Here is a 57,671-nt window from a genome sequence, read left to right on the forward strand (position 1 = left end):
ACGAATGCGTGCACCATCGCGGAGTGCGGCGACGGCATCGTCCAGGCGGGCGTCGACGAGTGCGACGACGGCAACACGAACGACAACGACGCTTGCACGAACGCGTGCACGATCGCCGAGTGCGGCGACGGCATCGTTCAGGCCGGCGTCGACGAGTGCGACGACGGCAACACCGTGAACACGGACGCCTGCACGAATGCGTGCACGATCGCCGAGTGCGGCGACGGCATCGTCCAGGCCGGCGTCGACGAGTGCGATGACGGCAACACCGTCGACACGGACGCCTGCACGAACGCATGCACGATCGCGGAGTGCGGCGACGGCATCGTCCAGGCCGGCGTCGACGAGTGCGACGACGGCAACACCGTGAACACCGACGCCTGCACGAACGCGTGCACGATCGCCGAGTGCGGTGACGGCATCACGCAGGCCGGTGTCGAGGCCTGCGACGACGGCAACACCGTGAACACGGACGCCTGCACGAACGCGTGCACCATCGCAGATTGCGGCGACGGCATCACCGGCCCGGGCGAGGAGTGCGACGACGGCAACACCGTCAACACGGACGCCTGCACGAATGCGTGCACGATCGCCGAGTGCGGGGACGGCATCGTCCAGGCCGGCGTCGACGAGTGCGACGACGGCAACACCGTGAACACGGACGCCTGCACGAATGCGTGCACGATCGCCGAGTGCGGCGACGGCATCACGCAGGCCGGCGTCGAGGAGTGCGATGATGCCAACACCGTCAACACCGATGCCTGCCTGAACAGCTGCGATATCGCCGAGTGCGGCGACGGCGTGGTGCAGGCCGGCGTCGACGAGTGCGACGACGGCAACACCGTCAACACCGACGCCTGCCTGAACAACTGCGACATCGCCGAGTGCGGCGACGGCGTGGTGCAGACCGGCGTCGACGAGTGCGACGACGGCAACACCGTCGATACCGATGCCTGCACGAATGCGTGCACGATCGCCGATTGCGGCGACGGTATCGTGCGCGCCGGCTTCGAGGAGTGCGACGACGGCAACACCGTCAACACCGACGCATGCCTGAACAACTGCAACATCGCCGAGTGCGGCGACGGCGTGGTGCAGGCCGGCGTCGACGAGTGCGATGACGGCAACACCAACAATAACGACGCCTGCCTGAACAATTGCGACGTCGCCGAGTGCGGCGACGGCGTGGTGCAGACCGGCGTCGACGAGTGCGACGACGGCAACACCGTCAACACCGATGCCTGCCTGAACAACTGCAACGTCGCCGAGTGCGGCGACGGCGTGGTGCAGACGGGTGTCGACGAGTGCGACGACGGCAACACCGTGAACACGGACGCCTGCACGAACGTGTGCACGATCGCCGAGTGCGGCGACGGCGTGGTGCAGGCGGGCGTCGACGAGTGCGACGACGGCAACACCGTGAACACGGACGCATGCACGAACGCGTGCACGATCGCCGAGTGCGGCGACGGCGTGGTGCAGACGGGTGTCGACGAGTGCGACGACGGCAACACCGTCAACACGGACGCCTGCACGAACGCGTGTGCCATCGCGGAGTGCGGCGACGGCATCACGCAGGCCGGCGTCGAGGAATGCGACGACGGCAACAACGACAACAACGACGCGTGCCTGAACAACTGCGACATCGCCGAATGCGGCGACGGCGTGGTGCGCACGGGCGTCGAAGAGTGCGACGACGGCAACACGTCGAACAGTGATGCCTGCCTGACCACCTGCGAGACGGCCGAGTGCGGCGACGGCTTCATCCAGACCGGCGTCGAGGAGTGCGATGACGCCGACACCGATAACACCGACTTCTGCCTGAACACCTGTCAGGTGGCCGAGTGCGGTGACGGGTTCGTGCGCGCCGGCATCGAGGAGTGCGACGATGCCAACTCGGTGAACACCGACGCGTGCCTGAACAGCTGCGACATCGCCGAGTGCGGCGACGGCGTGGTGCAGACGGGCGTGGACGAATGCGACGACGGCAACACCGTCAACACCGATGCGTGCACGAATGCGTGCACGACCGCCGAATGCGGTGACGGCATCGTCCAGGCGGGCGTCGACGAGTGCGACGACGGCAACACCGTCAACACCGATGCCTGCACGAATGCCTGCACGATTGCCGAATGCGGCGACGGCGTGGTGCAGGCCGGCGTCGACGAGTGCGACGACGGCAACACGAACGACAACGACGCTTGCACGAACGCGTGCACGATCGCCGAGTGCGGCGACGGCGTCGTCCGCACCGGCGTCGAGCAGTGCGACGACGGCGATACCGCCTCCGGCGACGGCTGCAGCGCCACGTGCGTCATCGAGTTCTGCGGCGACGGCGTCGTCAACAACACCGCCGAGACCTGCGACGACGGCAACACCGCCAACGGCGATTGCTGCAACAGCAACTGCCTCTTCGACGCAGCGGGTACGACCTGCACGGGCAACGGCGTCGGCGATGAGGAGTGCAACAGCAACACCTGCAACGGTGCCGGCAGCTGCATCAGCAATCCGGACAACAACGGCGGCGTCTGCACGCCGGACTCGGACGCGGACATCTGCGTAAAGGCCTACGCATGCGATGCCGGCCTTTGCGAGCCGGATGAGCAGTTCATCACCGGCGACGCGTGCGACTGGCTCGTGGTGTCGGGCGTCTCCGGAGACAGCAGGGCGCGGGTCGTCGACCACTCGAACAACACGGGCGACATCTGCGTGGACAACGCGGACATCGGCACCAGCGTGACGATCAACGGCAACGTGGTCAGCACGAGCCCGGTGAACGATGACCTCGTCTTCTTCGCCGACTCGTCGGTGACGCTGGATATCGTGACCAACGACGCCAGCGTGAAGGGCGCCAACGGTACGTCTCTGCCTGGCCTTCCTCCGGGCACCAGCTCCGTGCCGGCCGGTACGGTCGTGGCGAAGTCCAACGGCGGCGTCTACGACACCACCGGCAACCACGAGCTGGTCAACGAGTGTCTGATGGCGCAGGCGGACATCCTCACTGCTTCGGCCGCGATTCTGGCTCTGCCGTCGACGCAGAACATTGGCGTCGTCGATCTGAACTCGGGCTCCACCTACAACATCAACCCGACAGTTGTTGGTGGACTGAACGTGATCGACGCGACCCGCGTCGTTGCTGGCAACGATGTCACGTTCAACATCAGCGGAGGCGGAAGCGCGGACACGGTCATCATTCTGCGTATCGCGAATCAGTTGAACACGGACCTGAGGACGACGTTCAACCTGACCAACGGTCTGACTGCCAACAACCTGCTGATCTACGCGAACGGCGGACGTTGTGAGATCGGCGACCATGGCGAAGGTGCCGGTACCATCTTGTGTCCGAATGCGACGGTGATCCTGAAGCAATACACTGTGTGGCAGGGACAGGCGTTGGGCGACACGAAGAAGGTGCAGGTCGGTGATACCGTGACCTTCACCTACGAGCCGTTCACCGGCTACTGATCCGCATCCCTGAACGCTCGGCCCTGCGGCGAGCCCGAAACCAGCGAGGCCGACTCCGAAAGGAGCCGGCCTCGCTGCGTTGAAGCGGGGACGAAGAACCTAGGCCCGGAGATCGAACCGGCGGTGAAGCGGCGCGCAAGGGACCGGCGCCGCAGCCAGACGTCACACGGGAATGAGCCGGGCACCCAACGGGGCGAACGCCTCCAGCGTTGCCGCGAACTTTGGCGGTACCGCGGTCTCGAGTCCCTGCGGTCCCTGCTCAGCGGCCGCTTGGAGCAGGAGCCGCACGTGGAGCGGGCAGCCCTCCCATCGCACCAGCAGCTGGCCGGCGCTTTCCTCGACGACCTCCGCACCGAGCAACTCCACCCACTGCGCCCGCGAACGACCGAGATCATGCGTGACCATTCGCACGCCGAGCAGCGACAGCGCCGGCGTTGCGGGCGCGGGCACCACAGGCGCGAACTCGTGCCAGCTGTCCTCGCTGCTCAGCTCCGGATGGTTCTCGGCAAACTGAACGACGATGCCCTGCGCCTGCTTGGGATGGAGAAAGCATTCCTTCCAGCTCGGATAGGCGTCGTTGAAGCCGACGACCGTGTAGCCTGCGGCCTCGGCGCGTGCCCGTGCCGCGTAGATGTCGGGAACCTTGAACGTGACGTGGTGGATGCCGGGCCCGCGCATATCGAGGAACCGATGCAGGAAGCCACCTTCGGCGCCGGCCGGCTCGATGATCTCGAGGAGCGCACCGTTGGCGAAGGACCACTGCCGGCCGTTGAAGTCCGGATTGGGGCCGCCGCGATACGGTCTCGCGCCGAGCACGCCTTCGAGGTAGGGCGCGACTTCCGCGATCCGGCGCACGCCGCAGGCGACGTGATCGAGCTTGTAGCCGGGCTCGGCCATGACGTGTCTCCTCCTTTCGTCCGAGCGGGGCCGGCCCCGCCTCACCAGGGCCAGGACCGGATTCCTCTGCGCCCATGCCCTTTGTATACACGGCCAATGAAGTACGGACTGTTCGGCATCAACTTCGGCGCCTGCGCCGATCCGGAAACCGCCGCTGCCGTCTCGCGTGCGGCCGAAACTGCCGGCTTCGAGTCGCTGTGGACCGGCGAGCACGTGGTGCTTCCCGATCCGCAGGTGCCGCCGTCGCCCGTTCCCGCTCAGGTGCCCTTCCTCGATCCGGCGGTGGCGCTGGCGACCGTCTCCCAGCACACGCGCCGCGTGCTGCTCGGCACCGGCATCATCATCCTGCCTCAGCGCAACCCGCTGGTGCTGGCCAAGGAGCTGGCCAGCGTCGACGTCGTCAGCGGCGGCCGCCTGATCTTCGGGGTCGGAATCGGATACCTCGAGCCCGAGTTTCGCGCGCTCGGCATTCCCTTCGAGGACAAGGGCGCCCGAACCGTCGACTATCTGCGCGCCATGCAGGCGGTATGGACGATGGACCAGCCGTCCTACGAGGGGCGCTTCGCCAGCTTCTCGGGCATCAACGCCTATCCGCGGCCCGTGCAGCGCCCTCATCCACCGATCGTCTTCGGCGGCCACACACCGGCCGCGTTCCGACGCGCCGTCGAGCTGGCGCAGGGCTGGTACGGCTTCGCGATGGACGTGGAGGCGGCGCGAAAGGCGATCGAGGGCATTTCCGTCGAGGAGCGCCGCCGCGAGCGCGACCGCGGGCTGAGCCGCCTGGAGATCAGCATCACTCCGCCGGCCGGCCTGCCCGACCCGGCAACGGCCCGCGCCTACGCCGACCTCGGCGTCGATCGCCTCATCCTGCTGCCGGCGGCGGCAACGCGCGAGGACATGCTCGAATACGTGGCGCGCGCTGCAGAGACTCTCATCGACAAGATCTGAGCGGGACGCGCGCGGGTGCTGTTTACCTCGCTCCAGTTCCTGCTGTTCCTGCCGGCGGCGGCGGCCGTGCTGTTCGCGCTGCCGGCAGCGTACCGCAACCCGTATCTGCTGCTGGTCAGCTACGGCTTCTACGCGGCGTGGAATCCTGCCTATGTCCTGCTGCTGGCGCTGGTCACGGCGATCTCCTACGGCAGCGGCATCGCCATCGAGCGCGCGGCCTCGCCTGCGGCCAGGAAGGCCTGGGTGAGCGTGAGCGCGCTCGCGATCCTGGGCGCGCTGTTCGTCTTCAAGTACTTCAACCTGTTCGCGCAAAGCGGCCAGGCGCTTCTGGCGGCCGTCGGCATCCATGCCGAGGTGCCCGAGCTGCGGCTGCTGCTGCCGGTGGGCATCTCGTTCTACACGTTCCAGTCGCTCGGCTACACGGTTGACGTCTACCGCGGCGCGCGGCCGGCCGAGCGGGATCTGCTGCGCTACGCGCTGTTCGTCTCGTTCTTCCCGCAGATCCTGTCGGGCCCCATCAACCGCTCCACGCAGCTGCTGCCGCAGTTCGTGCGCGCGCCGTACTTCGATTCCGAGCGCATCGTCGCGGGCATGCAGCTGATGGCGTGGGGCTTCTTCAAGAAGCTCGTCATCGCCGACCGGCTCGGCGTCTACGTCGACCAGGTCTACGACGACCCCACGGGCGTCGGCGGTCTTCCGATCTTCATCGCCACCGTTCTCTACGCGTTCCAGGTCTACTGCGACTTCTCCGGGTACACCGACATCGCCATCGGCACGGCGCAGGTGCTGGGTTACGAGATGATGCTGAACTTCCGCCAGCCTTACCTGGCAGCCAGCACACAGGAGTTCTGGCGGCGCTGGCACATCTCGCTGTCCACCTGGTTTCGTGACTACGTCTACATCTCGCTCGGCGGCAACCGCGTCTCGCCGGTGCGCCGCTACGTCAATCTTTTCATCGTTTTCGTGCTGAGCGGCCTTTGGCACGGCGCCAGCTGGACCTTCGTCATCTGGGGCGCGCTGCACGGGCTCTACCTGGTGATCGGCACCGCCACGCGGCAGGTGCGCGAGCGCTGGGCGCAGCGCAACGGCCTGACGCGCATGCCGCGCCTTCATTACCTGCTGCAGCTGCTGGTGACGTTCGTGCTCGTGGACTTCGCCTGGATCTTCTTTCGTGCGGCGACATTCGACGATGCGATCTACATCATCACCCACATGTTCCGCGGGTGGGACCTTTCGGCCGGCGTTACGCTCGGCCTGGGCACCTACGAGATGACCCTGGTGCTGATGGCGCTGGCCATCCTGTTGGTCGTCGACTGGCTGCAGAGCCGTATGCCATTGCGTGCGAACATAGCCGAGCTGCCGGTGTGGGCGCGTTGGTCGCTCTACTACGGCGTGGTCATGTGCGTCCTGCTGCTGGGCAAGACGGGCGGCGGCAAGTTCATCTACTTCCAGTTCTGAGGCGTGGCGGCGAGATGGAACCTGAGCGATTCCGTTCCATGAGGCTGGCCGAGCTCCGGTCCTTCCTGCTGCGCGTGGCCGTGATGATGGCGCTCGTGGTCGCTGGGTATCTTGCCATCCTGGTGGCCCCGACGGCCAAGAACAGCTACCTGTCGGCCGTCATCGACAAGCAGGCGCGGCTGGCGAGCCTCGGCTCGCCCAAGCTCGTGTTCGTCGGCGGTTCCAATCTCTCCTTCGCGCTCGACAGCGCGCGCATCGAGCGCGAGCTCGGCATGCCGGTGGTCAACATGGGCCTGGGCATCTATGCGGGGCTGCGCTTCATGCTGTACTCGGTGCTGCCCCGCCTGGGAGAAGGCGACGTGGTGGTGGTGTCGCCCGAGTACCAGCTCTTTCGCGGCCTCTACAACGGCGAGGAGGAGCTTCTCGAAGCGCTCGAGGCGTTTCCACAGGGAATCTCGACGATCGGCTCGGTCGGGCAATGGCTCGGCGTGGTGCGCGCGCTGCCGACCTACATCAAGAACAAGGCCAACCGGATGCTGGCGCAGCTCGTGCAGGACCCGGATCCGAAGTGCGTGTACTGCCGGCGTGCGTTCAATCCGTACGGCGATCTGATGGCGCACGCGGGCCTGCCCGCTACCGACGTGGCGGCGATGCCGATGTTCCGCAGCAAGAGCGAGCAGGGCCCGGTCGACATGGAGGCGGTGGCCGGTCTGCGCGAGTTCGTGCAGAAGGCGTCGCAGCGCGGCGCGCGCGTCGTGATCCTGTTCCCGGCGGTGCCGGACGCGCACCTGGAGAAGAACCTGGACGTGATGGAGAAGGTGCATCAGGCCATCCGCGACAATGTCGCGGCGCCCGTTCTTGCCACGCCGAGCGAGAGCACCATGCCCGTCGACCTGTTCTGGGACTGGGTCTACCACCTCAAGATCGAAGGCCGCGAGCGCCGCACCGGCTTCATCATCGAGCGGCTGAGGCCGGTGATTGCCGGTGCCGCGCCGCGCTGAGCTTGCGCTGCGCAACGACGCAGCCGATCACGCGGTCGGTCTTTTCGCCGAGAGGGCGTCGAGCAGCGAGAGCTCCGCATCGGTGAAGCCGGCGCGCCGTCGAAGGTCGCGCGACATCGGCGCCTTGACGCTGCCGCGGAAGTGCGTGCGCAGAGCCTCCGCGAAGGCGGTTACGGGATCGAGACCGCGCTGCTCGCACAGGTAGTGGAACCAGCGCGAGCCGATCCGGACGTGTCCGACCTCGTCGCGCAAAATGACCTCGAGGACGGCCGCCGTCTTCTCGTCGCCGAACCTGCGCAGCCTGGCGATCAGCGCCGGCGTCACATCCAGCCCGCGCGCTTCGAGCACGCGAGGCACCAGCGCCATGCGCGACAGGACGTCACCGGCGGTGGCCTCGGCCATCGACCACAGTCCGGCGTGCGCCTCGAAGTCTCCGTATTCGTGACCGAGCTCGCGCAGGCGTTCGCGTAGCATCGAGAAGTGCAGCGCCTCCTCGGCCGCCACGCCCGTCCAGTCCGAGTAGTAGTCGAGCGGCATGCCGCCGAAGCGCCACACCGCGTCCCACGCGAGATTGATGGCGTTCCACTCGATGTGCGCGATGGCATGAACGAATGCCGCCATGCCGCGCGGACTGCCCATGCTGCGTCTGGGCACATCGGCCGCATGCGTCAGGACCAGGCGGACCGGCAGGCCGGCGATCGGCTGACTCGGGTGTTCGCAAGCGTGTGCGGCCGGCAATGCGCCGGCCGGCGGCGCTGGCAGTGTGCCGGCACGCCAGGCCTCGGCGATATCGCGGCTTCGCGTCACCTTGGCCTCGATGTCTCTCTCTTCGAGACAGTCGCGCGCGGCCCGTTGCAGTGCCGCAAGCGCAGTCGCATGGGGAATTGAACGCATCGTCAGACGAAATGTTGCACCGACGCACTGGAAAATCATGCGTTTGCGTCTTGACCATCCGTTCTCGTCCAGCATAATCGCACCGTCGACGCCGCTTTCTGGCCACTGGGGGAAAGCAGCGGCGCTCGGCACGTTCGGCGGGGTTGCCCTTCCGGTTCTGGGGGGAGAATGCATTCATTCCGGTTCTTCGCGCTTGCGGCGGCGACGCTCGTGCTGCCGCTGTCGGCCGGCACGTCGCATGCGGTCAACGTCTTCGGCGGCGGCAGCCGCCTTTCGGATTGTGCCGTCGCGTTCGAGGTGCCGGGCGCCAACAAGCCCGCGCCGCCCAAGGCGCCGAAGATGGTCGATTGCGTCGACGGCGATGTCTCCTGCGACGGCGACGGACAGCGCAACGGCGAGTGCCTGTTCCCGCTGCAGCTGTGCATCAACTCCGGTGAGCTCTCCGGCTGCAACCCCGAGACCGTCGAATCCATCACCGTCGATCACGCCATCGACGACGGCAGCGACCCTCGCTTCGACACCGACTTCCAGGCCCTGCAGCTTCGCGTGAACCTGCTCGGGCTTCCCAGCGACTCCGAGTCCTGCACGACCGCCAGCAGCATCACGGTGCGCCTGCGCGGCCCCGACTCGAGCAGCGCGATGAAGAAGAACAAGAAGACGCTCTCGCTGCAGAGCGACGTGACGCTCGCGGCCGGCAGCACCATCGACAACGACAAGATCAAGTTCTCGTGCCGTCCCGAAGGCGACGGCATCTACCTGCCCGTCGATCTGTACGAGGGAACGTTCGACCGCATTCGCGATCAGGTCTTCGCGCAGACCTGCGCGGTCTCGGGCTGCCACGACTCCGAGAGCAGCGCAGGCGACCTGATCCTGCTGCCGGGCGCCGCCTACGGAAATCTCGTGAACGCGGCGCCGGCCAACAACGCTGCTGCCACCGACGGTCTCCTGCGCGTCACCCCGGGCGACCCGGAGGCAAGCCTTCTTTTTCACAAGCTCTCGCCGGGCCTGAACCCGGCCTACGGCAGCCCGATGCCTCTGGAAGGAAGCGACCTGGACCCGGCTCTGGTCGAGATCATCCGCCTCTGGATCATCGGCGACGGAACTCTCGGTCCGGCTCCCGAAACGGGATGGGTCGAGGGAACGGATCAGTAAAGGAGACCGCAATGGCGGATTGGAACTACGAGAACGCCGCGCACCTGCTTCGCCGCGTCGCCTTCGGCGGAACGCCCGAGCAGATCCAGGATTTCCTCGACAGCCACGGCTCGGTCGAAGAGGCCGTGGCATCGCTGCTGAGCTTTCCGGTCTCGACGCGCAAGCCGCCCAAGGGCGGCAACGACTTCTACGAGGCCAAGCTCAAGCAGCAGCGTTGGTGGCTCAAGAGCATGCTGCGGGCACGCTCGCATGCCGACGAGGCGCGCGAGAAGCTGGTGCTGTTCTGGCACAACCACCTGGCCAGCGGCTTCACCAAGCAGCCGGAAACCGCGTTCATGTCGCAGCAGAACGGCCTGTTCCGGCGCTTCGCCAAAGGCAACTTCCGCGACCTGGTGCGCGAGTTCAACCGCGATCCGGCCAATCTCTACTACCTCGACGGCATTCTGAACTACGCCACCAACGACGGCGTGACGGTAGCGGCGAACGAGAACTTCGCCCGCGAGATCATGGAGCTGTTCACGATCGGCATCTTCCAGCTAGCCGAGGACGGGACCGACGATCCCTCCAAGCCGAACTACACCGAATCGGATGTGCACCAGCTCGCGCGCGCCCTGACGGGCTGGGTGCAGCTGCAGGGCGGCAAGGGCGTGTGGCGTGACTGGGCCTGGGACGGCGGAACGCTCGACGACAACGGCGACGGTATGCCGGACCCCATCACCATCTTCGGCGTGACCAACAACAACTTCCGCATCGGCGAGGAAGTTGCCGGCACCGCCGACGACGTGCTCGAGCTGCTCTTCGGCCGCACCGACGACGCGGGCAATCCGCAGGCCGCGATGTATCTGGCCCGCAAGTTCTGGACCTGGTACGCCTACCCGGCTCCCGCTCCGGGCCTGAAGACGCTGCTGGCCGGCTTTGCCGACATCTTCCGCGACAGCGACTACGAGGTCACGCCGATGCTGCAGGCGATGTTCTCGCACGACGAGTTCTACAGCGACTCGGCCAAGTCGCGCACGGTCAAGAGCCCGGTCGACTACGTCGTCGGCGCGATGAAGGCGCTCGGCGCCCGCAGCTCGGGCAAGTACATCGGCGATTCCGACGAGCTCGGCCGCATGATCGCCGAGATGGGAATGGATCTGTTCGAGCCGCCCAACGTGGCCGGATGGCCGGGCGGCAAGCGCTGGATCACCACCGGCACGCTGGTGAACCGGCTCGACTTCGCGCGTCGCCTGGCCGAGCTCGACTACAGCTCCTCGATGGTGCGCCTGTCGAGCATCGCCGGGCTTCCGATCGGCGATGCCAACGCCGATCCCGCCGCGATCATCGATGCGATCCTCCACCAGATCGGCCTCGACGGGACGCAGGGCGGTATTGCGCTGACGTCGGTTCAGCGCGATGCGCTGATCGACTTCGTCACCGACGGCGGCTCCCTGGCCACGCTCGACCTGAGCCACGAATACACCGACCACGCCCAGTACCTGGTGCGCGGCGCCATTGCCCTCGCCCTGCAGTCGGGCGAGTTCCAGATTTTCTAAGGGGTGCGCTCATGGCTCTGACCCGACGACAGTTCCTCAAGAGAAGCGCCATCGCCGGCGCGGGCGCCGCGCTGGGCCCGCACATGAAGTGGCTGCCCGGCACCAACGTCAGCTACGCGGCCGGGCCCGCCGACGCCATCGTCGTCTTCGTGCAGCTCTACGGCGGAAACGACGGCCTCAACACCGTCTACCCGCTCAACGGCACGCAGCGCACGCTCTACAACCAGTACCGTCCGACGCTGCGCCTGCCCGATACGGCCGGCGGCCTGGCGCCGTTCGTCGCCGAAGGCTTCAACGCCAGCACGATCCTGGACATCGGACAGGACGCCGCCGGCACCAACTACGCGCTGCACCCGTCGATGAAGGCATGGCACGACATCCATCTGGCGGGCGAGCTGGCGGTGGTGCCGGGTGTGCACTATCCGCACGCCGACTACTCGCACTTCCGCAGCGAGGTCATCTACTACACCGGCGATCCCATCGGCAGCACGGGCCTGGGGTGGATGGGCAAGTACATGGAGCTTGCCGGCTTCCTGCCCACCGACGTGCCGGCCGTGATGATGGGCGGCGAGTACAATCCGCTGTTCACGCCGACGACCACGAGCCTTCTGGCGTTCCGGCAGCTCGGACAGCTTCGCTTTCCTGCCGGCAGCCTCGGCGTCGAGCGCGAGGCCACGTTCCGCCAGCTCTACGTCGAAAGCTCGCTGTCGGATCCGGCCTCGTTCCCGGAGCTGGCATCGCTCGGCGTCACCGGTGTCGCGTCCATCGACAAGTTCTCCGAGTACTATCGCAGCGGCTGCTCCAACGCCGGAAAGGTCGAGGCGCTGCTGGTGGATGAGGACGGCTGCTACGACGGCAACAATCCTCTGATCTACTCCTCACCGCTCAATCCGGAGTATACGCCCGACCTGACCTACAACCGTCTGGCGCGCGATCTGCGGCACGTGGCGGCGGCCATCCGCGCCGACGTGGGCGCGCGCTTCTTCCACGTCGCCGTCGGCGGCTTCGACTCTCATTCGAGCCAGGAGCAGGGCTTCTACCACTCCTACCTGCTCCATACGGTGGCCGAAGCGGTCGGCGCGTTCTGGAACGAGATGAAGCAGACCGTCTCGCTCCCGGGCCTCTCCGGCTATCAAGCCGGGGACCTGTCGCCGAAGGTCCTGGTGGTGACGCTCTCGGAGTTCGGCCGCACCAACAAGCAGAACGCGACGTCGGCGGCCAATGCCGGCACCGATCACGGGCGCAGCGCGCCGCAGTTCGTCATAGGCGCCGGCGTGCAGGGCGGCATCCACGGCGAATATCCGACGCTGGACGATCCCGATCTCGACGACGATCTGCGAATGGCCTACGACTTCCGCGATTTCTACGGGACCATGCTGGAGCGCTGGCTCGGCGTCTCTGCCTCCGACATCGGACCGGGGCCGGGCAAGATCTTCGCGGCCACGCCGGAAGCGGACGATCTCGGCCAGTCCTACACGGCCTACACGCCGATCCCGTACCTGCTCCCGTAGCGCAGGGTCGCTGTCGGCGCCGGTTGTCGTGGAATGCGGCAGGGCCCCGGCATCACAGCACGGCAGGACGGTCGTGTGGGCCATGCCGGGTGTGCCTGAGGTAGAAGCCGTCGGCCTGCGCACGAGCGGGCCGGCCAGATCGTCCCCGGCAGACGCTGATCGGCGGCGGAGCGCCTTTTGTCTGGCCACGGTTCCTGGACAAAGATGCGCGCACGATCATGCGATGCCCGCAGTGCCAGCATGAAAACCAGGACGGCGCGCGCTTCTGCCAGGAGTGCGGGTCGTCGCTGAGCGCCGATTGCGCCAGCTGCGGCGCCAAGCTGCCGCCGGCGGCGAAGTTCTGCATCGAGTGCGGCGTGCGGGTGCCCGGCACCGCCGCGGCGCCGGTGCCGCCGCGCAGCATGACGCCGGCCCACCTGGCCGACAAGATCCTGCGCAACAAGAACGCGCTGGAAGGCGAGCGCAAACAGATCACGATCCTGTTCGCGGACGTGCAGGAGTCGATGTCGCTGTCGGAGACGGTGGACCCCGAGACCTGGACGCGCATCCTGGACGGCTTCTTCGCGATCCTCTCCGACGGCATCCATCGCTTCGAGGGCACCATCAACAACTTCACCGGCGACGGCGTCATGGCGCTGTTCGGCGCGCCCATCGCGCACGAGGACCATGCCCAGCGCGCGTGCTTCGCCGCGCTCTATCTCATCGACGAGCTGGCCAAGTACGCCGAGATCGTGCGCCGCGACGAAGGCCTGAACTTCTCGGTGCGCATGGGCATGAACTCGGGCGAGGTCATCGTCGGCCGCATCGGCGACGATCTGCACATGGACTACACGGCGCAGGGCCACACCGTCGGCCTGGCCTCGCGCATGGAGTCGCTGGCCGCCGCCGACAAGTGCTACCTGACCGAGCATACGGCCACGCTGGTGGCGGATTATTTCTTGCTGCGCGACCTCGGTCCGCACCGCATCAAGGGCGTCAGCGAGCCGCTGCGCGTCTTCGAGCTGCAGGGCATCGGCGCCAACCGCACGCGTCTGGACGTCTCGCGCTCGCGCGGCCTGTCGCGTTTCGTCGGGCGCGACGACGAAATGCGGCTGCTCGAAGACGCGCTCGAACGCACCGCCAGCGGGTCGCCGCAGATCGTCGGCGTCATGGCCGACGCCGGCGCCGGCAAGAGCAGGCTGTGCTACGAGTTCATCGAGCGCTGCAAGGGGCGCGGGCTTCGTGTCATCTGCGCGCACTGCGTCGCGCACGGGACGATGATCCCGTTCCATCCGATTCTGGAGCTGCTGCGCGATTATTTCGGCATCGAGGAGCGCGATTCGCCGCAAGCCGCGCGCGAAAAGGTCGCAGGCCGCCTTCTGCTGATCGACGACAAGCTGCGGCCGAGCCTGCCGCTGGTGTTCGAGTTTCTCGGCATTCCCGACCCGGAGTGGCCCGCGCCGCCCATGGATCCCGAGCCGCGCCGGCGCATGCTCTACGGCGCGCTGCGCCGCATCCTGGACTGCGGCACCAGCGAGCGCCCGGCGCTGATCGTGCTCGAGGACCTGCACTGGATCGATGGAGCGAGCCTGGCCTTCCTCGAAGGAATGATCGAGGTGCTGCCGGCCAGCTCGTGCATGATGCTGCTGAACTACCGGCCCGAATTCCGCGCGCCCTGGATCGCCAACCCGATCTTCCGCCAGGTCGCGCTCGAGCCGCTGGGCGCCGAGGCCATTTCGGCCTTGATGCGGGACCTGCTCGGCGAGGACCCTGCGCTGGCGCCGCTCCGCGCGAGCATCGAGCGCACCACCGCCGGCAATCCCTTCTTCCTCGAGGAGCTGGTGCACGCGCTCGTGGAAGCCGGAAGCCTCGAAGGCACGCGCGGGCACTACCGGCTGGTGCGACCGGTCGAGGACATCGTCCTGCCGCCGACGGTGCATTCGGTGCTGGCGGCCCGCATCGACCATCTGCCCGAGGCGCAGAAGGAGCTGCTGCAGACCTCGGCAGTCATCGGCAAGCAGTTCGGCGAGCAGGTGCTCTTGCGCGTCAGCACCATGACCCCGGCCGAGTTGCACGTGGCGCTGCAGTCGCTGTGCGACGCCGGCTTCCTCTACCAGCGCGAGGTGTACCCGCAGGCGCTGTACGCATTCGCGCATCCGCTGACGCAGGAGGTCGCCTACCGTACGCAGCTCGGCGAGCGGCGCCGCATCATGCACGGCGCGATCGCGCGCGTCCTGACCGAGCTCGAGCCGGACAAGAGCGGGGAGAACGCGGCCTTGCTCGCGCATCACTGGGAGGCGGCCGGCGAGACGCTGCAGGCGGCGCTGGCGGGACGGCGCGCCGCCGAGTGGGCCAGCAGCAGCGAGCTGTCGGAGTCGCGCCGTCACTGGACCAAGGTGATGGAGCTGCTCGAACGCCTGCCGCCCAACGCCGAGACCACCGAGCTGGCGGTGGCCGCGACCGAAGGGATGCTCAGCATCTGCTGGCGGCTGGGCTCGCCGCAGGAGCAGGCGCGCGGAATCTACGAATGGGGCTGGGTGTGGGCCGAGCGCAGCGGGCTGGCCGCGGCCAAGGCCAGGCTGCTTGGGGCCTACGGCATCTGGCACAGCTTCATCGGCGAGATCGAGCAGTCGCTCGCGATCTACGATCAGGCCGCCGAGCTGCTCGACGAGACCTGCGACATGGCTCTGCGCATCACGCTGCTGTCGCGCCGCGCCTACTCGAGCCTGCTCGCGGGCAAGCTCAAGGCCGGCCTTCGCCTGGCGCGCGAGGTGCTCGACAGCATGGGCGACGACGGTCCCGGCGACGAAGTCCCTGCCGGCGACTACCTCTTCATGATGGGCTTCACCGGGCTGGCGCTGACCTACCTGGGTCGTCTGGAGGAAGCCGGACGAATCCTCGACCGCACGCTGGCGCTGGGTCTGGAGGCCGGGGAGGCCGGCACGGCCAATGCGCTGCGCGGTTTCAGCGTCACGCACGCGTGGTTCACCGGCGACGCCGTGCGTGCCAGCGCACTGGCGCGCGGGCAGCTCGACTTCGCCGAACGCATCGCCAGCCCGGCGCTGCGCACCGGCGCGTACGACTCGCTCGGCATCGCGCATCTGCTGCACGGGCAGTGGGACGCGGCGGTGACGGCGCTGGAGACGGCGCTGCACGTCGCGCGCGAGAGCGGCACGTTCCTGCAGGCCGAGGCGCTCATGCTCTCGAACATGGCCGAAGCCTATCGCGGGCGCGGCGATCTCGATCTTGCCGTGGAGACGGCCACCGAGGCGCTTGCCGTCGCGCGCCGCCGTCGCACCGTGATGCACGAGTGCCGCTCCAGCCTCTTCCTCGGCCGCGCGCTGATCGCGCGCGGCGACACCGCCAGCCTGTCGGCGGCAGCCGTGGCGCTGACCGATGCGCTGTCCATCGTCGAGCGCACCGAAGCGCGCGCCTACGAGCCGTACGTTCGCATGGAGCTGGCCGCGCTGGCGCAGCTGACGGGCGAGATGGCGGCGCACCGGCGCGAGCTGGCGCGCGCCGTCCAGCTCTTCCGCGAGATCGGTGCGCCACGGCGCGCCGAGCAGGCCAGCCTGGAGCCGGTGTCGTCGAGCCTCTGAGCGCGTCGCGGAGGCCGTTGCCGTCTTGAACCAACTGACGCCGGAGCGCCGCCGCCGCATCTTCGCCCTGGCCATCCCCATCATCGGCGCGATGGCGTCGCAGAACATCCTGAACCTGGTCGATACGGCCATGGTCGGCCACCTCGGCGACGAGGCCCTGGCCGGAGTCGGCATCAGCGGCTTCCTCTACTTCATGGCCGTCTCCTTCGTCATGGGAATGTCGGCCGGCGTGCAGGCGATGTGCGCGCGCTGGCGCGGCGCAGGGCGCGACGACGAGATCGCGGTCCCGCTCAACGGCGGGCTGCTGATGTCGGCGGCGATCTGCCTGCCCGCCTCGCTTCTGCTGGCCGCGATGGTGCCGGCGATTCTGCGTGCGATCGCTCCCGAGGCACGCGTGGCCGAGCTCGGCACGTCGTACCTGAGCCTGCGCATCCTCGGGATGACGGCCGTAGGAATGAACTTCGCGTTTCGGGGCTACTGGAACGCCATCGACATGTCGCGGCTGTACATGGGCACGCTGCTGTTCATGCACGCGGTCAACATCTTCCTGAACTGGGTCTTGATCTTCGGAAATCTCGGGGCGCCTGCGCTCGGTGTGGCGGGAGCAGGCATGAGCAACCTCATCTCGGTCTATCTCGGCTCGGCCTGCTATTTCGCGCTGGCGTGGAAGCACGGGCGCGGCGCCGGGTTCCTCGGCAGGATGCCGTCGCGCGAGGTGATGCGGGCGATGCTCGCGACGTCGCTGCCGGCGGGATTGCAGCAGCTCCTCTTCGCGTCGGGAATGGTCGGGCTGTTCTGGATCCTGTCGCTGCTCGGGACTGCCGAAGTCGCCGCGGGCAACGTGCTCATCAACGTCATGCTCGTGACGATCCTGCCGTCGATCGGCTTCGGTCTTGCCGCAGCCACGCTGGTCGGACAGGCGCTCGGCGCGCGCGAGCGAGAGGAAGCCGAGGCATGGGCGTGGCGCGTGGGAAAGGTCGCGATGGGCGTGGTCGCCGTCATTGCGCTGCCGGCGATCATCGCGCCCGAGCTCGTGCTGTCGCCGTTCCTCAAGGATCCGCAGACGCTTTCGCTGGCCGCCGGACCGCTGCGCGTGGCGGCGCTGTCGGCGCCGGTCGAATCGCTCGGCGCCGTTCTCATGAACGCGCATCTCGGCGCCGGCAGCTCACGGCGCGTCCTGATGATCTCCGTGCTGACGCAGTGGGGCCTGTTCCTGCCCGCCGCCTATGTTCTCGGGCCGGTGCTCGGCTACGGAATTCTGGCGATCTGGGTCGCACAGATCGCGTACCGGTTGGTCAGCATCACCATCTTCGCGTGGAGCTGGCGGCAGGGGAGCTGGGCAGACGTCGAGTTGTAGCAGGCCGAGACATGCGGGCGCCGACGCCGGCGACCATGTCCACACTGGCCCCTCATCGAGGCGTGGCTGCTTTGGACGCAGCACCCGAAGGCGTGGTGGCGGCGCTGTTGCAGGATGAGACATGACGCAGCGCGCGTCGTGTCTGGCGCGGTCGAGATCAGGCCTGACAGTCTCGTTTCGAGCGCGAAATCTGGCCTATTTACGCAGTCTTCCGGCATTTTTCACTGGCGAGAGCCACTCGGTTGGCCTACCTTCATGGACCATGGGACGTTTGGTGGGGAGTTTGTTCATCATGCTCGCGCTGATCCTGCCGGCCGCGAGCTATGGCGATTCGGCGCGGCAGCAGGCGCGCCTCCGACTGACCGATCTCGACGGACGCGTGGCCAGCCTGCAGCGTCATCGCGGCAAGGTCGTCCTCGTCAACTTCTGGGCGACCTGGTGCGAAGCGTGCGGCGCCGAGCTGCCCGTGCTCGTCGATCTGGCCGCCCGCTACAAGGAACGCGGTCTGGTCGTCTTGGCCGCGTCGGCCGATGACGTCAAAGCCAAGGACGCGGTGGCCAAGGTCGCCAAGTCGGCCAAGGACCTCCAGATCTGGGTCGGCGCCGACGGCGACGACATGCAGGAGTTCGGCTTCGCCGCCGCGCTGCCCGCCAGCGCGCTCGTCGACCGCAACGGCCGCATCGCCGAACGCTTCGCCGGCGGCATCACCAAGGGCCAGCTCGACACGGCCATCGAGATGCTCCTGCAGGAAAACATCGGCGGCGCCGACGCCCCGATCGCCATCGAAGCCGGCACCGTCTCCGTCGCACCCGGCGCGTAAGAAGAACGGCAGGAACCGCCGTTAACACACGCATGGAGTGGCGCGTTTCGCGCCACGTTCGTGGCAGCCGCTCGCCGCTTCGGTTGGATTTCCCCGCACGGCGCCGTCGACTACATTGCCGCAATGAACACCGCACGCCGCGCTGCCATTGCGGGGCTGGCCTTCGGAGCCGCCGCCACCATCGTCGATCTCGGCATCGGCACCTACAACTTTCTGCAGGTCGGTCTGCCGTCGTTCCCCTTCACGATGGCGCTGGCGGTGACGCTCGAGGTCTCGCTCGGCGTCGCCCTCGGTCTCCTGGCGACGCCCGTGCTGGCGCTGACTGGCCGTCCGTTCCTGCATCTTCTCGCCGTCACTGCCGGATGGCTGATCGTTGCATGGTGGGCCGCCGTCGACCGCGCCATCATTCCGATGTGGGCCACGCCCGCCGTCGCCGCGCTGCTGCTGGTGCTGCTCTCACGTCTGCTGACGCGCCGCGCGCCTCGACTGCCGGCCGCGATTGCCGCAGCTCTTCTGATCACGCTCGTGGCCGGTCCGCCGATCTACCAGAGCTTCACCGACCAGAAGCACACGAGCAGCGGCCCTCCGCCACAGGGCGGCGGCAAGGCTCAAGTCCCTGATGCGCCCGACATCGTCGTGATCGTCATGGACACGGTGCGCGCGGCGAGCATGTCCGCGTACGGCTACGACAAGCCCACCACGCCCACCTTCGACGAGCTGGCCAAGGACGGCGCGCTCTTTCTGGATGCGACCTCGCCGTCGACCTGGTCGCTGCCCTCGCATGCCTCGCTGTTCACCGGTGTGTATCCCTCCGTGCACGGCGCCGATTCCGATCATCGCTACCTCGACGACACCTACCCGACGCTGGCGCAGATCCTGGCCGATATCGGCTACGACACGCTCGCCTTCACGGCCAACCCTTGGATCAGCGATCACCTGGGGCTGACGCGCGGCTTTGCCTGGTCGGACGAATCATGGCGGCGCGCTTCCAGCGGCCGCGCGTTCTTCTTCATCTTCCGCCTGCTCGACCGCCTCGGCTTCGGCGCCGACGACAAAGGCGGGGCGCTGGTCGCTTCCAATTTCGAGCAGTGGTCGGCGGCGCGTCCGCGCGATGCGGCGCCCGCTTTCGTCTTCCTGAATTTCCTGGAGGCGCACTTCCCGCATCACCAGCTTCCAAAGGAGTTCCTGAGCCGCTTCACCCAGCGCTCCAGCGCCGAGCTGCACGAGCACAGCACTGCGTTGTTCGCCACGCAGTTCGGCGCGCCGCTGCCGCCCGCGCAGGTCGCGGCGACCATCGAGCCGGCGCGGGAGATGTACGACGCCGGCGTGTTGTACACCGATCATCTGCTCTCACGTGTGGTCGAGGCGATCCGCAAGCGCGGGATGCTCGACTCCACGCTTCTGGTCGTTCTGTCCGACCATGGCGAGCTGCTCGGCGAGCACGGCGAATTCGGCCACGGCCTGACGCTCTATGAGCCCGGCATCCGCGTGCCGCTGCTGCTTCGCTATCCGCGCAAGATCCAGGGCGCGCGCGTGGAGTTGCCCGTATCGACCGCCGGCGTGCACGCCACGGTGCTCGACGTCGTCGGCATTCCGCCGCGCTCCAAGCTGAGCGTGGGCTCGCTGCTGCCGGCAGTCGAAGGGCGCGTGGCAGGAACACCGGTGATCTGCGAGCGCGCGGCAATGCCCGACGGCGGCGGAGGCAGAACCGATCCGCTGGCGCAGGGCGATGCGAGGATGCGCGTCTACCGCGCCGGCACGCACAAGCTCGTTCAGACCTCGAGCGGCCACGCCGCCGTCTTCGATCTTTCGAGCGACCCGGGAGAGCAGCGGGATCTCGCGTCCAGCCAGCCAAACAAGGTCACGGAGATGACGGCCGAACTGGATACCTGGCGAGCGGCGCTCGGCATCCCCGCGCTCGATGCAGCAGGGCATGCAGGCAAGCCGGTGCCGCAGGACCTGGATCCGGCAGCGAAGGAGCGGCTGCGTGCGCTGGGTTATGTGGAGTGAGGAGAAGGATGGTGGTGAAGGGAGTCGGTCGAACAGGTCGCGCAAATCATTAGCGAATAAACGCTCTCGGTTGCGTGGCCAGCTCAGACGCCCCCAGCCTTCACGTGCTGTCGTCCTTCTAGCCTGTGGTGGTCAATCATGGAGCAGGATTCTCGTCGGTAGGCCCCACCGTTCCAGCTCCTCCACGATCAATGCGTGCCGTTCCTTCGGGGGAAGGCGTTCGAGAGGAGCTCGGTCCGCGGCTGTCTTCTTGGCCTGAACTAGTAGCCTCATGTCCGCGTCGAAGTCCGCGCGTCTGGATCGCCTCGTAGTTGTCGCCGATCGTCGCCCATTGGTCGTCTGGGAAGCGCTCCAAGGTGCGGACGACCTGCTTGAGGTCGCCGTACTCCGCGGGCAGGCGCTTGGACAGCAGCCAGGCAGCGGCTCGCCAGTCGGTGAGGGGCTGCTCGACGCCGTGCAGGTAGACGGTCTCGGCGATCTCGGACGCCTGGAAGCGTAAGCGCGTAGGGTTTCACGGCGCAGTGCCGCTGCCTCCCATCGTCTACCCATGGCCCATGCAACCGCGGACATGCGGACGAACCGTGTACAGACTATTTTTCGTCGTGGCGCTCAAGCAGCCGGCGAAGCTCTCGTAGTTCCGCGTGGACTGCTTCGATCTTTTTCTCTTCCTCGGCGACGTCCGGAGCGAGAAACCACGCCGCCAAAAAAGCCGAAAATGAGCCGAATAGTCCGACACCAGCTAGCATGAGCGTCGCGGCAACGAGTCGGCCTTCCGTCGTGACGGGGTAGCTCTCCCCGTACCCGACGGTAGTGATAGTCCCGAATGCCCACCACAAGGCATCTTCGGCGGACTGGATGTTGCCAGCGGCTGGTACTTCGAACTGCAGGATTGCGATACTGGAAGCTACGATCAGCAGAGATGCGATGAGACTCGCGGCGAGGAGTACGCTCTCCGCGCGCCGTTCAAGTATCATCGTAGCAACAACCTTAGTGGAACGGAGACCCCGAAGAACCCTGAGAATTCGCACAGCCCGCGCAACGCGTCCCCAACGGGCGATGTCAACGGTCGGAATGCTCGACAGCAGGTCGATCCAACCCCATGTGTACATGTATTGGACACGGTTCTCGGCGCGTTTGAAACTGGCAAGAAAGTCCAAGAGGAAGATGGCGCACACCGCATTGTCAGCATGGTCAAGCACGACGCGTGTCGTAGAATCCAGGTGAAACACAGTCTGCGCTGTCAGTGTCGCGAGCGCATACAGGCAGAGCAAAAGCATAAAGATCTGCCGGTTTGCAGATCGTGTCTGCGCGTCGTTCGCGCCCATACGACTTGCGGTTCGTCTGATCACGTAGCTAGGGCAGCGTCGGGATGGCGCGCTAGGTTGATTGCCACGCATCCGCTGCTTGCAGGCGAGTTTTACCGCGCCGGCCCAACCTAGAGCAACCGCACCTCGGATCGATTGCGTGCCAACGATCCCGCCTAAAGAACCGAAGCGCCGTCATTGCGTAGCGTGCGCATTGGGCATAAGCGATGACGCGGGATGGGATTTCGTTTTCAACGTCGCATCAAGCTTTTTCCTGGTGTCCGGCTGAACTTCAGCGCAGGCGGAATCAGTACAACTGTTGGCATTCGCGGTGCCGGCGTCACCTTCGGCAAACGTGGCGTTCATATGAACGTTGGTATCCCGGGCACGGGACTCTCTTACCGGACGCAGATCGGGACACCGCCGGCTCGCCGCACCTCGCCAACGAGGCCTTATGAGCCAAGCGGATCCGCGCGGAGCGTCGAGCCGCCTACCGGTGGCGAAATTCGAAGCGCAGAAGTCAGTGCTTTGACGACCCGCGGACTTGGTGAACTTAAAAGTCTGGTGAATGAAGCCGCAATCCGTCGCGCTGAGTTGACGCGAGAAGCGGCCCAAAGGAACTACGACGTCAAGGTCGCGCGGCGACGCTTACGATGTGCACGCTGGTTCATCGTGCGTATCTTCACCCAGAGTTCAATTCCACGACATATAGAGACGTTAGAGATTTCTGAAGCTTTGCTAGAAGAAGTGGAGGGTCAACTTGAAGGATGTTCGGTAGAGATTGACTTCGCGTTTGACGAACCGACGCTGGCCGCCTACCGAACTCTCATTCATGCATTTGACGCGTTGGCTTCGTGTCAGCGCATTTGGGACATCACAGCGTCGGTGGGGACTGACCGTGTCGCCGACCGCACCATTGCTTCGCACAGTCTTGCGCGGATTCTCGTATCGTTGCGGAAGGCGCGATCGGAGATTCTTGATACGCAGTACGACGCACTCGTGTTCGCAAATTCGAATGGCAGCGACATCTACATTTACCCGGGCTTTGTCCTGATTCCGGGCACGAACGGTGATTTCGCACTGATCGAACTTAGCGAATTCACGGCCGAGTCTCGAACGTCACGCTTCATCGAGGAAGAGCAGGTACCAAGAGACACTGAAGTCGTTGGCTACACGTGGAAGAAAGCGAACAAAGACGGATCTCGAGACAAACGCTTTGCAGGCAACTACCAAATCCCAATCGCTAGATACGGCGAGATCCACTTGACTACCTCCACCGGCCTTCACGAGGTTTTCCAGTTTAGCAATCATGCCGTCGCGGCGGCCTTCCATGAGCAACTCAACACGTACAAGCAAGCGCTCGCGAAACTGGCCGAGCGAAGCAATGATCGTTCTGGGGTTCCGCTGCTATCGGTTGACGATAACCTAACAGGTGCGCCCGAGCCGCCCGTTGCAGAGCCAACAACATCGACGGTGGAGGGGCGGGACGTCCACCCGCCGCGGCTTATCCTTGACTGGATCGCGCTCGCGCTTGGCATCGCGGCGATAGTCTTTGCGGGTACGCGTGCCCGACACTGGAATGCGCCTTCGAGCGTAGCTAAGACAGTCCCGGCTCTGGCCTCGTTCGCCAAAACTAGTGCAACAACTTCTGACCTGCCGCGGTCTCCAGATCCAGCAGCAGCGGACAAAGCTGCATCACCGCCTAAAGCTCTTCCTCCTTTGCCTTCTTCATCCAGCGCGGAGTCGAAACTAGAGAAGGTCTACGTCCAGCGTCCTGTCGTGAATATACGCACTGAACCTACGACCGAGTCGCGGATTGTCGGGACGCTGAAACAGGGTCGCAAGGTGACGGTCTTTGAGCGTCGCGGGACATGGGCGAAAATTGGTGATTCCAGCCCGCTGGGCTGGGTCCATCGAAGCCTGGTGGGCGCTTCGGCGCCAAAGTAAGCGCATTGTCGCAGATTTCGAGCGCGTCGCTGTGAAGACGCCCACCCGCACGTTGGCGGTGCCCCGTGCTCCACGCGAGGATTGATCCTCGCAGGTGGTGTGTCTCGTCGAGGCGGGTAACTACCGCGACGCGGAGTTGATCGCACGCGCCGAGTTCGGAATGAGCGCGCGATGTGCAGGCGTTCCTTCTCACGGTGCATACGTCGTTTCGCGAAGGGCGCTACTTTTACTGCATCAGCGATCCGAAAGGCCGGCCGGATGTCGTCGACGCACCGACGCCCACTGGCGCCGAGCTTCGGCGCGTCGCGCTCTTGGCTTACCTAAACGTACGCCAAGTGGATCGGGCCGCGCACTCGTCGCGCAGTGCTTGACAGCAAACGAAGGTGGCGCGCCAGGCCGGCCGCGTTCACACGAGGCCACGTGTACCTCAATTTCGCAGGAGCGATCGCCCGATCTGGACCCGGGTGCAGAGGAGTTTTTGATCCTGAACGTCCCCACGCAGCTCCCGGCGCGTCAGCACGGGCGCAGCACTGCGGTTTTTTCTGGCGTCCGCCCTCGACCCCGCTTCGATCCCAAGCTGATCCGGGCGGTCGCCGAGGGAAAGGCCTGGTACGAGCGGATCGGTGAGTTCCCGACGCTGCGTGCACTGGCCAAGGCGTCGGACGCGACCGCCCGGACGTCGGTCGCAGGATCCCGCTCGCCTTCCTGGCGCCGGACATCGTCGCTGCGATCGTAGCGGGCGAGCAACCGAACACCCTGACGATCGGCGCGTTACTCCGTGACCGGGACATCCCGCTGTCATGGTCGGAGCAGCGCCGTCTCTTCGGCTTCCGCGACCCCGCCGACGCGAGCCGCTAGCATCACGAACCTGAAAGTGTGGGTTCTCTACGTCCCGTAGAGACGTTTGGCCGAAGCCGCGACCTTGACGGGAATATCGCCGCGAAGCGCGTCTCTGTTCGCGACAGGCACCGGGCAACCCCGCGTACATGCGCCTCTTTGCAGAGACGCCGCCGGGGACCCGGTTCGAACTTGGAAAGGATGGTGGAGCAGAAGGGATTTGAACCCTCGACCCCCACGTTGCGAACGTGGTGCTCTCCCAGCTGAGCTACTGCCCCATCCTATCGTTGCAGCCGCTGCGATTGCCGGCCGCTGAAGATGCGCTCGGAAGCCAGGCTTCCGACCGCCGTCGCACGGGAAATGTCGCCGCGCGCCCGACGCGCCGTCTAGAGCCGGTTGGCCCGCAACTCGTCGGCCTCCTGTTTTGCCTTACACTCGATGCAAAGGGTAGTCACCGGGCGGGCCTTGAGGCGGCCGACGGTGATCATCTCGCCGCACTCGTCGCACTCGCCGAAGGTGCCGTCCTGAAGCCGTGCCAGCGCTTCGTCGATCTTGTCCATCAGCTTGCGCTTGCGGTCGCCGATGCGCAGGTCGCGCGTGGAGTCGCTTTCCCAGGCGGCACGATCGGCGGGGTCGGCGAAAGTCTCGCTGGTATCTCCCATGCGAGTGACGGCCTTGCCGGCCTCTTCCAGGAGCTGAGTTCTCTGTGCCAGCAGGATGCGCCGGAACGCTTCCAGTTGCTCTTCGGTGTATTGAAACCGGCCCATGCTCACCAATGACCCCGGTTGGGCTTTACGAAACGCGGAATGGTAGCATCGCCTAATAGGGGAGTAAAGAAAGCTTTCTGTCCGCAAGCTCCTGAGACCTGGCCTCTGCGCTCTGCGAGGACGACATGAAAACAGCCTATTTCGAGGCCAGTTCGGGCATCGCCGGCGACATGACGGTGGCCGCTCTCCTGGATGCCGGCGGTCTTGACGTGTCCGACCTGCGCCACGCTCTGGCCGCCCTTCCGGTGGACGGCTACTCCGTCGACGCGAGCAGAGTCGGGGTCGCCGGCGTGCCCGCGCTGCACTTCCATGTCGCGCTCGAGCACGCCCGTCAGCCGCACCGCCACTGGTCCGACATCAGCCGCATGCTGGATGACGCGCGTGGCGCCGGCATCTCGGCCGGCACGCACGAGCGCGCCATGGCGATCTTTGAACGCCTCGCCCGCGCCGAGGCGGAAGTTCATCGGGTCGACATCGACCACGTCCACTTTCACGAGGTCGGCGCCGTCGACTCCATCGTCGACATCGTCGGTGCGGCCTGGTGTCTGGATGCGCTGGCCGTCGAGGCATGCTTCGTCGGCAGCATCGCCGCGGGCTCCGGATACGTCGACACCGAGCACGGCCGCCTGCCAGTGCCGGCTCCGGCCACTGCCGTGCTGCTGCGCGGCTTCGACGTGATCCTCGGCGACGGCAGAGGCGAGCTCGTCACGCCCACGGGCGCGGCGATCCTTGCGGCAATGGCAAGGCCCTTCCGTCCGATCTTCCAGCTGCGCGCCAGCGGCGCCGGCGCCGGCACCAGGCGGCTCGAGGACAGGCCCAACGTGCTGCGCGTCTTCCTCGGCGAAGCCGACGAGCGCAGCGAAGAGTCGCTGGTGATGCTCGAGGCCGAGATCGACGACATGACGCCCGCGGCGCTGGCCCACGCCTGCGAGGCGCTGCGAGCGCAGGGCGCCCGCGACGTGACGCTGCTTCCGGTGCAGATGAAGAAGGGCCGCCTGGGCATGCGTCTGGCCGTGTTGTGCGACCTCGCGCTCATGGACGCGCTCGCGCGCCAGATCCTGACCGCGACGAGCACGCTCGGCATTCGCTACCGCGCGGTGCCTCGGCAGATCGTGCCGCGGCGGATCGACATCGTCGAAACCGAGTACGGGCCGATTGCGGTCAAGATCGCAGTGCGTCCCGATGGGAGCGAGACGGCCGAGCCCGAATTCGAGGACGTGGCACGAGCGTCGCTGCACATGCGCGCGACATTCGCCGACGTGCGAGCGGCCGCGCTGGCCGCGGCGAGACGAGGGCGCGGGTAGCAGACTCGGCGCGGGCCGAGGCAAGTGCCGGCGTGAAGGCGCCGCCTAGCCTTGCGCCTCACGCTCGCGAAGCGCGAGCACGCCGGCCACGGCCGCGACCAGCTCCGCTGCGCCGGCACCGACGAGCGCCGGCTCCGGAACGCCATCGAGAGCGATGCTGAGGATTCGCGCCGACGCCATGCACGCAAAGACGACGGTCTGCAGGATCAGCCCCGCCCGCAGCCATTGCGGTCGGCGCAGGGACTGGACGAGCAGGATCGCGATGGCCAGCTCCGCGCCGCCGTACATCGCCCGGATGTCGTTGTACGCATTCCCATCCAGCGGCTCCGCGTGGATGAGCTCGAGCAGCGTAGCGGGCGCGGCCAGGGAGAACAGGCCGAAAGCGCCGAAAGCCAGCGCGCCCAGCGCCACGAGGATGCGCTGGATTCTCATGCGACCGACGGTGACCGACCCCTGCCGCATTCTCAAGCGTGCCATCGAGCGCCGCCGCCGCTCGAGTGCAGCGCCGGGGCGTGAAGCCGCGGTATTTCTGCTGGCGCGCCGTCCCCGGCAAACTGCGCCTCGTGCAAGGCCACGTCTGGATCGAGCCGGTCGGCGAGCTGATCATCGCCCGCATGCGCGGCGAGCCCACCGCCGAGCTGCTGCGCCAGTGCCAGGAGCAGGTTCTTCAGCTCGTGCGCGATTCGGACATGGGCAAGGTCCTGTACGATGCGCTCGAGATGCAGGCGCCGCCGGTGGACGTCCCGTGGGTGCAGCGCGAGCTGGATGCCAATCTCGGCGACGTCAAGCTGCGGCGGGCGATCGTGGTTCCCAACAGCAAGCTGGCCTATCTGGCGCGTCTGGCGTTCGGCGAGGGCGACTACCGCGTCTTCTACAACGACATGGTCGCGGCCGTGAAGTGGCTGACCGAGCCAGCGGCGGCCGAGTAGGGCCACAACGCCGTTGTCGTCCACCGCTGCATGAGATGCCGCGCATGACACACCCGTCCGGTCCCAGGTGCGACGGCACCGTCATGAAGCGCCGGCCGGATGACCGCTCCCGGGCGGTTTGACCACAAGTTGCCCGCCGCATAGATGCGGCGCCTGCCGCGGCGCGATTTGCGCGGCGCAACATCGCACTGGGGGAAGTTTCGATGACCGTTTCCCGTTCCTGCCCGCCGGCGGCCGTCGCTGCCGTGCTCGCTCTGGCCTGCTTTGCAATCGCGGTGCCGTCGGCCGCTGCCGACGAGTCGCTGCTCTGCCACAAGGTCAAGGATGGCCAGAAGTTCAAGGGAGCCGTGGTGGACATCGCTGCCGCAAGCGCGTCCTTCTCGGTCCCCGCCGGCTGCAGCATCGTCGGCAAGGCCGCCGACTTCTGCACGGCGGCATCGGTCACCATCGTTTCCACCGACGCCAGTGGCGGCGCTTCCGTCGCCGACCCGCAGGGCCTCTCCGGCAACGATTACGTCTGCTACAAACTCAAGTGCTCGGGAGAAGCACCGGCCGCGGGCGAGGTCGAGGACCCCTTCGGCGCTCGGGCCATGGAGTTCAAGACGCCCGGCAAGCTGTGCGTGCCGGCCCTCGCCGTGTCTGCCACCACGACGACGGATACGACCACGACCACGGAAGCGCCGACGACCACCACGACAGTCACGACGACGACGACCACGACCACGATCCCGTGCCCGGGCGGAACGCCGTCCGCCGAGGTCTGCAACAACGTCGATGACAACTGCAACGGCACCGTCGACGATGGCTTGTACCGCACCTGCTACACGGGGCCGTCAGGAACGGCAGGCGTCGGCGCGTGTCGCACCGGACAGCAGACGTGCAGCGCCGGGAGCTGGGGCTCGAGCTGCCCGAACGAGGTCACGCCAAAGGCCGAATCGTGCAACGGCACCGACGACGATTGCGACGGGAGCGTCGACGAGCAGCTGGTCTGCCCCTGAGGTCGGCAACGACGCCGCCGGCGTACGTCACCGCGCGCTGGCAAACGTATCGCAGGCCTCGGGCGTGCCGGCGCGGTAGCCGCGGTGGAACCACTCCGAGCGCTGCTTCGATGTCCCGTGCGTGAAGGAGTCGGGCGAGATGCGGCCCTGGGTGACGCGATCGTCGCCAACCGCCGCGGCCGCCTGCAGCCCTTCCTCGACGTCGCCCTTCTCCAGGATCTGGCGCTGCTCGGTCGAGCTTGCCCACACTCCGGCGTAGCAGTCGGCCTGCAGCTCCATCCGCACCGATAGCTCGTTGGCGCTTCCCGGCTGCACCTGCTGCGCGCGCCGCACCTTCGCGGAGGTTCCGAGCAGCGTCTGCACGTGGTGGCCGATCTCGTGCGCGAGCACGTAGGCCTGCGCGAAGTCGCCGGGCGCTCCGAAGCGCTCCTTCAGCTCGCGGTAGAAGCCGAGGTCGATGTAGATCTTCTGGTCGCTCGGGCAGTAGAACGGTCCCGTGGCCGCCTGCGCGTAGCCGCAAGCCGAGCGAACGGCGTCGCGGAACAGCACCAGGTGCGCCGGCTCGTAGCCTCGCACCATCTGCGACCAGGTCTGCTGCGCGTCATCGAGCACGAAGGAGACGAACTGCACCAGCGGCTCTTCCTCGTCGTGCACCGGCGCCTCTCCTTCCTGCATCGTCGGCGTCATCGTTTCGACGGCGCTGTAGAGCGAGAGGAAGTCCTGTCCGAAGACCAGGCTGAGCACCAGAAGAATCAGAGTGCCGCCCACGCCGAGGCCGGCGCCGCCGGCCACGCGCATGCCGCGGCGGTCTTCGAGGTAGCGGCTTCGGCCGCCGGGTGTCCATCGCATGACCGTTCCTCCGTGATCGAATGTCGGCGCGAGTGAGGACCGCCAGCCGCTGCGTCGTCCGCGCCGGCGTCGCCTCCGTGGATGCCTCGCCTCCGGTGAAGACGAGTGCCGCGGCGATCGGCTTCGATTTCAGTCCGCTGACGAGGCCGGCGTGTCGCTGCTTGGACCCTCGAAGGTGTCTGTCGATGAGATGCCGGGGCTCAGGTCAGGCGATGGCGCTGGCGCCACAAGAGCACCGCGGCGCCGCTGGAGACGCCGATGGCCGTCAGCAGGTAGGGAAGGGCGAAGAGCAGCGGCGTGTCGGCACCTTCAGGCTTGCGAACGTTCCACAGCGCCAGGTTCAGCGCTACGTAGATGGCGTAAGCGATGCCCATGCCGACCGCGGCGCGGCGGCCGGTCCAGATGGCCAGCGCATAGGCGGCCAGGAACGCGGAGAAGAACAGCGCGGCAGCGACGTTGGCGGTGCCCGAGAGGCGCTCGCCGAGCAGAACGAACCCGACGGTCTCCGTGTACGCGAAGGGCTTGAGCAGGTTCGACAGCGCCATCAGCGCGAACAGCAGCGCGAACGCTCGCAGCACCGTCTGCGCGGCAGGCTCGCCGGTGCCCACTTCGCGCTGCACCATCGCAGCGACGGCTCCCCACGATCCCGCAAGAGCGACAACGATGTAGGCGATGCCGGCCGCGTGCAGCTCGGCGCCGGCGGCGGGCCCGCGCAGCGCGAACAGAAACAGGTTCGCGCTGACGAAGCCGGCATACGCCAGCCCCATCGCCAGCGCGCGTGCCTGCGCGTTCCACAGCGATGAGGCATACGCGCCGAGGAAGGCGGCAAAGCTCCACGCCGCCAGGAAATTGGGCGCTCCCGTCAGGCGCCGGCCCAGGAAGACGAAGCCTTCACCGCGGATCAGCTCGAAGGGCTTGAGCAGGTTGGAGAGGGCGAGCAGCGCAAAGGCGACGGCAAAGGCGCGCAGCAGCATGAGGCTCCTCTAGCACGGCGGCGCGGCCACTTCGCGCGAGCAGCGCACGATCGTCTCCAGGTCCAGATGCTCGCGTGCCAGCCGTGCCAGCTCGGCCGGCGCGGCATCGGCCACGGCCGGGAAGGCGCCGAGCGGACGCGCGCGGCTGACCGCCCGCAGCACATCGCCGTTGGTACGCGCTGCCAGAGAGTCGTCGGTGATGCCGGGAAGCTCATTCATCACATAGCCAGCCACGGCGATGCCGGCCGCCTGCGCCGCCTCCAGCGTCAGCAGCGCGTGGTTGATGCAGCCCAGGCGCGAGCCGACCACGCACAGCAGCGGCAGGCCCAGCTCACGGGCGAGGTCGCGGTACGAGTACCGGGCCGTGATCGGAACCAGCAGCCCGCCGGCGCTCTCCACCAGCGTGAAGTCTGCGCTCGAAGCCATGCGGGCGAAGTCCTGCGTCAGCCGCGCAGGATCGATCGTCACGTTCTCGGCCTGCGCGGCCACCAGCGGCGCTGCCGGCTCGAGCAGCAGATAGCTGACGACGTCCTCGGCGCTCTGGCCGCCGCCGGCGGCGCTCGCCAGCTTCTGGCAATCCTCTCCGATGCGGCGTCCATCGCGCACGCTGCAGCCGGTCTCCACCGGCTTGTAGACGGCGACGCGCATCCCGCGCTCGCGCAGCGCCGCCGCGATGGCGCAGGTCACCACGGTCTTGCCGACGCCCGTATCGGTGCCGGTGATGAAGAGACCTCGCATCATGCGGTGGCCCGGGCCACCGCGCGTGCCACGGTGGCGACGAGCTTCTCCAGCAGCGAGTCGGGCAGCGTCAGCGGCGGCATCAGCACCATCGTGTCGCCCAGCGGACGCACGGCCACGCCCTCTTCGCGCGCGAGCAGCACGGCGCGGTGCGCGCGGCGCTCGTCGCTGTCGAAGCGGACGGCCCGCTCGACGTCGCGCCAGAGGTCGAAGCCGACCATGAGGCCGACCTGCCGCACCGGCCCGGCATGCGGAAGCGGCGCGATGTGCTCGTCGAGCAATGCACGCAGCATCTCGGCGCCGTGCCGCGCCCTGGCCAGCACATCCTCGCGCTCGAACACTTCGAGGCTGGCGATGGCGGCCGCGCAGCCGAGCGGATTGCCGCCGAAGGTGTGACCGTGGAAGAGCGCGCGGAAATCGGAGTAGCGGCCGGTGAAAGCCTGGTAGATTCGCTCGGTCGACAACGTCGCCGCCACCGGCAGGTAGCCTGCCGACAGTCCCTTGGCCACGCACAGGATGTCCGGGCAGACCGCGGCCTGCTCGATCGCGAACATGGTGCCGGTGCGGCCAAAGCCGGTGGCGACCTCATCGCACACCAGAAGGCAGCCGGCGCCGTCGCACAGCTCGCGCACGCCGGCGAGGAACGAGCGCGGCTGCGGCCAGATACCTGCCGCGCCCTGCACCAGCGGCTCGATGACCACCGCAGCGACGCGCTCGCCTTCGGCGGCCAGCAGCGCCGTCAGGCGCTGGAGGCTTTCGCGCGCGGCCTCCTCCAGCGCAGCCGGCGTGCACGCGCCGATGCCGGCAACCGGCGCACAAAGAAACGGCGGATCGAACTTGTCGACGCGGAACGTGATCGGCTCGTAGCCGCGGTGAAAGGGCTCGGAGAAGCCGAGGCTGACCGAGCCGATGGTGTCGCCGTGGTAGGCCTCGGTCAGCGTCACGAAGCGCGTGCGCTGCGGCTGCCCGACCTGCCGCCAGTACTGGAACGCCATGCGCAGCGCGACCTCGACCGCGGTGGAGCCGGAGTCGGAGAAGAAGACTCGCGTCAGTTGCTCCGGCGTCAGCTCGACCAGGCGGCGTGCCAGCTCGATGGCCGGCACGTGGCTGAGGCCGAGCAGCGTCGAGTGCTGCACGCGATCGATCTGGTCCTTGAGCGCCGCGACGATGTGCGGATGGCCGTGCCCGTGCACGTTGCACCACAGCGAGGAGACGCCGTCGAGGTAGCGCTTGCCGTCGACGTCGATGAGGAAGAAGCCCTCGGCGCGCTCGACGATGATCGGCTCGTAGCTGCCCCACTCGCTGGCCTGCGTGAAGGGATGCCACAGGAAACGCCGGTCGTCGTCGCGCAGGCGCTCGCGGCGGGACTGCTCGGCGCTCATCGCCCCGTGCCTCCGAGCACCTCGACCAGCGCGCGGAACGCATTCTCGATCTGCTCGTCGGTGTGCGTGGCCATCAGGCTCAGCCGAAGGCGCGAAGTCCCCGGCGGCACGGTGGGCGGACGAATGGCGGCGACATAGAAGCCGCGCTGCAGGAGCGCGTCGGCGGCGGCAACGGTGCGCGAGGCATCGCCGATGAGGATCGGCAGGATCTGGCTGTCCAGGTTGGACACGTCCAGTCCCGCCTCGCGCAGGCGCAGCCCGAGCTGGCGTGCACGCGTCCGAAGCTGTGCGGCGCGCTGCGGCTCCTGCTCGATGACGTCGAGCGCGGCATCGGCCGCCGCCGCGCACGACGGCGGCAGACCCGTCGTGAAGATGAAGGAGCGCGAGCGGTTGAGGAGGTGATCGATGAGCCGGCGCGAGCCGGCCACGTAGGCGCCGAAGCTGCCGAGCGCCTTTCCGAGCGTGCCCATCTGCACGTCCACGCTCGCGGTCAGGCCGAGCTCGGCCACCACGCCCGCGCCGCGCGGGCCGAACACGCCGGCGCCGTGCGCCTCGTCCACCATCACCCATGCCTCATGATCGCGCGCAGCATCGACGATCTCGCGCAGCGGCGCGATGTCGCCGTCCATCGAGAACACCGACTCGGTGACGACCAGCACGCGCCGCGCCCCCGCGCACTGCGCGAGCACGTGCCGCAGATCCTCGACGTCGGCGTGGCGGTAGATGGCCACGCGCGCGCGAGAGAGGCGGCAGCCGTCGATGATGCTGGCGTGGTTGAGCTCGTCGCTGACGACGACATCCTCGCTGCCGAGGAGCGCGGTCAGGACGCCGATGTTGGCCTGATAGCCGGTCGAGTAGACGAGCGCAGCCTCGGTGCGCTTCCACAACGCGATGCTTTCCTCGAGCCGCGCGTGCGCCTCCATGTGGCCGGAGATCAGGCGCGAGGAGACGGCGCTGGCGCCGTGGGCGCGAGTCTCGGCGGCGGCCGCGGCGAGCACCGCCGGATGATCGGCCAGGCCGAGGTAATTGTTCGAGCACAGCAGCACGACCCGGCGGCCGTCGATCTCGACGACCGGCCCCTGCGCGCCGGCGATGCGCCGCAGGCGCCGGCGCAGTCCGCGCGCGTCGATGGCGGCCAGCTCGCCGGCGAGGACCTCGTCGAGCGAGGGCCGTCGCGCGTCGGCCGTGTCCGGCTCCGCGGCCGTGTTGGCGGCGGGTGACGCGGCGGGTGACGCGGCGAGCGCGCCTGCCGTCGAGCGGAGCGAGGAGGAAGATGATGGGCGTGTCATGGCGCCGGCCGCAGGGGTCGCGCTAGCTAAGGACGTGAGCACGAGTAGTCAACCGCGACGTCCGGCGCGGGTTTACTTCCGAGGCGCCGCGGCAGGCCGCGATCGCCGCGTCTCTGCGCACGTCTGCGCCGTTTCCTCGGCGTGGCGGCGGTGATGTAGAGGGCGCCGATGGCCACGCGCTCCAAGCCCACCACCACCTTCGTCTGCCAGGACTGCGGCCACCGCCAGAGCCGCTGGGCCGGGCAGTGCCCGGCATGCAAAGCGTGGAACCGCATCGTGGAGGAGGCGGAGCGGCCGGTCAGTGCGCCTCGCCGGCGCGCCGGAGACGTCGTCGACCTGACCTCGGCGGCCGCGGCGATGCCGCTGGCGGAGATCCCGGCCGAGGCCGGCGCCGAGCGCATGGTCACCGGCATCGGGGAGCTCGATCGCGTTCTCGGCGGCGGGATCGTGCCGGGGTCGGCGGTGCTGGTGGGCGGCGATCCGGGCGTAGGCAAATCGACGCTGGCCATTCAGCTGGCGGCCGGCCTGGCTGCGCGCGGCGAGGTCGTTCTCTACGTCAGCGGCGAGGAGGCGGCGGCGCAGGTCCGCCGCCGCGGCGAGCGCCTGGACCTGCCGATGGACGGCATCCTCGCCATCACCGCCACCGACGTCGATGCGATCTTGCGCGCGATGAAGGCCACGCGCGCGGCGGCGGTGATCGTCGATTCGGTGCAGACGGTGTTCACGGCGCGGGTGGAATCGGCGCCGGGGTCGGTCGCGCAGCTGCGCGAGGCGACGGCCGAGCTGATCACGGCGGCGCGCGCGCTGCCGTCGGCGCTGTGGCTGATCGGCCACGTCACCAAGGAAGGCGTCGTTGCCGGTCCGCGAGTGCTCGAGCACATGGTCGACACCGTCCTCTACTTCGAGGGCGAGCAGCGCGGCGCGTTCCGCATCCTGCGCGCGGTCAAGAACCGCTTCGGCCCCACCGGCGAGATCGGCGTGTTCGAGATGCACGGCAACGGTCTGGTCGAGGTCAGCAATCCCTCCGAGGCGCTGGGCGGGCGCATCGGGCGCGAGGCGGCAGGCTCAGTCATCTCCGCGTGCATCGAGGGAACCCGGCCGATGCTGGTCGAGATCCAGGCGCTCGTGCCGACCTCGACTCCGGCCATGGCCCGCCGCACCAGCCTCGGCATCGACTCGTCACGCGTGGCGATGCTGGCGGCGGTGCTCGACAAGCACGTGGGCCTGGAGCTGCTCGGCAAGGACATCTTCGTCAACACGGCCGGCGGCATTCGCATCGATGATCCGGGCGTGGACCTGGCGGTGGTGGCGGCGCTGGCCTCGAGCTTCGTCACGCGCGCGGTGCCCGCGCGCACGCTGGTGCTCGGCGAGGTCGGACTGACCGGAGAGGTGCGGCCGGTGGCGCAGGTTCGTGCGCGCCTTCGCGAGGCGGCGCGGCTCGGCTTCACCCGCGTCGTGCTGAGCGCGCAGGAACGCGAGCGCGCAAGAGAGACAGGCGTGGAAGTCCTGGAAGTCGATACCGTACGGCAAGCCTGGGCGGTTCTTGGGGGCAGGTCCTGAACGCGCGGCTTTCGCAAGACCGTAAGTTCAGGACCTGACGCCGTTCGTCACTGCGCGATGGGAGTGTTCTCTCCGAGGATCGGGCGCAACGCAGCGACGTTGTACGTGATCTCCGCCTTCTCCTTGAGCTGGCGGATGAACTCGTCGAGCGCCTCCTGCTCGCGCTTGGCACGCAGTTCCTCGATCTGCTCGTCCTTGACGGTGTCGAACTCGGAGCGCTCGGCTTCGGTGACGCTGTCGCGCGCGAAGACGTAGGCCTTCGGGCCGACGGCGAACGTGCGAGGCAGGAGCTCGCCGTCCTCCTTGGTCGCGAACGCCACCTCGCCCAGGCCCGGAACGGCGCCGAGCGTGCCGTAGGTGCGAGCGGTCTCGGCAAACGGCTCGCTTTTTTTGACCTCGAGCCCGTCCTTCTCCGCAAGCTGCTGCAGCGTCATGCCGGCCTTGGCCGACTCGAGCAGCTCGTCGGCACGCTTTCGCGCCAGCTCGTTGGCCTTGTCCTGCTTGTAGTCGGCTTCGACCTGCTCGCGCACGTCGGCCAGCTCGGGCAGGTAGCTCTCCTTCCGCTCGGCCAGCGCGATCAGGTAGTAGTTCTCTCCAACCTTGACCGGCGGCGCATGCTTGCCGACTTCCTGCAGCGACAGCGCCGCCTGGGCGAACGCCGGCGAGGGGCCGATGCCGGGAATGATGTCGTCCTGATCGAACAGCGGCGTCTCCTCGATCTTCAGCCCGCGCTCCTGCGCGATGGTCTCGAGCGTTGCGCCCTCGTCGAGCGCGGCGGCATCGGCGGCCGAGTCTTCGAACACCTTGTCGATGGCGTTCTGGCGGCCGAGCGTCTTGACGATCTCCTCGCGCACCTCTTCCAGAGGCGCCACGCCCGCTTCTCGCTTGTCGTAGACCTGGATGATGTGAAAGCCGAAGTTGGTCTCGACGATGCCGCTGATCTTGCCCTTCTCCAGCTCAAAGGCGGCGGCGTCGAAGGGCGGAACCATGCGTCCGCGGCCGAACCAGCCCAGGTCGCCGCCGGTAGGCGCGCTGCCTTCGTCCTCGGATTCGGCCTTGGCCACGGTCGCGAAGTCCTCACCGGCGGCCAGGCGCAGGGCGATCGCGTCGATGGCCTCGCGCGCCGCCTTCTTGGCGGCCTCGTCGGCGCCGGCCGGGACCTTCTTGAGGATGTGCCGCGCGGCGACCTGTTCGGGCCGCGTGAACTGCGCCGTTTTGTTGAGATCGTAGTACTGCTGGATTTCCTCTTCGGTGGCGCCGCCCTTGGCCGCGTAGTCGTCGACCTTGTAGGCGATGTACTTGACGCGGACCGTTTCGGGTCGCCGGTACTGCTCCTTGCGCTCCTCGAACCACGGCGCCAGCTCCTCGTCCTTGACGAGGATGCGGTCGAGGAAGTGCGCGGCATCGATCTCGATGTAGCTCAGCGTCATCTTGCGGTTGTCGCGCTGGTACTCGAGCCACGCGTCCTCTTCGGTGGCGTGCGCGCCGCGGCGGATGATGTCGGCCACCTGCGCGCTGAGGAGGTCGCGCCGCACCGTCTCCTCGAACACCGCCGGAGACAGGCCCTGGCGGCTGAGCGTCTCGCGGTAGGCGGTCGGCGAGAAGCCGCCTCCGCCCTGCTGGAAGGAGCGGCGGATGGTGTCGCGCACCGCTTCGTCGGGAACGGTGAGATCGAGCCGGGCTGCCTCGGCGCGAAGCGCCGCCGAGTCCACGAGCTGGCGCAGCGTCATGCCGGGAATGTCCAGCGCCTTCATCATCTGCTCGTTGAGCTGGCCGCCGAACTGCTGGCGGAAGTAGTTCTCCTGCCGTCGCAGCGCGAGCTGGTACTCGTTCATCGTGATCTCGACGTCGTCCACCTCGGCGACGGCGTTGGGGCTGCCACCGATCATGCTCCCGCCGCCCATGAAGAAGATGAAGGTCAGGACGATGATGCCGAGAGCGATCTTGATGCCCGTCGAGCGGGCGTTGCGGCGCATGAAGTCGAGCATTGTTCTTCGAGGTTCCTGTGTGCGGGTGTCAGGCCGCCATGGCCTGCGTCGGCTGCCGCCGGCGGCCGCGGTCGGCGGCGCGCGAGGCGGCGGCCCGGCGGGGATGGTCAGCGCTCGCGGCCGTTCGTGCGGCGAGCTTCTGCCATCCCCGCGTTTCGAGGATCAGGCGCCTGCGCCGTCCAGGGCCTGCTGCAGTTTGGCCTTCGGGACCGCGCCGATGATCTGATCGGCGACCTGGCCATTCTTGAAGAGGATCAGGTTGGGCACGCTGCGGACGCCGAAACGCGTGGCCGCGGCCTGATGATCGTCGACGTTGATCTTGTAGATCTTGGCGCGGCCCTGGTAGTCGCCGGCGAGCTCCTCGAGCACCGGAGCGATGGCACGGCAGGGGCCGCACCAGGGCGCCCAGAAGTCTACCAGTACCGGGACGTCGGACTTGAGCACTTCCTGCTCGAAGGTGGCGTCGGTGATCTCTTTGACGTTGCCCATCGCATCTCTCCTGAAGCCCGCAGGCCTTTCTTTGGTGCCGGAGGTCGGACTCGAACCGACACGGAGTTGCCTCCACCGGATTTTGAGTCCGGCGTGTCTGCCATTTCACCACTCCGGCAGCTACGGACTTACCTAACTAATGCCGGCCGGCCGCGGTGTCTATCCCGGCGCCGAACGGGGGCGGAGCGGCGAAAACGCTTCTAACGGCTCTTCTTTTCGGGCTGCCTGGCCAGCTTTCGCTCGAGCTCGAGCATGGTCGGCTCTTCGAACTTGGGTGCGTTGCGCTTGGTGTCGATCTTGACCAGCGCGTCGTTGGCCAGCCGTTCCATGTCGGGGCTGGGCCGCGTCCTGCGCAGCTCCTCGACGCCGTCGCGGACGCTGGCGTCGCCGATTTCGCCGAGCGCGTAGACGGCGTGGCAGGCCAGTTCCTGGTCGGCCACGGTTCTCGCGTAGTTCAGGAGGCGGGCGCTGGTGGTGGGATCGGGAATGCGGCTGAGTGCCGTCAGGACCCGCAGCTTCTCCTCGCGGCCGGTGTCGCTGAGGAAGAGGAGCTGCATGAGGGCCGGCGTGGCCTCCTTCGCCTTCATCAGCCCCAGGTAGTCGATGGCCTTGATGCGGATGCGGATGTCGCTGTCGGCGGTGGCCTCGATCAAAGGACGAATGCCTTCCTCGCCGCCCTTGGTACCGAGCGAATCGACGGCCTCCAGGCGCGTCTTGACGTCGGTTTCTTCGGTCAGGCGCCGCTTCCATTCCTCGACGTTGGCGCCCTTGGCCACGCGGTCGTAACGCTTCACCGCCGGATGATCGGTGAACTGGGCACCGGCGCTGGTAGCGGTCAAAAGGACGGAGGCAAGCACGGCGGCCTGCCCTGGCGAAAGCTTCATTTTCATCGATTCAGCCCACCGGTTGCGGTCGGGCTGAAGGTATCCGCTATCGCTGCTGCTGCAAGCCGGCCGCTTTGCGGACGGTGCTAACGCGTAGCGTCACTCCACCCATGCGCGTGGCGGCGGCGTTGCCGTGCAGGCAGCCGCGCGTCGAGTGTTTCGAATTTGTGCTGCGGAATTTTGACCAACGGTGGCCGGTTCCATAAAAGTGCCCGCAAACCGGCTCTCCAAACTGACTTCGGGGAAGGACTCAAGCTGATGTCCGAGACACACCACCACCCAGAGCTCCCGTTCTGGCGCAAGTACATCTTCTCCGTCGACCACAAGGTCATTGGAATCCAGTACGGGATCACGGCTCTGTTCTTCCTGTTCTTCGGGTTCTGTCTGATCATGCTGCTGCGCTGGCAGCTGGCTTTCCCGGGCCAGGCTCTTCCTCTGATCGGCGGCTGGTTCAGCGACGCGACGATGCCGGGCGGCGTGATGCTGCCGGAGTTCTACAACCAGCTCGGTGCGATGCACGGAACGATCATGGTGTTCCTCGGCGTCGTTCCGCTCGCCGTCGGCGGCTTCGGCAACTATGTCGTGCCGCTTCAGGTGGGCGCGCCGGACATGGCCTTCCCCAAGCTGAACATGGCCAGCTACTGGTCGTTCTTCGTCGGCGGCGTGGTGATGCTGCTGAGCTTCTTCATTCCCGAAGGCGGCGCCGCGCAGTCCGGATGGACGTCGTATCCGCCGCTGGCCAGCATCGCGCCCGAAGGCCAGACCTGGTGGCTGGTCGGCATGCTGTTCCTGATCTTCTCGTCGCTGCTCGGCTCGGTGAACTTCATCGTCACCATCATGCATCTGCGCGCGCCGGGGCTGACGATGATGCGCCTGCCCTTCTTCGTGTGGGCGCAGCTGGTCACGAGCTTCCTGCTGCTGCTGGCGTTCCCGCCGCTGCAGGCCGCGGCCACGCTGCAGTTCATGGATCGCGTCTTCGGCACCAGCTTCTTCCTGCCCACCGGCCTGGTGGTCGGTGGCAGCGCGGCCGACATCGCCGGCGGCGGCAATCCGCTGCTCTACCAGCACCTGTTCTGGTTCCTGGCCCACCCCGAGGTCTACGTCCTGATCCTTCCGGCCATGGGCATCGTCGGCGAGGTGATCGCCAACAACATCCGCAAGCCGCTGTGGGGCTACCGCTCGCTGGTCTACTCGCTGATCTTCCTCGGCTTCATGTCGTTCATCGTCTGGGCGCACCACATGTTCCAGACCGGCATGGGCACGGCGATGAGCATCTTCTTCCAGACCACGACGATGATCATCTCGATTCCCTCCGTCATCATCCTGACGGCGCTGATCATCTCGCTGTGGGGCGGCTCGATCCGCTTCACGGTCCCGATGCTGTTCGCCCTGGCCTTCCTGCCGATGTTCGGCATCGGCGGCCTGACCGGCCTGCCGCTCGGACTGGCCTCGCCCGACATCCACCTGCACGACACGTTCTACGTCATCGGCCACTTCCACTACGTGGTCGCGCCGGGAACGCTCTTCGCCCTGTTCGCCGGCATCTACTACTGGTTCCCCAAGGCCACCGGCAGGATGATGAACCAGACGCTGGGCAAGGCGCATTTCTGGACCTCGCTGGTGTTCATCAACATCGTCTTCATGCCGATGTTCTGGCAGGGCATGGCGGGACTGTCGCGCCGCCTCTACGATCCGACCTTCTACGCGCACGGCGCGGCGGTGCAGGACCTCAACGTGCTGATCTCCTATGGCGCGTGGGGGCTGGGGCTGGCGCAGCTCATCTTCATCTACAACTTCTTCGCCAGTATCTTCGCCGGCGAGCGGGTCACCAACGACAATCCCTGGGAGGCCACGACGCTGGAATGGGCCGCGCCCACGCCGCCGCCGCACGGCAACTTCGCGCACGCGCCGGCGGTCTATCGCGGCCCCTACGAGTACAGCGTCCCCGGCGCCGCCGCCGACTACATTCCGCAGTTCGACAAATAGGAGAGCGGCTCAATGTCTTCGATGGAAATCGCCCATATCACCGAGCCGCATCCGGACACCGGGCTGGTCAATTCCAAGCTGGGAGTGTGGCTGTTCCTGGCCTCGGAGGTGATGCTGTTCGGGGCGCTGTTCTCGTCGCTGATCCTGCTGCGGATCAGCTCGCTGGAGTGGCCTCACGGCACCGAGTACCTGAACGTCCCGCTGGCCACGCTCAACACGATGGTGCTGATCACGTCGTCGGTCACGGCGGTGATGGCGTGGGCTTCGCTCAAGGTGAACGACTGGGCCAAGCACCGCATGTACCTGGCCGCGACGCTGCTGTGCGGCTTCGGGTTCATGATCATCAAGTACATCGAGTACACGAGCAAGTTCGAGCACGGCTACTACCCGAACACGAACAACTTCCTCGGCATCTACTTCACGATGACGGGGCTGCACGCGATCCACGTGCTCGGCGGCATGGTCGTAATGGCCTACTTCCTCGGACCCGGCGCCAGGCTGTGGCAGCACAACCGCGAGCAGTTCACGGATCGCATCGAGGGCTTCGGTCTGTACTGGCACTTCGTCGACCTCGTGTGGATCTTCCTGTTCCCCACGCTGTACCTGCTCTAGGAGACATCGATGAGCCACGACGCGCATTTCGATCTGTCCGCGCACGTCCGAAAGTACGTGGCGGTGTTCGGCTCGCTGGCCGTTCTCACGGTCGTCACCGTGGCGATCTCCTACCTGCACCTGTCGCCGGCGGCGGCGGTGACGCTGGCGCTGGCCGTGGCACTGACCAAGGGTGCGCTGGTGGCGGCGGTGTTCATGCACCTGATCGACGAGGTGCGGATCATCTATCAGGTGCTGCTGCTGACCGTGGTCTTCTTCGTGGCGCTGATGGCACTGCCGACCTCCTGGCACGAGGATCTGATGACCGTGAAGCCGGTGTGGACGCAGGAAGTCCCGGTGCGCAAGACTGCCGGTGGCCACGGCGGCCACGGCGAGGGCGCCGCAGCGCACGATGCGGGCACGCAGGCGGCGCATGCCGAGCCGGCACCGGCGCAGGGGGCCGCGCACTGAAGAATGGGCCTCAAGGTCTTTCACGTCTTCTTCATCGGCGTCTCGGCGCTGATGTGCCTGGCATTGGCCGTCTGGCGCGCCTCGGTCTTCTCCGACGAGGGCGGCACGATCGTGCTGATGCAGGCGCTGGCATGCGGTCTGGCCGCCGTGGGTCTGGTGGTGTACGGCGTTAGCTTCCTGCGCAAGGCAAGGCATCTGAGCAATCTATGAACGCGATACGATCGTTTCTGGCCATGGCGCTCGTGGCGGCCGCGCCCTCGGCGGCGACCGCGTGCGCCGTCTGTTTCGGCGATCCGAACTCGCCGCTGAGCAAGGGCGCCGACGCCGGCGTGCTCTTCCTGCTCGGCGTGGTCGTGGTGGTGCTGGCGATGTTCGCCAGCCTGTTCCTGTACTGGATGCGCCGCATGCGCATGAATGAACTCAGCATGGAAGGGATGACCGACAATGGATGACAAGGGCTACTACGGCTGGTGGCTGCCGATCGACATCTCCGTGGAGGGCCCGCGCATCGACGGAATGATCGACCTGCTTCACTGGTTCATGCTCGTGCTGTTCCTGGGCTGGGGCACGTTCTTCGTCTACACGCTGTGGCGCTTCCGCGCGGGCGCCAACCCGCGCGCCGATTACAAGGGCGTGCAGGCGCACTTCTCGACGTGGCTGGAGGCAGGTATCGCAGCCTTCGAAGTCTTCCTGCTGGTGGGCCTGTCGATCCCGCTGTGGGCGGACGTCAAGGGCGAGGTGCCGGCCGAGAAGGATGCCGACGTGGTCATGCGCGTGGTGGCCGAGCAGTTCGCGTGGAACGTGCACTATCCGGGCGAGGACGGCATCTTCGGCCGCACCGACGTGAACCTGGTCAGCCAGTCCAACCCTCTGGGCATCGATTCGAAGGACGAGGCGGCCAAGGACGACATCGCCACGATCAATCAGATGCACTTTCCGGTGGGCAAGAAGATTCTCGTCTACCTGACATCGAAGGACGTCATCCACTCGTTCATGCTCAACGTCATGCGCGTCAAGCAGGACGCCATCCCGGGCATGACCATACCGGTGTGGTTCGAGGCCAAGCAGACCGGCGAATTCGAGATCTCGTGCGCGCAGCTTTGCGGGCTCGGCCACTACCGCATGAAGGGCTTCTTCACCGTCCACGACGAGAACGGCTACAAGAGCTGGCTCGGCGAGCAGGCCAAGGTCGGCGCTTCCGGCGGCGGTGGCGGCGGCGGGTACTACTGAGCGGCGTCTCGGCCGGCAGATGGCTGGCGCGGCGGCTCGTCGTCGCGCGGAGTTGAGGGGTCGGGCACGACAGGGTGCCGGCCCCTTTTCTTTTCGCAGCGCGGCAGAGGTCGTCGCACCGAGGTGAGCGCGCCGACCCCTTGCTCGCACGCCTGCGCGAGTGCGCGCGTCGCCGCGATGTCGCCCACCTCTGCGTCGTTTTCGTGCCCCTGATGCATCGCCTTCGCCACCGAATGCCGCCTCCGCCTTGTCGGCTGCGGAGTCGCATGCTTACGAATCGACCGGGAGGTTTTTCTCTATGAAGACCGGATCGATGAACAAGCTTGCCAGCAAGGCCTCGAAAGCTTCGAGCAGGATCCGAACCCCGCGCGACCGCAGAGGCGTTCGCTCCGACAAACCCATCACCATCCCCAATCAAGGCATCACCTACGCGGATCCGACCGTGTGCGACGGCTGCGGCGCGATGTACACGCGCAAGTCGTGGCGCAAGGATCATCCGATCACCCACTCGATGCTCGAGCAGGTCGAGTGGGCCAAATGTCCGGCGTGCCGGCAGAAGAGTCAGGAGATCGCGTACGGGCGCGTCGTCATTCGCGGCGAGTTTCCGGCCGGGCGCATGAGCGCGATCCAGCGCAGAATCCGCAACGTCGAGGAACGCGCGGCGCACACGCAGCCCGAGCACAGCATCGTTTCGCTCGATAAGGTCGACGGCGGGCTGGACGTGTTCACCACGTCGCAGCAGCTCGCGCATCGCATCGTCAACGAGCTCAAAAAGGCGTTCGGCGGGCGCGCGATGTACCGATGGTCGGATGCGGACGGTGCGCTGTACGCGAAGTGGAACTGCTGAGGCGCCGCGCCGGGGAGCCGTGAGCAAAAAAAGGCGCCGTCTTCGCAGGGAAGACGGCGCCGCCAGCGAAGCGGGTCAGGCGCATGCGTGCCTGACCCGCTCTTCTCTGTGTCAGTTGAACGGCGCGCCGTCGGCAATCCAGGCGCGGATGCGGTCGCGAGTGCTCTGGGACAGAGGGGAGCTCAAGAGCGGCATCTGTCCGTCGACGCATTCCGGCGATGATTCGTCGAGCACATGCATCAGGAAACTCGTGGCGGGGTTTCCGGGTACGACTCGCAAGGTGTAGCTCGGCGCGCCACACTCTTCGGGTGCGTTGACCAGCTCCCCGTAGTTGGCCGCCGGCGTGCCGCCGAGGTTCAGGCCGCCCTGGTTGCTGGCGGCATTGTGGCATGCCGGCGTCGCGCAGCTGGTCGTGAACAGGCTGTTGATCTCCGTCCAGGTGAACGCGCCAACCGGCTCCTCGCCGTACATGTACAGGTAGAGCATCTCGCCGGTCGTCTCGGCCTCGTCCATTACGCAGTCTGCAAGGCCGCTCAACGACGAATCATTGCAGCTATCGACGTCGGAGAGCTCGCCGACTGGCTGACACGCCACCGTGATCGCGTCCTCGCCCTTCTGCCGCGTCACGTTGATGACGTCGTCGGAGGTGCCGGCGCAGGCCGCGGTGTCCTCGCCGCCGGCCTTGTCCGACAGGTTCTGGCACTTGGTGCGCACCTTCATGACCGTGTTGAGCAGCTTGCCGTGCACCTTGCCGATGGTGGAATGGCACTTGGCCTCGATGCCGCCCATCGGAACCGTGGGCGTGCCCATGACGGCATCCACCGAAGCGAACGTCTCGGTTCGGATGGAGCAGATCAGGCACTCGGCGACGTCATCGAAGTCGTTGATGGCCGGCACCGTGCCGTCGCAGGGAGCGGGGCAGGAGTCGAAGCCGACGTCGGCCGGAGCCAGGCCGAGACACGCATCCTTGGCACCGCCGACCGACGCGCGCAGCGCGTCCTCGGTCTTCGCCACCAGCTGCTTCGTGTCGGCAGCGTCGATGCTGCTGCAGTCGGTGCTCGGTACCTTGGTGTCGCGCGTCTTGTGGCAGGCCAGCAGGGCCTTGTCGATCGTGGACTCGAGCTTGAGCCCGACCTTGGCGATGGTCGCGCGGCACTTCAGCTCTTCGGGGCTGAAGGCCGCGTCGGCGGCGCCGACGTTGCCGAGAATGACCGAGGCGGCCAGCGCCGCGCCCATCGTTGAAACTTTCATGCAGTTCTCCTCCTCCTGAATGTTCGCGAGCCGCCTCGAGGGGCGGCTCGCGAAAGGTCGTGCGGCGTGCCGCGCCCGGATCATGCGCCGGCGCGGCCGCCTTTGTCGCTAGTTTTTCGGAGCGCCTCCGGCAATCCAAGCCCGGATGCCGTCGATGACCTCCTGGCTCAGCGGCACCGACAGCATGGGCATGGTGCAGCTGCCCACGTCGGCTTTGCAGTCGCCTGTTCCCTCGAGCTTGCGGATGAGGAAGCTGGCGTCCGGGTCGCCCGGAATCACGCGCTTCTCGTACGCCGTCGGGACACATCCGGGGCCGGTGTAGTCACCCGAGCATTCGTTGGCAGCCTTGCAGACCACGCACTCGGAGTCGGCGTTGACCGTCTCCTCGTATCCGTCGTCGTAATCGTCGAGGTCGGACATCCCGCCCTGGTTGCCGCCCTGGGTGTGGCAAACCGGTCCGGCGCAGCTCTGTTCGAAGATCGACTGGATCTGCGTCCAGGTCAGGGCCGGCGGCAGGGTCGTCGTCGACGAGCTGGTGGTGGTCGTCGTGGTCGTCTGCGGCGGGCAGCTGAGCGTGATGCCGGCCTGGCCGACGGCGAACTTCAGGATTCGCAGCGCGTCGCCCGCGTTGATCTTGCCGTTGCTGTCGACGTCGCAGACCCACGGATCGCAGGTCAGTGCGCCGACGCCGGCTCGCAGCGTGAAGAGGGCGTCGCTGGTGTTGGGCTTTTCGCCCGTGCTCTGCGGCTGCCCGCAGTCTCCCTTGGCGGCAAGTGCGGCGCCGCCAGCACACAGGGTCAGGGCGAGCGCGGCAGTGCTCGCGGCCAGAAAATTCTTCATTGCGGTCTTTGGTCCTCCCCAGAACCAGGCATTACAGCCATCACGGCTGGTAATGCGTCATGCGCGGCAATATAAGCAACAATATGCAGTTGCGCGGTAAACAAGTACCATCGGCCTGCACTCGTGTCTATGCGCAAAATGGTGGGGAACACGCCTGTTTTGGCATTCTTGGCCGCCCGCCACGCTGACGGGCGGGCTTCCGGATCGTCTGGCTATGCTCAAGTCTCGTCCCTGGCTCGTGCCGGCGCTGCTCGTCCTCATCATCCTGGCGCAGCAGGCCTATCTGATGGCTCCGACCCTGCAGCGATGGATCTTTCCGCCGCCGGCGGAAAAGGCGCTCGAAGGCGTCCGGCTGGTGCAGGATCTGGCCTGCTTTGCCTGCCACGGGGCCGAGGGCGGCGGTGGCATCATCAACCCCGGCGCGGCGGCAGGAAAGAAGGTCGTGCCGGCGCTGTCGGGCGGCGAGATCATGATGTGGGCAGACAACGAGGAGGAGATCCGCCAGTGGATCATGAACGGCCGGCCCGATGACGAGGAGCCCGAGACTCGCTCGGGCGTCAGCGCAGGGCAGGGCACGGGGCGGGCGCTGGTCATGCCCGCCTACAAGGACCATCTGAACGAAGACGAGCTCGACAGCCTGATGCTCTACATCAAGGCGATCTCGGGCCTGCAGTTCCCCGAGGAAGGTAAGACGCGCGCCGGCTTCGAGCTTGCCCACGAGCTCGGCTGCTTCCGCTGCCACGGCCCGATGGGCGTGGGTGGCGTCGCCAATCCCGGCTCGCTCAAGGGCTACGTGCCGGGCTTTACCGGTGAGGACTACGCCGAGCTCGTGCAGAGCCCGGCCGAAGCCGCGCAGTGGATCCGCGACGGCGTCACCGAGCGCTTCAAGAACAACCCGCTCGCCTACCGAATCCTCGAGCGTCAGGCCATCAAGATGCCGGCCTACGGACCGTACCTGAGCGACGGACAGATCGACTCGCTGGTGGCCGTCGTCGACTGGCTGAACAAGGGGCAGTGGCGCGAAATGCCCGTGCCTTAGAAGAACAGATGCCCTTCCAGCGTCAGCGTGTCTTGGTTCGTTTGCGGCTCGTCCTCGGGGCCGTTGTAGACGCGGTAGAAGAGGCGCAGCTGCAGGAAGCGGTCGAGGAAGGGCTCGAGGCCGATGGAGACGCGGTTGCGAACGTCGGCGCCGTCGCTGTTGTTGGGGTCGTGCCAGTCGAAGGCCCCCTTGACGTTGAGCCAGTCGAAGAGAAGGTAATTGGCTTCGACGTAGGCGATCCAGGCATCGTTGTCGTCGACGAACGACGGCCGCGTGTCCGTCACCGCTTCCTCCGAATCGATCAGGCTTCCCTGTAGCGCCACGGTCAGGTCGCCGATCGAGAAGCCGCCGTACAGCGCGTACGTGTAGGAATCGAGGTGCAGCGTGTCGGGACGTGGATCCTCCGGCAGCCGCGCCGCCGGCTTGAACGTGCTCTCGGCGCGCACGAACGACGCTCCGAGAAGCGCGCCGTTGAAGGGCCCGAACTTGTCCCACATGTACATGCCGTTGATCAGCGCGACGAAATTGAACTTGTTGCCGCCTTCGCTTGCCGACAGGTTCCAGTTCCATCCCAGCGCGCTGCGACCGATCTCGACGCCGTTGAGCGTGCGGCTGAAGTTGAAGCCGGTGGCGCTGTTGACGAACGCGAAGTCGTCCTCGAAGCGCAGCCCGAAGCCGGGGAAGAAGCGTCCCGCCTTGATGTAGGTGTCCCAAGGCAGGATCTTCTCGAGCAGAGCGAACCCCTCGTTGTTGGAGGCGCCGCCGGGCGCCACACGCTCGTCGACGTACAGCGAGAGGATCTCCGGAATCAGCCGCAGGTGCGCGTAGATGGTGCCCTGCGCCAGATCGAAGTCGTTGCGGTCCAGCGGCCTGAACGCGGTGTTGTTCTCGACGTGGCCGTTGTTGTCGTCCTTCTGGAACGTCAGCGTCTCGGTGAGCCGGAAATCGGCGCCGACCGAGAAGTAGTCGTTGATGTTGGGTGAGAACCAGCTCTCATGCGCCGGAAGGATGCCTTTGCCGTCGTTGGGCAGGCGCAGGATCTGCGCGGCGTGCATCTCGGCGGTGACGTTGCGCATGCCGCCGCCGGTCTTGTTGGTGTGACAGTCACCGCAGGTGAAGCCCTCGCGCAGGGCCATGTACGGCTCTGCCTGCGCGGTGGCCGCCGCGGTCAGGATGACGCTGGCAGCGGCCACCGCCGCCGACAACCACTTCCGTCCTCGTCCACCGCTCGATGTCTGCAGACCCGACATACGCCACCTCCTCCGTCTACCGCCCATGGCGGTACCGGAATCGTTGTGGCGGCGCGGGCAGCCCCAAGCAATCGGGGCCTGTGAGTTATTCCTGCGTCGAGGAGGTGGTCGACGACGAGGAGGTCGGCCCCTCGCTGACGGTGCTCGAACGGTCGCTGCGTGCACTCATGGGCGAGTCTGCGCTGCCCGCCGCCGCGGCCGCGGGAGGCGGCTGCGCGCCGCCTTCGATCCAGCTTCGGATCAGCGCGATCTGCTCGGCGGTGAGCGGCGGCAGGAGCTGCGGCATCAGCGTGCCGCACGGCTCGGGACCGTCGCCGACCTTGTGCAGGAGGTAGCTGCTGTCGGGGTCGCCGGGGACGACGCGGGTCAGCCCGGCACACTCCGAGACGACACCGACGAGCTGGCCGTGCGAGATCGCCGCCGAGGAGAGGTCGAGGTTGCCCTGGCGCGAGGCCGTGTTGTGGCAGCCCGAGAAGGCGCAGGTCGGCGTGAAGATCTGGTTCTGGACTTCCTCGATGCTGGCGAAGCCTGGGTTCGTGGTCGTCGTGGTGGCCGGACCCGGCCCCGAGCCTTCGCCAGCGCACCCCGACAACCAGACGCCCGCGCCCATGGCCAGCGACGCCAGCATGATCGATCCCCGTTTCATTCGGATGGTCCCCCGTCCGCCCTCAGCAGCCGGCGGCGCGCAGCGCATAGCAAAAGTACGCTTGCAGTGCATCACGGCCGCGGTGCGAGCGAGCCGAGATATCCACTTTCGATGCAGCGGCGCTGTGGTATCTATCGTGGCCACGGCGCGGCTCGCGCCGCTTCGAGCTACGGGGAGGATCGTTGATGCGCTATTCGTTCGCGCTTCGTTTGGTCATGGCATCGGCTCTGGTGATGGCGGCCGCGCCCGCGGCGCGCGCCGCGGACACCGTCGAAGGCGAGATCCTGGACATGGCCTGCTGGATCGGTCGCTCGGCCAAGGGTCCGTCGCACACCCGCTGCGCCCAGACCTGCGCCGAGCACGGGATGCCGCTGGGAATCCTCAGCAAGTCCGACAGCAAGGTCTATCTGCTCTACCCCAAGCACGGCGCCGAGGAGGCCTTCGAGGACGTCAAGAAGCTGGCCGGCGTCAATGCCAAGCTGACGGGAAAGCTTCAGGAAAAGGACGGCCTGTTCGGAATGGAAGTTCATTCCGCCGCCAAGGCGGATTGAGGCTCCGCCTACCGCGCCGGTCCGAGCTCCGGACAGTCGGCCAGGCAGTACTTGGCGTGAGCGTAGCATTCGTCGGTGCAGTCGGCGGATGCGTGGGGGCACATGTCGACGCAGGCCATGTGCTTGACCGAGCATGAGTCGTAGCAGTTGCGGCCGGCGGGGCCGGTGGGCCGCAGGTCGCGCAGGCCCGGCATCTCCGCCGTTTCCTTGGCCGCCGAGCATCCCGACATAGAGAGGATGAGGGCGGCGGCGACGGCCAGTCGCGGCAGCGCCCGCAGTGCTCGCGGCTCTCCCTTCCGTTGCAGCCCCATATTCCGTGACCCTCCCCCCAAACAATCGTTTGCCCGAGTTCGGCTTCGCGTCTATGGGCTAGGGGATAGGGCGTTTCAACCGGCTGGATGAGGGGGCCGGAGGAGACGTCACGCACGTCCTGGCCGATCGGCCGTCGTGTCCGCAGCAGATGCGAGCACGGCGTTGGGAGGGCAACCCGCAATGCGACAATTCGCCGGCTTCACGGCGGCCACTCTGGCCGCGTGCCTGCTATCGATCGCCTCCGTCCACGCCGAGCCGCAAAGCGCTTCCCAGCAGCGTTGCATCACCAAGATGAACAAGGCTGCGACCAAGGTCCTCAAGATCCAGGCGCTCGAGACGCGCGCGTGCCTGCACAAGGCGGCCGACGGCCTGCTCTCCGAAGTCGACGCACTGACGTGCCCGCGATCCGACCTGCGCGGCCGCGTGGCCGCCGCGCGCAGCAAGGTCGACCGCACCGCCGAGGCACTGTGCCGTCCGCGCCCCACGCTCGCCTACGTGAACGCCGCCGCGTTCTCGGACGCGATGATCGAGGAAGAGATCGCCATGGCCGGCTCGATCTTCGGCGCCAACCTGGCGCTGGGCGCCGTGCCCTCTTCCAACTATCTCGGCGCCCGCTGCCAGTCGGCGATTCTCGCAGCAGCCGAGCGCGAGCTGGCAACCAAGCTCAGGGACTTTGCCGGCTGCCTTCGCGCCGGGCTCCAGACCTTCTCCATCACCGAGGACGAGCACGTCGCCGACTGCGCGCTGATCGCCGCCAGCACCGCCGCGCAGGTCTCCGACCGCTTCCGCGCCGAGGTCGTCGACGAGTGCGCGGGCAACGACCTTGCCGAAGTGCTGCCCGGCCGCTGCGCCGGCGCCGATGGCGCCTTCGGCATGGGCGACTGCCTGGCGGCCGTCGTCGACTGCCACATGTGCGAGATGACCGGCGCGATGCACGGCTTCGACCTGAACTGCGACAGCGTCGACGACGGCGCGATCAACGGCAGCTGCGGCGGAAGCCTCATCACGACGACGACCACGACGACCACGCTGCCGCCGACGGCGACGATGTGCGGCAACGCGCGCGATGCCGCGGTCGCACAGGAATTCGACCTGTTCGCCGAGGCCACGACCTGCACCTACAGCTGCCTGTCGGGCGGCAACCTTCCGGCGTGCGTGGCCACGTGCGTCAGCAACGCCACGGGCCTGAGCCTCGGCTGCGCGCAGTGCTACGGCACCTCGTCGCAGTGCGGGTTGGCCAACTGCGCCGGCGTCTGCGCCATCTCGCAGGCCTCGCCGGCGTGTCTGTCGTGCCTCGATACGCACTGCATTCCGGCGTTCGAGGAGTGCGCGGCGGTGCCGATCGAGGTGACGACGACGCTCGACACCACCACGACCACGCTCGACACGACGACGACCACGGTGGTCCAGCCGACCACCACGACGACGACCGTGACCTTCCCGCCCTCGGGCTACTGCACCGGTGCGGCCGACATGGCGGTGCTGGCCAGCGAGGACGTCGACGGCGCCACTCGCACGTGCACGTTCTCGTGCCTGGTCGAAGAGGACATCTCGGCGTGCATCGCAAGCTGCGTGGCCACCGCCACCGGCCTTTCGCCGCAGTGCGCCGGCTGCTTCGGCGACTCCGCCGAGTGCGGCATCATGAACTGCGCCGGCGTGTGCGCCGCCGATCCGAACTCGGCCAGCTGTCTGTCGTGCGTCGCCGTCAACTGCGGTGAGGCGCAGGCCGCCTGCATGGGCACGCCAACCACGACCACGACGACCGTCTCGACCACGACCACCACCGGCGGCCCGACCACCACGACCAGCTCGACCACGACCACGACGATTCCGGGCGGCGCCTGCACCAACAGTGCCGACCGCGCCGTCGACGAGCTCTACGACATGCAGGCGCAGACGACGACGTGCACGCTCTCGTGCCTGTCCTCGCCCACGCGCCCGCAGTGCATCAGCACCTGCGTGGCCAGCGCCACCGGCGCCAGCGCCGCCTGCTCGACGTGCTATGGGCAGACCGCCGAGTGCGGTCTGCAGAACTGCGCGCAGCAGTGCGCGATCAATCAGAGCTCGCCGCCGTGCCTGGCCTGCCTCGATGCGGCGTGCGTGCCGGCGTTCGATGCGTGCACCGGCCTTGGCGATCCGCCGCTTCCGGCCAGCTGCACCAACCAGACGCGCGACGGCAACGAGAGCGACGTCGACTGCGGCGGCGACTGCGACGAATGCGCCATCGGCGATACGTGCGGCGCCGCCAGCGACTGCGTCACGGGCGAATGCGTCGGCGGCACCTGCAGCGCGCCGACCACGGTGATTTCGTTCGGCTCGTGCGCCAACGGCTACATCGACCCGTTCAGCGATCCCGACGCGCTCGATCTTGGCGCCTACGGCACCGGTGCCGATGACGGCTACCGGGTGACGCTGGCCTCGACGACCGACGTCTACGTGCAGCTCACCAACCAGCTCGGCTCGACCGCCGTCTTGCAGGCCGCGATGCTGACGACGGCGGGCAATGCGGCAACGGCGGTGCTCGGCACCGGCGAGGTCGTCGAAGGTCAGAACGGAACGGCCGGCCCGACCGCGCTGGCGCCCGGCACCTACTATCTCTACGTCGACTCTTCGCTCGAGGACACGTACGGCCCCTACGACGTCTGCGTGCTGCCGGCGCCGAGCGTCTCGCTCGGCTCTTGCGCGACGATGTCGGTGGGCAACGGCGACGGCGACAACGTGCAGCTTGCCGGCGCCGGCGGCGACAAGGGCCTGCGCTTCACCTCGCCCTCCAGCACCAACGTCATCATCAAGCTGCGCAACCTCTCGGGCGCCTCGACCATGGCCGCCGGCCTCTACAACGGCTCGACTCTCGTCGCCTCCAGCTCCACCGGCACCACGCCCCTGTTCACCGAGCGCCGCACGGGCCTGGTCGCGGTGTCGGCGGGCACGCCCTACACGCTGCAGGTCGACACCGCCGCAGTGGACAGCTTCGGGACCTTCGAGGTGTGCGTTGTGCAGGCGGGCTGCGGCGACGGCATCGTCACCGGCAGCGAGACGTGCGACGACGGCAATCAGGTTGGCGGCGACGGCTGCAGCGCAGCCTGCGGCCTGGAGTCGGGCAAGATCGTCGTCGACTCGTGCCGCACCGACAACATTCCGCTCTTCGGCAGCGACTGCGACGACTGGACGCTGCCCATCCTCGAGAACGAAGGCGTCTACCTCGAGGTCACCAATCCGGCCGGCGGCACGCTGCTGGCGCGCGGCTCGATCCGCCAGGGCTCGACCCAGCTCGTGGCCACCGGCGACGTTCCCATCGGCCAGAGCGGCAGCACGAGTATCGTCAACCTGAGCGCCGGCGGCAGCTACGTCGCGCGGGTCTGCGACGTCACCGGCGCCGGCACCGGCAACTACACGGTCTGTGTGCGATCGGCCCGCAAGGTCGAGCTTGGCGGGTGCTACGCCGGCAACGTCACCGACGGCGACGGCAACGCCATCCACCTGGCCGGCCCGGTCTCGGGCGGCGATGAGGCGGTGCTGTTCCAGCCGCCGCACACGGCGACGGTCAAGCTCACACTCAATCACAAGGGCGGCGGCGGCCTGCTCGCGGCCGGCGTCTATGACGGACAGCCGGGCAGTCTGCTGGCGGGATCGGCCGTCGGCGCCTCGCCCTCGCCGATTGCCACCGGCGGCAGCGGCCAGAGCGGCCTGTTCGAAGTCAACGTGGGTCAGGTCTACCGGGTCTACACCGACATCGCCACGCTCGGCACCGCCGGCAACAACTACGAGGTTTGCCTGGCCGAGGTGGCCGGCGACGCCTGTCTGAACGAGGCGGACGAGCTGGTGCGGTCTTCCGTCAATCTGGACGCCGAGGCAGAGTCCTCGGGAGTTTCCTGCAGCGGCGGCGCCTCGTGCATCTCCGACCATATGGAGAGCGTGGGCTTGAGCCCGGCGTGCGCCGACTGCTACGGCGGAACCGGATCGTGTGCCGCGTCGAACTGCGCGTTCCAGTGTCTGAGCGATTCGAGCAGCAGCGGCTGCCGCAGCTGTGTCGCGTCCAACTGCGCACAAGAATTCGAGGTGTGCTCGGGCTGGACGTACGAAGACTAGGGCGAACATCCGAGAAGAGGGCGCGGGGCTCTCTTTTCGGCTGTCGAAGGAAGAGGTGCTCGGCTAGGCTGCCGGGCTTTACAGAAGCCAGCCGCGGCTAATGGGCCAGCAGCGGAGGGGAGTGATGGGTGATGCATCTTTGGGATTGGATGCAGGCACTCGCGCGATTGGGCATCTCCACTGCCCGGTCGGCGGTGCCGGCATGCAGACCCAGCAACCGACAATTTCCAGAGTGGGACGAAGCGCGACGGCGACGCGCCGCCGTTCCATTCCCAAGACATACGGGCTGCCGCTGGTCGGGCCGCTCGCCGAGCTGCTGACCGACCCGCTGTCGTTCTTCGTCAAGAGCTACGTCACGCGCGGGCCGGTGTTCCAGGTCAAGGTTCCCACTCGCAAGTACACGGTACTGGCGGGCCATGAGGCCAACCTGTTCTTCCTCAAGGAGGACCAGCGCCTGTTCGAGCACGCCGAGCTCTACCAGAACATCGCGCGCGAGCTCGACGCCTCCCACTACATGATCGCCACCAGCGGCGACCGCCACGCCAATCTGCGGCGCTCTTCGATGCCGGCCTTCGCAACGGACGTGCTGGACGCGGCCACGCCGCGCCTGCTCGAGGAGATCGGCCGGCGTGCTCGCGCGTGGCAGCCGGGCACGCGGCTGCGTGTGCTCGATCTCATGCACGAGCTGATCGGCGACGTGATCGTGACCGCGCTGGCCGGACGCGCGCTCGGCTCGCACCTGCGCGATGCGGTGACGTTCGCGCGCTTCTCGATGGGATGCGGGCTCGGCGGGTATCCGGTGCAGTTCCGCTACGCGCCGCACTATCAGATGGCGCGGCGGCGGATGTTTCCGCTGTTTCGCGAGATCGTGCAGTGGCATCGCGACAATCCGGTCGAGGTGGCGGAGCGCTGTGGCGGGGGCGCTGGCGATGGCGCGGGAGGTGGTGCCGGCGGTGCCAATGCCTGGCGTGCCGGTGGGGGCAACGCTTCGCGTGCCGGCGGGGCCGGCGGGCGCGCGGCCGACTTCATCGACCAAGTGCTGGCGGTGCGCGACGAGAACGGGCAGCCGCTCTCGGACGACAACATCGTCGCGCTCGCACAGACCGTGTATTCGAACGCGCTGCTGTACGCGGCGCCGACGATGGCGTTCCTGCTTTACAGCCTGCTGGCCGCGCCCGAGGTGATGGCGCGCTGCCGGCAAGAGATCGACGAGACGTTCGGCCAGGGCACGCCCGACCTGACACAGCTTCGCGCTGCCGAATACTTCGGCGCCACGCTGCGCGAGTCGCAGCGCATGCATCCCATCGGCCTGGCCGCGCCGCGCGTGGCCAAGGAGACGTTCACGTTCGCCGGCTACGAAATCCCGCGTGGCGAGCGCGTGCTGATCGCGCTGACGGCATGCCATTACCTGCCCGAGATCTACCCGTCACCGTACAGCTTCGAGCCCGAGCGACACATGGAGCCGCGCAACGAGTCGCGTGCTACCGGCGTGTTCGCGCCGTTCGGATACGGCGCGCACTCGTGTCTTGCCGCCCGCCTAGTCGACGGCATGACGCGCGTGGTGGTTGCGGGGCTGGTGCGCAACGCGGAACTCGAGCTGGACCGGGCGGACTATACGATCCGCAAGCGCGTGAATCCGTTCCCTGAGCCGGCGGGGGATTTGGTGGTGCGGGTGGTGGGGGGGCGGTAGGGCGGCCATCGCCCCAGGCTTCGCCGCGCGCACACTCTCGTGTGCGTCCACAACGTGTGTGTCACCGAGACCGATTGCTCGGCAGTTCGCTTGGGACTCACACTATTCCTTTGGTGTCGTTGTCAGCGTTGTCGGTGCTCGGCCAACATGGTGCATGGCCGAAGTACGCCGAGGCACGGCCCCGCGAGGGCCGGCACTGACGCGTGAGCCGCCGAGGCTGCTGGAGCAGTTTCGTGACGAGATACGGCGTCTCCACTACAGCCGCCGTACCGAGCAGGCATACGAGTACTGGATTCGTCGGTTCGTCCTTTTCCATCAAAAACAGCATCCACGTCAGATCGATGCGGACGGCGTAGCAAAGTTCCTGACGCATTTGGCCGTGGTGGCCGGCGTGAGCGCGAGAACGCAGAACCAGGCGCTTCACGCGATCCTCTTTATGTACAAGCAGGTACTGAACGTGGAACTGCCTCGCATTCCAGGCATCACCCCTGCCAAGACCGCCCGCAGCTTGCCGGTGGTGCTCAGTCGCGAAGAGGTAGCGCGCGTGCTCGGCGAAATGCACGGCGTGACGCGGCTGATGGCCACGCTGCTATATGGGACCGGCCTGCGTCTTCTGGAGGTGTGCCAGCTACGGGTCAAGGACATCGATCTGGCAGGCAACCAGATCATCGTCCGCGGCGGGAAGGGACAAAAGGACCGCGTGACGATGCTGCCTCAGGTCATCAAAGACGATCTAGCGCGGCATCTGGCCAGAGTGCGCTCCCAGTTCGAGGCGGACGTGCGTCATGGCGCTGGCTACGTCGCGATGCCGGATGCACTGGCGCGCAAGTACAGCGGCTCGGACCGATCGTGGCGATGGCAGTGGGTGTTCCCGGCCACGCGGCAGTACGTCGACGGCCACAGCGGCGACCGCCGCCGACATCATCTTCACGAGTCCGTCCTGCAGAAAAGCTTCGCCGCTGCGGTGCGGCATGCCGGAATCGTGAAAGCAGCCAGCTGCCATACGCTGCGACACTCGTTCGCGACGCATCTGCTGGAGGCGGGGTACGACATCCGCACGGTACAGGAGCTGCTGGGCCACAAGGACATCAGCACGACGATGATTTACACGCATGTGCTCAATCGCGGGCCTGCCGCAGTCCGGAGTCCGGCGGATGCGCTGGGTGTCCGTGGTGGGGCGGGGTTGGTGAACAGGCCGCAGGATGGAGACGGTGGAGCCGCGGTTAGAGGGGCTGCGGGTTCCGCGTCTGCTTCGGCAAAAGGTGTCGATCGAAACCAGAGCGGAAGCGATCGGCGCACCGCCGCTGGCATCTCGGTGACGTCTCATGCCGCAGTGCGCCGCCGGTGGTGATCGAGCGCACCATTTGCATGGACGGGCGCGCTTGACGGCCTATCGTCGTCGCCGGCCCACGTGAATAGCATGTCAGGACCGGCGGTTGCGGCTACCCATGGGATCGCCAGCGAAATATAACGCGGGCGTGGACGGCGTATCTAGGAATTGGGTAGGTCGGCCGATTAGTAGTTATCCTCTAATGGAGTTTGCGACGTGACTGAATTTGAGAGCGGAGACGGAGAAACGACGCGGGTCGGATTCGTGAACCGCAACCAGCAACGTTGCTGCGGGCATCGTGGGATCTCCGGAACAGATCATCTGCAGAGGGCGTATCGCATGGAATGCCTCCGGCCGACCTGCGGACATATCTACGGAGCAAACGGTTCAGACATTTTCCACCGGCGATGCCCGAAGTGTCAGGGCGGGGCCGCGGGAATTCCTTTTTGACCGCGAGCGAAGCGGCTCGTGCAGAGTAATTCGGAATGAAATCCCGCTCTTCTATGACAACCTACGCGACGCCACAGGAAACGACTGACCGTCTGTTCTATGAATGGTGGTGCTTACGATCGCGGAGGAAACGCTGGCGCGACAGGCGATCGAGCGGGTGACTCAGAACGCCTGGATCGAAGTTGGCGCTATTCACGGTCGGAATCTTGCTGACTTCTTCTATCCGACGCAGG

At 67.0% G+C, this 57,671-nt stretch carries 48 protein-coding genes, 2 tRNA genes and 1 pseudogene (1 of these 51 running past the window's edge); 31 read left to right on the plus strand and 20 right to left on the minus strand.

The annotated features are described in order from the left end of the window. The coding region (locus VEC57_07600) for a DUF4215 domain-containing protein (protein HYB98989.1) at positions 1–3,465 on the plus strand (3,465 nt) is incomplete at its 5' end. 162 nt (positions 3,466–3,627) lie between these two features. On the opposite strand, the gene VEC57_07605 is transcribed toward VEC57_07600, so the two are convergent. Further along, positions 3,628–4,362 (minus strand): VOC family protein, encoded by a 735-nt coding sequence (locus VEC57_07605; protein HYB98990.1) that lies wholly within the window; start codon positions 4,360–4,362, stop codon positions 3,628–3,630. A gap of 96 nt (positions 4,363–4,458) precedes the next feature. Between VEC57_07605 and VEC57_07610 the strand changes: the two genes are divergently transcribed. From VEC57_07610 to VEC57_07620, 3 genes are read left to right on the plus strand one after another with little or no spacing between them, the layout of a single operon-like run. Continuing rightward, the gene (locus tag VEC57_07610) at positions 4,459–5,310 is read left to right on the plus strand and encodes an LLM class F420-dependent oxidoreductase (protein ID HYB98991.1); all 852 of its coding nucleotides are present in this window, start codon (positions 4,459–4,461) and stop codon (positions 5,308–5,310) included. A 15-nt stretch (positions 5,311–5,325) separates the two neighbouring features. Continuing rightward, the gene (locus tag VEC57_07615; protein HYB98992.1) at positions 5,326–6,768 is read left to right on the plus strand and encodes an MBOAT family protein; all 1,443 of its coding nucleotides are present in this window, start codon (positions 5,326–5,328) and stop codon (positions 6,766–6,768) included. A 38-nt stretch (positions 6,769–6,806) separates the two neighbouring features. Continuing rightward, positions 6,807–7,769, plus strand: a complete 963-nt coding sequence (locus tag VEC57_07620) for a hypothetical protein (GenBank protein HYB98993.1) — start codon at positions 6,807–6,809, stop codon at positions 7,767–7,769. A 27-nt stretch (positions 7,770–7,796) separates the two neighbouring features. Here the strand turns inward: VEC57_07620 and VEC57_07625 are convergent, their stop codons facing one another. After that, on the minus strand, positions 7,797–8,837 hold the full coding sequence (locus VEC57_07625; GenBank protein ID HYB98994.1) for a ferritin-like domain-containing protein: 1,041 nt from the start codon (positions 8,835–8,837) through the stop codon (positions 7,797–7,799). Between VEC57_07625 and VEC57_07630 the strand changes: the two genes are divergently transcribed. The 8 genes from VEC57_07630 to VEC57_07665 all read left to right on the plus strand — a co-directional run bounded on the left by VEC57_07630 (position 8,832) and on the right by VEC57_07665 (position 21,125). Further along, the gene (locus tag VEC57_07630) at positions 8,832–9,815 is read left to right on the plus strand and encodes a hypothetical protein (protein ID HYB98995.1); all 984 of its coding nucleotides are present in this window, start codon (positions 8,832–8,834) and stop codon (positions 9,813–9,815) included. The two genes, VEC57_07625 and VEC57_07630, sit on opposite strands and share 6 nt — an antisense overlap. Positions 9,816–9,826: 11 nt before the next feature. Beyond that, positions 9,827–11,350, plus strand: coding sequence for a DUF1800 family protein (locus VEC57_07635; GenBank protein HYB98996.1), 1,524 nt, complete (start codon positions 9,827–9,829; stop codon positions 11,348–11,350). A gap of 11 nt (positions 11,351–11,361) precedes the next feature. After that, a complete protein-coding gene (locus tag VEC57_07640; GenBank protein HYB98997.1) occupies positions 11,362–12,861 on the plus strand; it encodes a DUF1501 domain-containing protein in 1,500 nt (499 codons plus the stop codon). Positions 12,862–13,079: 218 nt separating this feature from the next. After that, positions 13,080–16,439, plus strand: a complete 3,360-nt coding sequence (locus VEC57_07645; protein HYB98998.1) for an adenylate/guanylate cyclase domain-containing protein — start codon at positions 13,080–13,082, stop codon at positions 16,437–16,439. 25 nt (positions 16,440–16,464) lie between these two features. Further along, complete coding sequence (locus VEC57_07650; GenBank protein HYB98999.1) at positions 16,465–17,796, plus strand: MATE family efflux transporter; 1,332 nt, start codon at positions 16,465–16,467, stop codon at positions 17,794–17,796. Positions 17,797–18,088: 292 nt separating this feature from the next. Continuing rightward, positions 18,089–18,616, plus strand: coding sequence for a TlpA disulfide reductase family protein (locus tag VEC57_07655; protein ID HYB99000.1), 528 nt, complete (start codon positions 18,089–18,091; stop codon positions 18,614–18,616). 123 nt (positions 18,617–18,739) lie between these two features. Beyond that, complete coding sequence (locus VEC57_07660; protein ID HYB99001.1) at positions 18,740–20,626, plus strand: sulfatase; 1,887 nt, start codon at positions 18,740–18,742, stop codon at positions 20,624–20,626. Between the two features lie 271 nt (positions 20,627–20,897). Beyond that, positions 20,898–21,125 (plus strand): hypothetical protein, encoded by a 228-nt coding sequence (locus VEC57_07665; GenBank protein HYB99002.1) that lies wholly within the window; start codon positions 20,898–20,900, stop codon positions 21,123–21,125. Positions 21,126–21,216: 91 nt separating this feature from the next. On the opposite strand, the gene VEC57_07670 is transcribed toward VEC57_07665, so the two are convergent. Beyond that, complete coding sequence (locus tag VEC57_07670; GenBank protein HYB99003.1) at positions 21,217–21,975, minus strand: ion transporter; 759 nt, start codon at positions 21,973–21,975, stop codon at positions 21,217–21,219. Between the two features lie 192 nt (positions 21,976–22,167). Between VEC57_07670 and VEC57_07675 the strand changes: the two genes are divergently transcribed. Beyond that, positions 22,168–23,877: a DUF4236 domain-containing protein gene (locus tag VEC57_07675; GenBank protein HYB99004.1), complete on the plus strand. Its 1,710-nt coding sequence runs from the start codon at positions 22,168–22,170 to the stop codon at positions 23,875–23,877. Positions 23,878–24,355: 478 nt separating this feature from the next. After that, positions 24,356–24,613 carry a hypothetical protein gene (locus tag VEC57_07680; GenBank protein HYB99005.1) on the plus strand — a complete coding sequence of 86 codons (258 nt, stop codon included), beginning with the start codon at positions 24,356–24,358 and terminating at the stop codon, positions 24,611–24,613. A 303-nt stretch (positions 24,614–24,916) separates the two neighbouring features. Here VEC57_07680 and VEC57_07685 read toward each other — a convergent pair. Further along, positions 24,917–24,992, minus strand: a tRNA-Ala gene (locus tag VEC57_07685). A 108-nt stretch (positions 24,993–25,100) separates the two neighbouring features. Continuing rightward, positions 25,101–25,481 carry an RNA polymerase-binding protein DksA gene (gene dksA / locus VEC57_07690; protein ID HYB99006.1) on the minus strand — a complete coding sequence of 127 codons (381 nt, stop codon included), beginning with the start codon at positions 25,479–25,481 and terminating at the stop codon, positions 25,101–25,103. Positions 25,482–25,606: 125 nt separating this feature from the next. Between dksA and larC the strand changes: the two genes are divergently transcribed. Further along, positions 25,607–26,785, plus strand: coding sequence for a nickel pincer cofactor biosynthesis protein LarC (larC, locus tag VEC57_07695; protein HYB99007.1), 1,179 nt, complete (start codon positions 25,607–25,609; stop codon positions 26,783–26,785). Positions 26,786–26,830: 45 nt separating this feature from the next. On the opposite strand, the gene VEC57_07700 is transcribed toward larC, so the two are convergent. Further along, positions 26,831–27,247: a DUF4345 domain-containing protein gene (locus tag VEC57_07700; GenBank protein HYB99008.1), complete on the minus strand. Its 417-nt coding sequence runs from the start codon at positions 27,245–27,247 to the stop codon at positions 26,831–26,833. Positions 27,248–27,297: 50 nt separating this feature from the next. Between VEC57_07700 and VEC57_07705 the strand changes: the two genes are divergently transcribed. After that, positions 27,298–27,714, plus strand: a complete 417-nt coding sequence (locus VEC57_07705) for a hypothetical protein (GenBank protein HYB99009.1) — start codon at positions 27,298–27,300, stop codon at positions 27,712–27,714. A 203-nt stretch (positions 27,715–27,917) separates the two neighbouring features. Beyond that, on the plus strand, positions 27,918–28,712 hold the full coding sequence (locus tag VEC57_07710) for a MopE-related protein (protein HYB99010.1): 795 nt from the start codon (positions 27,918–27,920) through the stop codon (positions 28,710–28,712). A gap of 27 nt (positions 28,713–28,739) precedes the next feature. Here VEC57_07710 and VEC57_07715 read toward each other — a convergent pair whose 3' ends face one another. The 5 genes from VEC57_07715 to bioF form a co-directional block, all read right to left on the minus strand. Further along, a complete protein-coding gene (locus VEC57_07715) occupies positions 28,740–29,561 on the minus strand; it encodes a neutral zinc metallopeptidase (protein ID HYB99011.1) in 822 nt (273 codons plus the stop codon). Between the two features lie 200 nt (positions 29,562–29,761). Beyond that, the gene (locus VEC57_07720; GenBank protein HYB99012.1) at positions 29,762–30,535 is read right to left on the minus strand and encodes a hypothetical protein; all 774 of its coding nucleotides are present in this window, start codon (positions 30,533–30,535) and stop codon (positions 29,762–29,764) included. Between the two features lie 9 nt (positions 30,536–30,544). Next, entirely contained in the window at positions 30,545–31,276 is a 732-nt protein-coding gene (gene bioD, locus VEC57_07725; protein HYB99013.1) for a dethiobiotin synthase, read from the minus strand. Continuing rightward, a complete protein-coding gene (bioA, locus tag VEC57_07730; GenBank protein HYB99014.1) occupies positions 31,273–32,655 on the minus strand; it encodes an adenosylmethionine--8-amino-7-oxononanoate transaminase in 1,383 nt (460 codons plus the stop codon). The genes bioD and bioA overlap by 4 nt, the downstream gene beginning before the upstream one ends. Further along, a complete protein-coding gene (bioF, locus tag VEC57_07735) occupies positions 32,652–33,944 on the minus strand; it encodes an 8-amino-7-oxononanoate synthase (protein HYB99015.1) in 1,293 nt (430 codons plus the stop codon). Before bioF ends, bioA begins: the two co-directional genes overlap by 4 nt. A gap of 168 nt (positions 33,945–34,112) precedes the next feature. Between bioF and radA the strand changes: the two genes are divergently transcribed. Beyond that, positions 34,113–35,504 (plus strand): DNA repair protein RadA, encoded by a 1,392-nt coding sequence (gene radA, locus VEC57_07740; GenBank protein HYB99016.1) that lies wholly within the window; start codon positions 34,113–34,115, stop codon positions 35,502–35,504. A 47-nt stretch (positions 35,505–35,551) separates the two neighbouring features. Here the strand turns inward: radA and VEC57_07745 are convergent, their stop codons facing one another. The 4 genes from VEC57_07745 to VEC57_07760 all read right to left on the minus strand — a co-directional run bounded on the left by VEC57_07745 (position 35,552) and on the right by VEC57_07760 (position 38,865). After that, positions 35,552–37,492: a SurA N-terminal domain-containing protein gene (locus tag VEC57_07745; protein HYB99017.1), complete on the minus strand. Its 1,941-nt coding sequence runs from the start codon at positions 37,490–37,492 to the stop codon at positions 35,552–35,554. A 162-nt stretch (positions 37,493–37,654) separates the two neighbouring features. After that, a complete protein-coding gene (gene trxA, locus VEC57_07750) occupies positions 37,655–37,981 on the minus strand; it encodes a thioredoxin (protein HYB99018.1) in 327 nt (108 codons plus the stop codon). 32 nt (positions 37,982–38,013) lie between these two features. Then, positions 38,014–38,099: transfer RNA gene (locus tag VEC57_07755), tRNA-Leu, on the minus strand. A gap of 82 nt (positions 38,100–38,181) precedes the next feature. Next, positions 38,182–38,865 carry a HEAT repeat domain-containing protein gene (locus VEC57_07760; protein HYB99019.1) on the minus strand — a complete coding sequence of 228 codons (684 nt, stop codon included), beginning with the start codon at positions 38,863–38,865 and terminating at the stop codon, positions 38,182–38,184. A 258-nt stretch (positions 38,866–39,123) separates the two neighbouring features. On the opposite strand from VEC57_07760, the gene VEC57_07765 reads away from it, so the two are divergent. From VEC57_07765 to VEC57_07795, 7 genes are all read left to right on the plus strand, one after another. Then, positions 39,124–40,851: a cbb3-type cytochrome c oxidase subunit I gene (locus tag VEC57_07765; GenBank protein HYB99020.1), complete on the plus strand. Its 1,728-nt coding sequence runs from the start codon at positions 39,124–39,126 to the stop codon at positions 40,849–40,851. 21 nt (positions 40,852–40,872) lie between these two features. Further along, positions 40,873–41,463, plus strand: a complete 591-nt coding sequence (locus VEC57_07770; protein ID HYB99021.1) for a cytochrome c oxidase subunit 3 — start codon at positions 40,873–40,875, stop codon at positions 41,461–41,463. 9 nt (positions 41,464–41,472) lie between these two features. Further along, a complete protein-coding gene (locus tag VEC57_07775) occupies positions 41,473–41,913 on the plus strand; it encodes a cytochrome C oxidase subunit IV family protein (GenBank protein HYB99022.1) in 441 nt (146 codons plus the stop codon). A 3-nt stretch (positions 41,914–41,916) separates the two neighbouring features. Next, entirely contained in the window at positions 41,917–42,123 is a 207-nt protein-coding gene (locus VEC57_07780) for a hypothetical protein (protein ID HYB99023.1), read from the plus strand. 23 nt (positions 42,124–42,146) lie between these two features. Next, complete coding sequence (locus tag VEC57_07785) at positions 42,147–42,365, plus strand: hypothetical protein (protein ID HYB99024.1); 219 nt, start codon at positions 42,147–42,149, stop codon at positions 42,363–42,365. Then, positions 42,358–43,143, plus strand: a complete 786-nt coding sequence (locus VEC57_07790; GenBank protein ID HYB99025.1) for a cytochrome c oxidase subunit II — start codon at positions 42,358–42,360, stop codon at positions 43,141–43,143. The genes VEC57_07785 and VEC57_07790 overlap by 8 nt, the downstream gene beginning before the upstream one ends. Before the next feature lie 298 nt (positions 43,144–43,441). Continuing rightward, positions 43,442–43,990 (plus strand): NMD3-related protein, encoded by a 549-nt coding sequence (locus VEC57_07795; protein HYB99026.1) that lies wholly within the window; start codon positions 43,442–43,444, stop codon positions 43,988–43,990. A gap of 111 nt (positions 43,991–44,101) precedes the next feature. On the opposite strand, the gene VEC57_07800 is transcribed toward VEC57_07795, so the two are convergent. Next, a complete protein-coding gene (locus VEC57_07800) occupies positions 44,102–45,241 on the minus strand; it encodes a hypothetical protein (GenBank protein ID HYB99027.1) in 1,140 nt (379 codons plus the stop codon). Positions 45,242–45,349: 108 nt separating this feature from the next. Then, positions 45,350–46,081, minus strand: coding sequence for a hypothetical protein (locus VEC57_07805; GenBank protein HYB99028.1), 732 nt, complete (start codon positions 46,079–46,081; stop codon positions 45,350–45,352). 214 nt (positions 46,082–46,295) lie between these two features. Here VEC57_07805 and VEC57_07810 point away from each other — a divergent pair, with 214 nt between their 5' ends. Next, positions 46,296–47,120, plus strand: coding sequence for a c-type cytochrome (locus tag VEC57_07810; protein ID HYB99029.1), 825 nt, complete (start codon positions 46,296–46,298; stop codon positions 47,118–47,120). On the opposite strand, the gene VEC57_07815 is transcribed toward VEC57_07810, so the two are convergent. Continuing rightward, positions 47,117–48,370 (minus strand): hypothetical protein, encoded by a 1,254-nt coding sequence (locus VEC57_07815; protein HYB99030.1) that lies wholly within the window; start codon positions 48,368–48,370, stop codon positions 47,117–47,119. The two genes, VEC57_07810 and VEC57_07815, sit on opposite strands and share 4 nt — an antisense overlap. Before the next feature lie 85 nt (positions 48,371–48,455). Beyond that, the gene (locus tag VEC57_07820; protein ID HYB99031.1) at positions 48,456–49,016 is read right to left on the minus strand and encodes a hypothetical protein; all 561 of its coding nucleotides are present in this window, start codon (positions 49,014–49,016) and stop codon (positions 48,456–48,458) included. Positions 49,017–49,201: 185 nt separating this feature from the next. Here VEC57_07820 and VEC57_07825 point away from each other — a divergent pair, with 185 nt between their 5' ends. After that, complete coding sequence (locus VEC57_07825; protein HYB99032.1) at positions 49,202–49,567, plus strand: hypothetical protein; 366 nt, start codon at positions 49,202–49,204, stop codon at positions 49,565–49,567. Positions 49,568–49,575: 8 nt separating this feature from the next. On the opposite strand, the gene VEC57_07830 is transcribed toward VEC57_07825, so the two are convergent. Further along, positions 49,576–49,878: a hypothetical protein gene (locus VEC57_07830; GenBank protein HYB99033.1), complete on the minus strand. Its 303-nt coding sequence runs from the start codon at positions 49,876–49,878 to the stop codon at positions 49,576–49,578. A 181-nt stretch (positions 49,879–50,059) separates the two neighbouring features. On the opposite strand from VEC57_07830, the gene VEC57_07835 reads away from it, so the two are divergent. The 4 genes and pseudogenes from VEC57_07835 to VEC57_07850 form a co-directional block, all read left to right on the plus strand. Beyond that, positions 50,060–53,968 (plus strand): hypothetical protein, encoded by a 3,909-nt coding sequence (locus VEC57_07835; protein ID HYB99034.1) that lies wholly within the window; start codon positions 50,060–50,062, stop codon positions 53,966–53,968. A gap of 232 nt (positions 53,969–54,200) precedes the next feature. Next, positions 54,201–55,658, plus strand: coding sequence for a cytochrome P450 (locus VEC57_07840; GenBank protein ID HYB99035.1), 1,458 nt, complete (start codon positions 54,201–54,203; stop codon positions 55,656–55,658). Between the two features lie 154 nt (positions 55,659–55,812). Further along, positions 55,813–56,820: pseudogene (locus VEC57_07845) on the plus strand (integron integrase). A 727-nt stretch (positions 56,821–57,547) separates the two neighbouring features. After that, a protein-coding gene (locus VEC57_07850; GenBank protein ID HYB99036.1) for a hypothetical protein crosses the window boundary here: on the plus strand, positions 57,548–57,671 show its 5' portion. The gene runs 362 nt beyond the window's last position; 124 of the gene's 486 nt are visible here — the first part of the coding sequence; it begins with the start codon at positions 57,548–57,550; its stop codon lies beyond the right edge, outside the window.

The organism is Candidatus Limnocylindrales bacterium (assembly GCA_035626395.1).
GTDB lineage: Bacteria > Desulfobacterota > Binatia > UBA1149 > CAITLU01 > DASPNH01.

Excerpts from the sequence above, each read along its gene's own strand:
- VEC57_07700 (HYB99008.1), bottom strand. The coding sequence starts at position 27,247 with ATGCGGCAGGGGTCGGTCACCGTCGGTCGCATGAGAATCCAGCGCATC.
- VEC57_07825 (HYB99032.1), top strand. The coding sequence starts at position 49,202 with ATGCGCTATTCGTTCGCGCTTCGTTTGGTCATGGCATCGGCTCTGGTG.
- VEC57_07820 (HYB99031.1), bottom strand. The coding sequence starts at position 49,016 with ATGAAACGGGGATCGATCATGCTGGCGTCGCTGGCCATGGGCGCGGGC.
- bioA (HYB99014.1), bottom strand. The coding sequence starts at position 32,655 with ATGAGCGCCGAGCAGTCCCGCCGCGAGCGCCTGCGCGACGACGACCGG.
- trxA (HYB99018.1), bottom strand. The coding sequence starts at position 37,981 with ATGGGCAACGTCAAAGAGATCACCGACGCCACCTTCGAGCAGGAAGTG.
- VEC57_07605 (HYB98990.1), bottom strand. The coding sequence starts at position 4,362 with ATGGCCGAGCCCGGCTACAAGCTCGATCACGTCGCCTGCGGCGTGCGC.
- VEC57_07760 (HYB99019.1), bottom strand. The coding sequence starts at position 38,865 with ATGAAGCTTTCGCCAGGGCAGGCCGCCGTGCTTGCCTCCGTCCTTTTG.
- VEC57_07795 (HYB99026.1), top strand. The coding sequence starts at position 43,442 with ATGAAGACCGGATCGATGAACAAGCTTGCCAGCAAGGCCTCGAAAGCT.
- VEC57_07770 (HYB99021.1), top strand. The coding sequence starts at position 40,873 with ATGGAAATCGCCCATATCACCGAGCCGCATCCGGACACCGGGCTGGTC.
- VEC57_07625 (HYB98994.1), bottom strand. The coding sequence starts at position 8,837 with ATGCATTCTCCCCCCAGAACCGGAAGGGCAACCCCGCCGAACGTGCCG.
- dksA (HYB99006.1), bottom strand. The coding sequence starts at position 25,481 with ATGGGCCGGTTTCAATACACCGAAGAGCAACTGGAAGCGTTCCGGCGC.
- VEC57_07710 (HYB99010.1), top strand. The coding sequence starts at position 27,918 with ATGACCGTTTCCCGTTCCTGCCCGCCGGCGGCCGTCGCTGCCGTGCTC.
- VEC57_07655 (HYB99000.1), top strand. The coding sequence starts at position 18,089 with ATGCTCGCGCTGATCCTGCCGGCCGCGAGCTATGGCGATTCGGCGCGG.
- VEC57_07645 (HYB98998.1), top strand. The coding sequence starts at position 13,080 with ATGCGATGCCCGCAGTGCCAGCATGAAAACCAGGACGGCGCGCGCTTC.
- VEC57_07810 (HYB99029.1), top strand. The coding sequence starts at position 46,296 with ATGCTCAAGTCTCGTCCCTGGCTCGTGCCGGCGCTGCTCGTCCTCATC.
- VEC57_07715 (HYB99011.1), bottom strand. The coding sequence starts at position 29,561 with ATGCGATGGACACCCGGCGGCCGAAGCCGCTACCTCGAAGACCGCCGC.
- VEC57_07720 (HYB99012.1), bottom strand. The coding sequence starts at position 30,535 with ATGCTGCTGCGCGCCTTTGCCGTCGCCTTTGCGCTGCTCGCCCTCTCC.
- VEC57_07775 (HYB99022.1), top strand. The coding sequence starts at position 41,473 with ATGAGCCACGACGCGCATTTCGATCTGTCCGCGCACGTCCGAAAGTAC.
- VEC57_07790 (HYB99025.1), top strand. The coding sequence starts at position 42,358 with ATGGATGACAAGGGCTACTACGGCTGGTGGCTGCCGATCGACATCTCC.
- VEC57_07815 (HYB99030.1), bottom strand. The coding sequence starts at position 48,370 with ATGTCGGGTCTGCAGACATCGAGCGGTGGACGAGGACGGAAGTGGTTG.
- larC (HYB99007.1), top strand. The coding sequence starts at position 25,607 with ATGAAAACAGCCTATTTCGAGGCCAGTTCGGGCATCGCCGGCGACATG.
- VEC57_07800 (HYB99027.1), bottom strand. The coding sequence starts at position 45,241 with ATGAAAGTTTCAACGATGGGCGCGGCGCTGGCCGCCTCGGTCATTCTC.
- radA (HYB99016.1), top strand. The coding sequence starts at position 34,113 with ATGGCCACGCGCTCCAAGCCCACCACCACCTTCGTCTGCCAGGACTGC.
- VEC57_07785 (HYB99024.1), top strand. The coding sequence starts at position 42,147 with ATGGCGCTCGTGGCGGCCGCGCCCTCGGCGGCGACCGCGTGCGCCGTC.
- VEC57_07620 (HYB98993.1), top strand. The coding sequence starts at position 6,807 with ATGAGGCTGGCCGAGCTCCGGTCCTTCCTGCTGCGCGTGGCCGTGATG.
- bioF (HYB99015.1), bottom strand. The coding sequence starts at position 33,944 with ATGACACGCCCATCATCTTCCTCCTCGCTCCGCTCGACGGCAGGCGCG.
- VEC57_07780 (HYB99023.1), top strand. The coding sequence starts at position 41,917 with ATGGGCCTCAAGGTCTTTCACGTCTTCTTCATCGGCGTCTCGGCGCTG.
- VEC57_07630 (HYB98995.1), top strand. The coding sequence starts at position 8,832 with ATGCATTCATTCCGGTTCTTCGCGCTTGCGGCGGCGACGCTCGTGCTG.
- VEC57_07660 (HYB99001.1), top strand. The coding sequence starts at position 18,740 with ATGAACACCGCACGCCGCGCTGCCATTGCGGGGCTGGCCTTCGGAGCC.
- VEC57_07765 (HYB99020.1), top strand. The coding sequence starts at position 39,124 with ATGTCCGAGACACACCACCACCCAGAGCTCCCGTTCTGGCGCAAGTAC.
- VEC57_07805 (HYB99028.1), bottom strand. The coding sequence starts at position 46,081 with ATGAAGAATTTTCTGGCCGCGAGCACTGCCGCGCTCGCCCTGACCCTG.
- VEC57_07610 (HYB98991.1), top strand. The coding sequence starts at position 4,459 with ATGAAGTACGGACTGTTCGGCATCAACTTCGGCGCCTGCGCCGATCCG.
- VEC57_07830 (HYB99033.1), bottom strand. The coding sequence starts at position 49,878 with ATGGGGCTGCAACGGAAGGGAGAGCCGCGAGCACTGCGGGCGCTGCCG.
- bioD (HYB99013.1), bottom strand. The coding sequence starts at position 31,276 with ATGATGCGAGGTCTCTTCATCACCGGCACCGATACGGGCGTCGGCAAG.
- VEC57_07835 (HYB99034.1), top strand. The coding sequence starts at position 50,060 with ATGCGACAATTCGCCGGCTTCACGGCGGCCACTCTGGCCGCGTGCCTG.
- VEC57_07675 (HYB99004.1), top strand. The coding sequence starts at position 22,168 with ATGGGATTTCGTTTTCAACGTCGCATCAAGCTTTTTCCTGGTGTCCGG.
- VEC57_07745 (HYB99017.1), bottom strand. The coding sequence starts at position 37,492 with ATGCTCGACTTCATGCGCCGCAACGCCCGCTCGACGGGCATCAAGATC.
- VEC57_07640 (HYB98997.1), top strand. The coding sequence starts at position 11,362 with ATGGCTCTGACCCGACGACAGTTCCTCAAGAGAAGCGCCATCGCCGGC.
- VEC57_07635 (HYB98996.1), top strand. The coding sequence starts at position 9,827 with ATGGCGGATTGGAACTACGAGAACGCCGCGCACCTGCTTCGCCGCGTC.
- VEC57_07665 (HYB99002.1), top strand. The coding sequence starts at position 20,898 with ATGTCCGCGTCGAAGTCCGCGCGTCTGGATCGCCTCGTAGTTGTCGCC.